Annotated in this window: 46 protein-coding genes and 2 pseudogenes; 16 read left to right on the plus strand and 32 right to left on the minus strand. The window is 40.7% G+C overall.

The features are described from left to right. Positions 1-128: 128 nt before the first annotated feature. Both TOL9009_RS0129945 and TOL9009_RS0129950 read right to left on the minus strand, forming a co-directional pair. Positions 129-1,001, minus strand: coding sequence for an SDR family oxidoreductase (locus TOL9009_RS0129945; RefSeq protein WP_029637130.1), 873 nt, complete (start codon positions 999-1,001; stop codon positions 129-131). 10 nt (positions 1,002-1,011) lie between these two features. Continuing rightward, positions 1,012-1,575 carry a Uma2 family endonuclease gene (locus tag TOL9009_RS0129950; protein WP_029637131.1) on the minus strand — a complete coding sequence of 188 codons (564 nt, stop codon included), beginning with the start codon at positions 1,573-1,575 and terminating at the stop codon, positions 1,012-1,014. 689 nt (positions 1,576-2,264) lie between these two features. Here TOL9009_RS0129950 and TOL9009_RS0129955 point away from each other — a divergent pair. Continuing rightward, positions 2,265-3,623: a pentapeptide repeat-containing protein gene (locus TOL9009_RS0129955; protein WP_029637132.1), complete on the plus strand. Its 1,359-nt coding sequence runs from the start codon at positions 2,265-2,267 to the stop codon at positions 3,621-3,623. Positions 3,624-3,796: 173 nt separating this feature from the next. On the opposite strand, the gene TOL9009_RS0129960 is transcribed toward TOL9009_RS0129955, so the two are convergent. From TOL9009_RS0129960 to TOL9009_RS0130005, 12 genes and pseudogenes are all read right to left on the minus strand, one after another. Next, on the minus strand, positions 3,797-3,985 hold the full coding sequence (locus TOL9009_RS0129960; protein WP_029637133.1) for a hypothetical protein: 189 nt from the start codon (positions 3,983-3,985) through the stop codon (positions 3,797-3,799). 25 nt (positions 3,986-4,010) lie between these two features. Further along, the gene (locus TOL9009_RS0129965) at positions 4,011-6,635 is read right to left on the minus strand and encodes a U32 family peptidase (RefSeq protein ID WP_029637134.1); all 2,625 of its coding nucleotides are present in this window, start codon (positions 6,633-6,635) and stop codon (positions 4,011-4,013) included. Positions 6,636-6,854: 219 nt separating this feature from the next. Next, entirely contained in the window at positions 6,855-7,436 is a 582-nt protein-coding gene (locus TOL9009_RS47975; RefSeq protein WP_063628727.1) for a hypothetical protein, read from the minus strand. A gap of 201 nt (positions 7,437-7,637) precedes the next feature. Continuing rightward, a pseudogene (locus tag TOL9009_RS49800) lies at positions 7,638-7,739 on the minus strand (peptidoglycan editing factor PgeF); the annotation flags it as partial. A gap of 67 nt (positions 7,740-7,806) precedes the next feature. Beyond that, positions 7,807-8,457 carry a DUF3226 domain-containing protein gene (locus TOL9009_RS0129975; RefSeq protein ID WP_029637135.1) on the minus strand — a complete coding sequence of 217 codons (651 nt, stop codon included), beginning with the start codon at positions 8,455-8,457 and terminating at the stop codon, positions 7,807-7,809. A 2-nt stretch (positions 8,458-8,459) separates the two neighbouring features. Beyond that, positions 8,460-9,584 (minus strand): AAA family ATPase, encoded by a 1,125-nt coding sequence (locus TOL9009_RS0129980; protein ID WP_029637136.1) that lies wholly within the window; start codon positions 9,582-9,584, stop codon positions 8,460-8,462. 52 nt (positions 9,585-9,636) lie between these two features. Beyond that, a complete protein-coding gene (locus tag TOL9009_RS0129985) occupies positions 9,637-10,332 on the minus strand; it encodes a glutathione S-transferase family protein (protein WP_029637137.1) in 696 nt (231 codons plus the stop codon). A gap of 13 nt (positions 10,333-10,345) precedes the next feature. Beyond that, the gene (locus tag TOL9009_RS0129990; RefSeq protein WP_029637138.1) at positions 10,346-11,230 is read right to left on the minus strand and encodes an Rpn family recombination-promoting nuclease/putative transposase; all 885 of its coding nucleotides are present in this window, start codon (positions 11,228-11,230) and stop codon (positions 10,346-10,348) included. Between the two features lie 163 nt (positions 11,231-11,393). After that, on the minus strand, positions 11,394-11,597 hold the full coding sequence (locus TOL9009_RS44790; protein WP_084763400.1) for a DUF4351 domain-containing protein: 204 nt from the start codon (positions 11,595-11,597) through the stop codon (positions 11,394-11,396). Next, positions 11,534-12,829 (minus strand): adenylosuccinate lyase, encoded by a 1,296-nt coding sequence (gene purB / locus TOL9009_RS0129995; protein WP_029637139.1) that lies wholly within the window; start codon positions 12,827-12,829, stop codon positions 11,534-11,536. The genes TOL9009_RS44790 and purB overlap by 64 nt, the downstream gene beginning before the upstream one ends. Positions 12,830-12,931: 102 nt before the next feature. Continuing rightward, positions 12,932-13,465 (minus strand): DUF421 domain-containing protein, encoded by a 534-nt coding sequence (locus tag TOL9009_RS0130000; protein ID WP_029637140.1) that lies wholly within the window; start codon positions 13,463-13,465, stop codon positions 12,932-12,934. A gap of 50 nt (positions 13,466-13,515) precedes the next feature. Continuing rightward, positions 13,516-14,523: a YihY/virulence factor BrkB family protein gene (locus TOL9009_RS0130005; protein WP_029637141.1), complete on the minus strand. Its 1,008-nt coding sequence runs from the start codon at positions 14,521-14,523 to the stop codon at positions 13,516-13,518. Positions 14,524-14,772: 249 nt separating this feature from the next. Between TOL9009_RS0130005 and TOL9009_RS40975 the strand changes: the two genes are divergently transcribed. Beyond that, positions 14,773-15,642 (plus strand): hypothetical protein, encoded by an 870-nt coding sequence (locus tag TOL9009_RS40975; RefSeq protein ID WP_063628728.1) that lies wholly within the window; start codon positions 14,773-14,775, stop codon positions 15,640-15,642. Positions 15,643-15,882: 240 nt separating this feature from the next. Next, entirely contained in the window at positions 15,883-16,665 is a 783-nt protein-coding gene (locus tag TOL9009_RS0130015; RefSeq protein WP_029637142.1) for an SDR family oxidoreductase, read from the plus strand. Between the two features lie 86 nt (positions 16,666-16,751). Here the strand turns inward: TOL9009_RS0130015 and TOL9009_RS40980 are convergent, their stop codons facing one another. The 5 genes from TOL9009_RS40980 to TOL9009_RS0130035 all read right to left on the minus strand — a co-directional run bounded on the left by TOL9009_RS40980 (position 16,752) and on the right by TOL9009_RS0130035 (position 20,372). Continuing rightward, the gene (locus TOL9009_RS40980; RefSeq protein WP_199341578.1) at positions 16,752-16,943 is read right to left on the minus strand and encodes a type II toxin-antitoxin system VapC family toxin; all 192 of its coding nucleotides are present in this window, start codon (positions 16,941-16,943) and stop codon (positions 16,752-16,754) included. 127 nt (positions 16,944-17,070) lie between these two features. Further along, positions 17,071-17,361 (minus strand): PIN domain-containing protein, encoded by a 291-nt coding sequence (locus TOL9009_RS40985; protein WP_186227724.1) that lies wholly within the window; start codon positions 17,359-17,361, stop codon positions 17,071-17,073. Continuing rightward, positions 17,358-17,744 carry a type II toxin-antitoxin system HicB family antitoxin gene (locus TOL9009_RS0130025; protein ID WP_144238416.1) on the minus strand — a complete coding sequence of 129 codons (387 nt, stop codon included), beginning with the start codon at positions 17,742-17,744 and terminating at the stop codon, positions 17,358-17,360. Before TOL9009_RS0130025 ends, TOL9009_RS40985 begins: the two co-directional genes overlap by 4 nt. A gap of 44 nt (positions 17,745-17,788) precedes the next feature. Beyond that, entirely contained in the window at positions 17,789-19,327 is a 1,539-nt protein-coding gene (locus TOL9009_RS0130030) for a YifB family Mg chelatase-like AAA ATPase (protein WP_029637144.1), read from the minus strand. 31 nt (positions 19,328-19,358) lie between these two features. After that, complete coding sequence (locus tag TOL9009_RS0130035) at positions 19,359-20,372, minus strand: hypothetical protein (protein ID WP_029637145.1); 1,014 nt, start codon at positions 20,370-20,372, stop codon at positions 19,359-19,361. Positions 20,373-20,655: 283 nt separating this feature from the next. Between TOL9009_RS0130035 and TOL9009_RS0130040 the strand changes: the two genes are divergently transcribed. From TOL9009_RS0130040 to psbA, 3 genes are all read left to right on the plus strand, one after another. Next, positions 20,656-21,948 (plus strand): hypothetical protein, encoded by a 1,293-nt coding sequence (locus TOL9009_RS0130040; RefSeq protein ID WP_029637146.1) that lies wholly within the window; start codon positions 20,656-20,658, stop codon positions 21,946-21,948. Between the two features lie 132 nt (positions 21,949-22,080). Beyond that, a complete protein-coding gene (locus tag TOL9009_RS0130045; RefSeq protein ID WP_029637147.1) occupies positions 22,081-22,431 on the plus strand; it encodes a histidine triad nucleotide-binding protein in 351 nt (116 codons plus the stop codon). 253 nt (positions 22,432-22,684) lie between these two features. After that, a complete protein-coding gene (gene psbA / locus TOL9009_RS0130050) occupies positions 22,685-23,767 on the plus strand; it encodes a photosystem II q(b) protein (protein WP_029637148.1) in 1,083 nt (360 codons plus the stop codon). 83 nt (positions 23,768-23,850) lie between these two features. Here the strand turns inward: psbA and TOL9009_RS0130055 are convergent, their stop codons facing one another. Together TOL9009_RS0130055 and TOL9009_RS0130060 are read right to left on the minus strand one after the other, a co-directional pair. Continuing rightward, complete coding sequence (locus TOL9009_RS0130055) at positions 23,851-24,714, minus strand: M4 family metallopeptidase (RefSeq protein WP_029637149.1); 864 nt, start codon at positions 24,712-24,714, stop codon at positions 23,851-23,853. 126 nt (positions 24,715-24,840) lie between these two features. Beyond that, positions 24,841-25,527, minus strand: a complete 687-nt coding sequence (locus TOL9009_RS0130060; protein ID WP_029637150.1) for a hypothetical protein — start codon at positions 25,525-25,527, stop codon at positions 24,841-24,843. Positions 25,528-25,826: 299 nt separating this feature from the next. Here TOL9009_RS0130060 and TOL9009_RS0130065 point away from each other — a divergent pair, with 299 nt between their 5' ends. The 5 genes from TOL9009_RS0130065 (at position 25,827) to TOL9009_RS0130085 (ending at position 32,339) form a co-directional block, all read left to right on the plus strand. After that, positions 25,827-29,045, plus strand: coding sequence for a hypothetical protein (locus TOL9009_RS0130065; RefSeq protein WP_051503151.1), 3,219 nt, complete (start codon positions 25,827-25,829; stop codon positions 29,043-29,045). A 163-nt stretch (positions 29,046-29,208) separates the two neighbouring features. Continuing rightward, positions 29,209-29,850, plus strand: coding sequence for a hypothetical protein (locus TOL9009_RS0130070; protein WP_029637152.1), 642 nt, complete (start codon positions 29,209-29,211; stop codon positions 29,848-29,850). A 10-nt stretch (positions 29,851-29,860) separates the two neighbouring features. Then, positions 29,861-30,652, plus strand: coding sequence for a pentapeptide repeat-containing protein (locus TOL9009_RS0130075; RefSeq protein ID WP_029637153.1), 792 nt, complete (start codon positions 29,861-29,863; stop codon positions 30,650-30,652). Between the two features lie 313 nt (positions 30,653-30,965). Further along, on the plus strand, positions 30,966-31,523 hold the full coding sequence (recR, locus tag TOL9009_RS0130080; protein WP_029637154.1) for a recombination mediator RecR: 558 nt from the start codon (positions 30,966-30,968) through the stop codon (positions 31,521-31,523). A 267-nt stretch (positions 31,524-31,790) separates the two neighbouring features. After that, positions 31,791-32,339 (plus strand): hypothetical protein, encoded by a 549-nt coding sequence (locus tag TOL9009_RS0130085; RefSeq protein ID WP_029637155.1) that lies wholly within the window; start codon positions 31,791-31,793, stop codon positions 32,337-32,339. Positions 32,340-32,402: 63 nt separating this feature from the next. On the opposite strand, the pseudogene TOL9009_RS40990 reads toward TOL9009_RS0130085, so the two are convergent. From TOL9009_RS40990 to trxA, 6 genes and pseudogenes are all read right to left on the minus strand, one after another. Continuing rightward, a pseudogene (locus TOL9009_RS40990) lies at positions 32,403-32,672 on the minus strand (Uma2 family endonuclease); the annotation flags it as partial. Between the two features lie 138 nt (positions 32,673-32,810). After that, the gene (locus tag TOL9009_RS0130095; protein ID WP_029637156.1) at positions 32,811-33,509 is read right to left on the minus strand and encodes a glutathione binding-like protein; all 699 of its coding nucleotides are present in this window, start codon (positions 33,507-33,509) and stop codon (positions 32,811-32,813) included. A gap of 99 nt (positions 33,510-33,608) precedes the next feature. After that, positions 33,609-34,274, minus strand: coding sequence for a nitroreductase family protein (locus TOL9009_RS0130100; protein WP_029637157.1), 666 nt, complete (start codon positions 34,272-34,274; stop codon positions 33,609-33,611). 86 nt (positions 34,275-34,360) lie between these two features. Next, positions 34,361-35,437 (minus strand): NADH:flavin oxidoreductase/NADH oxidase, encoded by a 1,077-nt coding sequence (locus TOL9009_RS0130105; protein WP_029637158.1) that lies wholly within the window; start codon positions 35,435-35,437, stop codon positions 34,361-34,363. A gap of 179 nt (positions 35,438-35,616) precedes the next feature. Continuing rightward, entirely contained in the window at positions 35,617-36,705 is a 1,089-nt protein-coding gene (locus TOL9009_RS0130110; protein WP_029637159.1) for an alkene reductase, read from the minus strand. Positions 36,706-37,040: 335 nt separating this feature from the next. After that, positions 37,041-37,418 (minus strand): thioredoxin, encoded by a 378-nt coding sequence (gene trxA / locus TOL9009_RS0130115; protein WP_398345577.1) that lies wholly within the window; start codon positions 37,416-37,418, stop codon positions 37,041-37,043. A gap of 37 nt (positions 37,419-37,455) precedes the next feature. On the opposite strand from trxA, the gene TOL9009_RS0130120 reads away from it, so the two are divergent. Next, on the plus strand, positions 37,456-37,806 hold the full coding sequence (locus tag TOL9009_RS0130120; protein WP_029637161.1) for an ArsR/SmtB family transcription factor: 351 nt from the start codon (positions 37,456-37,458) through the stop codon (positions 37,804-37,806). Positions 37,807-37,910: 104 nt separating this feature from the next. On the opposite strand, the gene TOL9009_RS0130125 is transcribed toward TOL9009_RS0130120, so the two are convergent. Then, entirely contained in the window at positions 37,911-38,285 is a 375-nt protein-coding gene (locus TOL9009_RS0130125) for a hypothetical protein (RefSeq protein WP_029637162.1), read from the minus strand. A 229-nt stretch (positions 38,286-38,514) separates the two neighbouring features. On the opposite strand from TOL9009_RS0130125, the gene TOL9009_RS0130130 reads away from it, so the two are divergent. Together TOL9009_RS0130130 and TOL9009_RS49805 are read left to right on the plus strand one after the other, a co-directional pair. Further along, complete coding sequence (locus TOL9009_RS0130130; RefSeq protein WP_029637163.1) at positions 38,515-38,757, plus strand: hypothetical protein; 243 nt, start codon at positions 38,515-38,517, stop codon at positions 38,755-38,757. Positions 38,758-38,819: 62 nt separating this feature from the next. Continuing rightward, positions 38,820-39,083 carry a hypothetical protein gene (locus TOL9009_RS49805; protein WP_242055717.1) on the plus strand — a complete coding sequence of 88 codons (264 nt, stop codon included), beginning with the start codon at positions 38,820-38,822 and terminating at the stop codon, positions 39,081-39,083. A gap of 110 nt (positions 39,084-39,193) precedes the next feature. On the opposite strand, the gene TOL9009_RS0130140 is transcribed toward TOL9009_RS49805, so the two are convergent. Further along, positions 39,194-39,937: a sterol desaturase family protein gene (locus TOL9009_RS0130140; protein ID WP_029637164.1), complete on the minus strand. Its 744-nt coding sequence runs from the start codon at positions 39,935-39,937 to the stop codon at positions 39,194-39,196. 293 nt (positions 39,938-40,230) lie between these two features. On the opposite strand from TOL9009_RS0130140, the gene TOL9009_RS0130145 reads away from it, so the two are divergent. Together TOL9009_RS0130145 and TOL9009_RS0130150 are read left to right on the plus strand one after the other, a co-directional pair. Then, entirely contained in the window at positions 40,231-41,853 is a 1,623-nt protein-coding gene (locus tag TOL9009_RS0130145) for an MFS transporter (protein WP_242055716.1), read from the plus strand. Positions 41,854-42,305: 452 nt separating this feature from the next. Continuing rightward, positions 42,306-42,527 (plus strand): hypothetical protein, encoded by a 222-nt coding sequence (locus tag TOL9009_RS0130150; protein WP_029637166.1) that lies wholly within the window; start codon positions 42,306-42,308, stop codon positions 42,525-42,527. 20 nt (positions 42,528-42,547) lie between these two features. On the opposite strand, the gene TOL9009_RS0130155 is transcribed toward TOL9009_RS0130150, so the two are convergent. From TOL9009_RS0130155 to TOL9009_RS48580, 3 genes are all read right to left on the minus strand, one after another. Further along, positions 42,548-42,769: a ferredoxin-thioredoxin reductase variable chain gene (locus tag TOL9009_RS0130155; RefSeq protein ID WP_029637167.1), complete on the minus strand. Its 222-nt coding sequence runs from the start codon at positions 42,767-42,769 to the stop codon at positions 42,548-42,550. Between the two features lie 500 nt (positions 42,770-43,269). Continuing rightward, a complete protein-coding gene (locus tag TOL9009_RS0130160; RefSeq protein WP_029637168.1) occupies positions 43,270-45,165 on the minus strand; it encodes a PP2C family protein-serine/threonine phosphatase in 1,896 nt (631 codons plus the stop codon). Positions 45,166-45,375: 210 nt separating this feature from the next. Beyond that, a partial coding sequence (locus tag TOL9009_RS48580) for a hypothetical protein (RefSeq protein WP_221928672.1) occupies positions 45,376-45,584 on the minus strand: 209 nt, incomplete at its 5' end.

Raw genomic sequence — 45,584 nt, forward strand, 5'->3', positions numbered from 1 at the left:
ATTTGCAATTGGCGATCGCCCGTTGAAAGCCAGTCATAGAAAGGTATTAGTATTTTTCGGAGATGTCTAATAGACATCGACCTAATTTAATTATGCGTTATCCAAAAACCCCTAGAGACGTAGCACTGCTACGTCTCTACATGCAATGTTTCTAATTCTTCTTTCAAAGATAAAGGTTCATATCCCAACGCAAAGGCTTTAGAACTATCCAAAGAAACATCACTAGGTCTTGGTGCTGCCATTTTTACATCTTGTTGTCGGCAAGCTTTCATATTTGTAGAAGGCAGTTGAAATACTTCTACTAATAGTTTGCCAAAATCATAGCGCGAAATCCGCTCTTTCCCACCGAGATGAATTATGCCGTTGACTTTTTCTAACGCTAATAAAAGTCCTTTTGCCGCAGTTATTCCGCTGACTGGGGTACGAAATTCATCTATAAATAACCTTAATTCTTTTCCCTCTTTTAAAGATTGGATAAATGGCTGCATAAAACTTGTAGCTGTGGGTGTAGCCATCCCAAACATTAACGGCATTCTACATACTGCTGTCATCGGATATCGTTTCAGCATAGCAGTTTCTGCCATAACTTTTTGCTCACCGTAAAGATTCACCGGACATACCGCATCTGTTTCACTGTAAGGTGCATTCAACCCATCAAAAACTAAGTCAGTTGATGTAAAAGCACACTTGATATTATAATCCGCACAAAGTCCGGCTATATTACTGGATGCTTCTACATTAATGGCATATGACTCAGAGGGGTGAGTTTGACAAAAGTTTGGTTGAGATTGTGCAGCAGTATGAATAACTGCTGCTGGCTGAATTTCTTGAAACATTTGTTTAATTTCGGTAAAACTTGTTAAGTTAACTTTCAGCGTGCTTATGCCGGGGATATTGAGAGAATGAGATAAATAGGTTCCATAAACTTGCCATTCTCGTGCCAACTGGCAAATATTCCATCCTAAAAAGCCGCTGATTCCAGTAATTAACAGTTTTTTCATCTTAGCAATATTAAAATTCTACATCTTCATAAACGTCGGCGATCGCCATTTCCAAACCGACTGATGATAATTTCATTATATCTGTGATAATAAATTGCTCCAAAAACCAAGTTTCATGATTATATTTACGATAAACATCAACTTTTTGTTCTGATTCGGAAATTAACACATACTCTTCTAAACTTTTTATTTGCTGATAATTCATCAGCTTTTCATTGCGGTGTATGCGTTCTGTTTCTGGAGAAATAATTTCTATTATGAGACAAGGATTAACTTTAAAAAGTTTTTCTCGGTCTGAAGGATCGCAAGTCACAAAAATATCTGGGTGATAAAACACATCAAGCGCTTCAATTTTGACTTTCATTTCTGATGAAAAGACTCGGCAGTTTTTTCCTAGTAAATATCCTCGCAATCGAGCTAATATATTTCCCGTAATTATTTTTCTCTTGTCACTGGTTGTCACCTTTGCATATGCTTGCCCAGCAATATATTCGTGCTGAACTACGCTTTCTACTTCAAGTTTTAGATATTCTTCTACTGTTAAATGTAAAATTTTATTAGCTGTAGTATACATATTTTCAAAAGTATCTAAACTTTATTTCTTCCAATATACTCGATGTAAATCTATTGAATGAAAATATCTCTCTTTAGATAGAGTTACTGCTTTTAACTAATTTAATCCGGAAAAAAACATAAATTGTAATGAATATTAAATAGAGATTTTAATAAGAATTGTTTCTCGATTCTCAAAATCAATGATTGTAGTAATTCCCGAAAACGCTTGTGGTGAAGCACTTTAGAACAGTCCGAAGCGTTTTTTTATGTGCTACTACAGCATCAACGATCAGATGCAGTCTAAGGCATCACCTCGATTATAAGAAGCTTCAGACTTGTCTTTTTTGACGGTGATGGCGTAACGTTGCAGTAAAAATTAAAACATTACCTTGATTCATTCAATCTTCATATTTATCTAGGTTGAATTTGATCGCATCGAAGTTTAAAAAGATATCAAGTAAGCCAACTGCACTTTTCTATAAAATGTAATTATTTGATATGAAGCAATTTTTTGACAAATTATAATGAAATCGCTACTTGTAACTGAATAGCAGTGTAAATCCCTCCGATTACTAGCTTTTAGCTTGCAGGTTTCACCTTTTTTTCGTGCCATTCCACTTATAACCTATGGCTGTTGCCCAAGCCTACCCAATCGCGGGTACGATAAAACAGCTGTAGAAACAAGTCTGCTGGGGCAAAATAGAAAACATGACGATTGAATCCAACTCCAACTCATCCCATCTACCAACCCCAGATCCTATTGCGGAACACGACTTGCAACCAGATGACTTTGACGGTGGTGCAAGTGATAATTGCCTGACCCCAGAAAAGCTTGCCACTGAACAAGCGATCGCAATGGGTACTTCTTTGCAATCTCAGCAAAATCTAGTTGCTCTCAAACAAGCGCGTTCCTCCCCTACACAACGCATTATAAAGACCGTACCAGTTAAACCACGGGCATTACTGATTATTTTGGTAGCGATCGCCATCACTTTCATCGGACTTGCCATAAATAACTGGATAATTGGCATTTGCGGCACACTATTAACTTTAGTATTATCCCTGGTGATACTGATACCTTGGTTACAAGTTGTTGTAAACGATTGGTTTTCATTTCAAGAACGAACCCTGCTTGTTGCCTTTTTGGGAGTTTTAGTATCCATTTTTGGCTTAATCAAGTTCGGTGGTATCGGTTCACGCTTGCTAGCTTGGGGACGCAAAATTAACTGGGAAGCTTCAGGAACACTTGCAGACTGGTTTGGTGCATTGGGGCAAATTCTTATCGCCATTATCGCCGTTTATGTTGCTTGGCGACAATACGTTATATCCAAAGACTTGACAATTCAGCAAAATCTGCTAACAATACAGCAAAATGTCATCACCCAGCAGCAAACAATAGATTCGTATTTCCAAGGCATTTCCGATTTAGTATTAGATGAGCAAGGATTATTAGAAGATTGGCCCCAAGAAAGAGCGATCGCAGAAGGACGAACTGCGGCAATATTTAGTAGTGTAGATGGCAATGGGAAAGCGAAAATTCTCCGCTTTCTCTCGCGATCGAAATTGCTCACACCCCTAAAACGCGATCGCCACCTCGGTAGAGCGATTCTTGATGGTAGCGGTGGTTACGCTGAAGATCGCCTTTCCGGTTTGCGTGTCATCGATTTAGGTGTCATGCTTGCAGGTGCAGAGCTTTCTGGTACAGATTTACGTTGGACAGACTTGAGCGAGGCTAATCTTGTCCGCGCAAATCTCAGCCAATGTGACTTAGTAAAGGCAAATATGAGCCGCACTATACTATATAGTGCCAATCTCAATCAAGCCGACTTAAACAGCATTCGTCTATTTTATGGTTCAGCAGAAACCGCATCCCCTCGCAGTCGCAGCGAAGCTCCAAAATACGAAACTGGCGAACATACCGGTGCTGTCATCGAAAATGCCGACTTTACCGATGTCCAGCGCATGTCTGAGGCTAATCGTTACTACTGCTGCGCTTGGTGTGGTGAAAAAAGCAGAGGTACAATTCCCGGTGGTTGTGAAGGCATTCCTAATAAATTGGGAAGATAATTACGCGAATTAAATTTTCTCATACTCTGCAATGCCATTGTCACTCGATGCAATTCGATTCAATACGGTTCGGTTAAGGGAAGAGGAAGAGACGCGATAAATCGCCGTCTCTACAAAGGACTGATTATTGTAAAGACGGCGATTTATCGCGTCTTTGTGATCTATAACTTTTATCAAAAAACCTTATCCGAACCGTATTGCAATTCGATTGTCACGCGATACAATTCGATTGTCACGCGATGCAATTCGATTGTCACGCGATACAATTCAATTGTCACGCGATACAATTCGATTGTCACTCGATGCAATGCCATTGTCACTCGATGCAATTCGATTGTCACTCGATGCAATTCGATTGTCACTCGATGCAATGCGATTCAAAATAGGTTATTCTTTGGGTGCGAAGGATTTAGATGACCCCAAAGGACCACGAGTGACGCCAAGTTGATTTTGCAGCTTTAATTCTCGCCAAAGTTGAGAACCTGTAATCTCACCTTGTAATAATTGTTGATAAGAATGTATCGTTTGCGTCACTTCTTCGGATGTCTCATTCACAAATTCAATGCGGAAGTGCTGCAAACCAAGCTCTATCAGACGCTGTACATATTCGGCTCCAGTTTGAGCCGTAGCATTAAATACTGTATTGCGACAACCTGCATCCGCCTGCAGAATGTGTTCATATCCTACCCGATCTTTAATTTTCACCTCATGCTTTTCACATGGTCTGCCGCAATTGGTGTAGTCTGTCCCTTGAGATAGAAACGCACAAAATACACAATGCTCCATATGAAACATCGGCATATGTTGATGAATTGTCACCTCAAACCATTGCGGAGGACAACTATTAAGCAAGTCTTGTAATTGTGTAATATTTAAATCATACGATGCCGTCACCCGTTCCAAACCAAAGCGATGTTTAAAGTAATCTGCTGTTAAAGCATTCGCAACGTTAAAAGAAAAATCTCCGATACAGCGTTCTTGTGCGAAGAATTGTAAATGGTCATAATTCCGCACCAAATAACCATCAGCCTTACAAGCACGCACTTGCTCCAAAATCCAGTTTTCTCCAGGTTTCGTAATTCGCGGTAACGCAAGCCAAATTTGGGGAAGATATTTCCCATGTTCCTGTGTCTCCTTGTCTCCCCCTCTCCTTGTCTCCTTGTCTCCAAGAAGTCCCCCTTGTCGCACCATTTCCACGGCTTCGCGATACTTACGGGGGTCTTCAAATTCACAGTAAAGTATTTCAATTCCCGCATCGAGTGCTGCTTGCAGTTGCTTGAGCGATCGCACTAATACGATGAGACTAGGTGTATGCGAGTGCGAAAGTGTAGGGGAGGGAAGTAAATCTTGTAAAGAAGCATGAGAATGCAGTTGCCAAGCTTTGGGTAGCGATCGCCTAACCTCTAATTGCGTCACTATTTCGCGTCGCATCCGATTTAACTCACTTACAGGCAGCATTATCCCATTTTTAAGGTTATTTGTCAAGCTTGCTAAACAAAAAGGAGTATTGCCAAGCCTCGCGAATTGTTCGTGCAGACGTTCTTTTGTCAGGGGTTTGGTGTGTGCCTCAACTAGTGAGATTGTCGATTCTACTTGAACCACATGACCGAGTTCGTCATGTGCGATCGCAATCAACTTGTCTCCCACTTCTCCATAAACCTCTACAGAAATGGGACGTTGAAATTGCGGAATTTCCCCCGCAAAACTTTGTCGTAATTGCTTATCTAATTCTGGGTCGCTAGTTTTCCATACTTTATCACCCACATGCAGCCGATGCAGATTCAAATCACGCCGCCCAAAGGTGAGTATAGCGTCTTTACCTTTGTATTCCACTGCATATATCCGACCGCCTTCTTCTTTCGTCTCTGGATGTCCGCAGTCAAAAACAACACCATCACCCGGTTTAACAGGCGCTTCAATTTTAATAATTACCTGCTCATTGCGAATGCGAGTAATTTCGCCCAAATAGACTCCGCGCTTTTTGCCAAAGCGGGCGTGAACTAGTTCTTGGTTGTTAATTCCACCGAACCACCCTGTATAAATTCCGCGAGAAAAAGCCATCTCTAAGTTGTAGCGTTCTTGAGATTGACCTCTCCCCCTACCCCTCTGGGAAGCGGAAAGGGGAGCATTTATTCCCCCTTGCTTTGTAGGGAAGGGGGTTAGGGGGTTAGGTCTTTCCAACTCCATCACCCGATCCAATGCAGTCCGATAAACATGAGTTACATTAGCCACATACTCTGGTGTTTTTAAACGTCCTTCAATTTTGAGACAAGTTACACCTGACTTGACTAAATCTGGCAGAACCTCTAGCCCAGCCAAGTCTTGAGGACTAAGTAAATATTTGCGATCGCCTAAATCTACAACTTGTCCATCTGCGATTAACTCGTAGGGCATCCGGCAAGCTTGGGCACATTCACCCCGATTAGCCGAACGTCCTCCTAAAGCTTCACTCGTCAAACATTGCCCAGAATAAGCGACGCACAAAGCACCGTGAACAAAGACTTCTAAAGGTAGCGAGATTTGCTGCCGAATTTTATTGATTTCTTTCAGGGAACATTCACGAGCAAGCACAACTAAATTACACCCTAATGACTCTGCAAATTCCACACCAGCAGCACTGGTGATAGTCATCTGAGTTGAAGCATGAATGGGAAAATCTGGGGAAAGGTGACGAATTAAACGACAAATTCCGACATCCTGAACGATGACTGCATCTACCCCCGCTGTAATAATCGAGCGGATATACTGCTGTGCTTCTCCCAGTTCTTGGGGAAAGATTAGCGTATTTAGAGTAACATAGCCTTTCACACCCCGACGGTGCAGAAATTGCATTAATTCTGGCAAATCTGCTTCAGTGAAGTTTTCTGCCCGCATTCTGGCATTAAACCGCTCCAAACCGAAGTAAATCGCATCTGCACCGTTTTCTACAGCAGCTTTAGCGCATTCCCAATTACCAGCCGGTGCTAGGAGTTCGGGAAGTTGAGGAGTAGTTGGGGTGAGTTCGGCTTTCATCGTTACTAACGCAGGATAAGTGACTCCTTTGTGATTTTATCGCTGCTGAAGGATTATGTGGGAAAGTGGAGTTCCAGGTGTGGGGTGTAGAAAAAACTTTTCTTTTAAACTGAGCAAATGGGCAAATCATACCGAGCGATCGCGTCCGATAGCTTAGAAAGGTGGTAGTAAATTTGGATTTGGTATCAGTGCTTGAATAGCGGCTTTCTTATAGGATTTTTAATAAGCAGAAAATCTTGCACCAAGGCTTAGATTTTGCTCAATTTTGTCCAAGTCTTTTTCTAAGTCTAACAGTTCAGTTTCCTCAGATTGAATTTGTTGCTGTAACTGAAACTTAATGGTAGTGCCTACCTCAATTGCATAATCCCGACGCAGTTTCTTCAACTTGTCGTTCCTTAGCTGCCACTCTTCCTGAAGACTTTCTTGTCGCTGTTTTAAACGTTGTCGTTGTGAGTCTGTTAAGCTTCTAGAAAAAGCGGGTTGGGTTTCTGAAATAAGTTCATCGGACTTAAGGGACTTTTCAGACATGCTCTTAGCTGCATAAAAAGCTGCTTCAGCACATTTGTCAATAAAGTCAAATTCCGGCTTGGAAGCATGAAAAGGCTTTATACCAAGTACTTCTACATTGTATTTTTGTCCGAGCTTCAAATTATCAGGTATGCGAGTGATACCCAGAGATGAAGCATCAACATTTTTGATCCAAAATTCGTTGGAAAAAAACGGAGGCTGATCGTATAGAGCTACTTGTAATTTGCCAGATTCTTTGCTGATGAAGAATTTAATCTCGTGTACATAAGCCATGTTTTTACTTATTCGAGTTAGAGATGTTCCATCAATTATAACAATAATACATTGTTTGACTAAGTATATTTACCGCGAAATATGTGATTTTGGGAAATAAAACGTTGAGGGTGTGCGGTCGCTTTCAAGATTATGCTTTTTGTGAATAGTTATTTGAAGTTTAGTCTTTGATTTGAGCGCTGAAGCGCTCACTACGAATTCTCAAATGCTAACAATTCCCGACCACTGGACTTTTTTATGTTTTTTGCGACGACAAAAAAAGAAATAATCTGGGGTTTGATAAGTACAATAAGGTGCGATCGCCTATTTTTTGGTTATCAAATATGGTATATCTTTCAAGGTGTGTTCATTTTCTGTTTGAAAAGCTAGCTCATAAGTCATACAAAGTTTTAAACCAGTTTACGAATGTCTGTGCATTTGGATGCTGTGGATTTAGAATTTTCTCTTTGATAGCGTTATGTAGTTGTCGTCCTGGTGGGTTTTGCCATGCTAGCCATGTGTAAATATAAGCTTTATCAAGATGAGCATCTATATATAGCGATCCTTTACCTTTTGATTCTGCTACTACTTGCTGGGCGTATTTCCAAAGTGGTTCACTATTATCTGGAATCATGTATGCTAAGAAAGTCTCTAACATACCTCGCATTAGGTTATCTGGCATAATCCAGACCCCAAATTTAATCCCTTTATTAGTGTTGTGGATTAGCCCTGTCTCTGGTAGTTTTTCCGGAATATCAGGGATACTTTTCAAACAAGCATTTCTAATACTTTTCCACCGTGCTGGTAGATCGTCGTCTGCATCTACCATTAAACCTAGTGTAGTTAGTCCTGAGGCTTTTAGTTCCGTAGAGATAACATCTGCATCAATAAATTGATCGCTTCCATAAGACTCGATGAATACAACTGCCTTATCTTTTGTGTCTCCCCAAGGAATCCCGTTTTCTTCTATCAGATATGGTATGACTCGCTTGTCTTGTTCACCCTCTACTATCAGCTTCTTTGCTTTATACCCTTTTGCCATTGCTAACGTACCTCAATTCCTCGTTGAGCAGCAATGACAATTTCACGTTCAGTAAAAGCTACGGCTGTCGATTTACCTTTTTCTATACGTTGAATTGTAATTGTATTTTCAGCAGTTTCTTCACTGGCAATATTGGCTAAACTAGTCCAACAGTCACTATTATGTGTAGTTGCAAAAACTTGAACATTCAATCTTTTTGCTGTTTCCCAAACAAGTTTCCACATATCAGACATAGTAGTAAAGTGGAGTCCAGTATCAATCTCATCCACAAATAAGAATCCATCTTTGGCACATACAGTAGCTAGTGCTAGTCCCAAAATACGCCAAATACCATCCCCCATACTGCCAATTGGTACACGCTGCTTACTATCAGAGAGACGCACAACAAAACCATTACGAGAATCTAAAGACCTATATCTCTCAGTACCAATTGAAGCAATGCGCTCAATATTAGGTTCAATGATCTGTAGTGCTTCTTGCACCAGCGTTTCATCCGACGTTAGCACCACTTGGTCAAACAACTCAATCATCTTTTCAGTGGTTAAAGAAGAGGATGTGACGAATTGGGTTCTAGCTGTTGGATTACTACTGTCTTTACCGAATCGCCGAATATAGTCTACAGCTAAAGCACTATTATTTGATAAGGGCAATGTGGAAATTTCTGTTTGCTCTCCACGAGTCCAACTGATACCTAAATTCAAACTTTTGACTGTTATTAAAGATTCATCTAAATCATTATATTCTCGATTTAATTCTTTGTCGGAATCATCATTTAGATGAAAATAACGTACTCCTACCGTAATCGTAATTTCCTCTTTGCTATTATCATTAATACCTGATATACAAAATTTACTTCCTGGCTGAATCTCATGTCCGTAAAATAGATGGCAAATATCCAACTCACGAGTTCTTACCCTACTATCTTCATTCCAAAGATATTCTCCTCGATTAATCATTACCCCACGTAATGGCTCAAGATTAGTTCTTGAGCATAAAAGTTGAATTGCTTCCAAAATTGATGTTTTGCCGCTATTGTTTGTACCAACTAGCAGGTTTACTCTGCCAAGCTGTTGAAGCTGGAAAGACTGGAAACCACGAAAATTTTCTATTGTTATTGTCTTTAACATAATTTTCCAGGCAGGAGGCAATACAGAGGTAATGATCCATGTTAGGAGTATGTCACACTACGTAACCAGATGCATTGCGAGCATAACCATCGAAAGCATCCAGCAAGCGATCGCGCCAATTATAAATTGCATCGTCTTTGGCGATCAACTGAATTGGACTAACTGCTCTTGCCCATTGAAATTGTCCAAAGGCAATATAGTCACCAAAATAGGGCTGCTCACCACCTAAATAAGGCTGACGTTCCAGAACTTCCCTTAAAGGAGATAACGCGGTTTGCAAAGCAGTTATGGTTTCATCATTCGGTGTTGCAAATTCTTCTAGGGTCATTCCCAAACGTTTTTCCCGGCTCTCGCGAAAATACGCTTTGTCCTTTTCATGTAAATTCTCAAACAAATCTGATAAAATAATCCGGAAAATCAGTGGACTAATAGCTTGTGCAGACCAAAACTTGATGAATAAAGCCCCCGATTCCCCAATATTCCCGTTAAATAAACTTGGGCGAGCGGCATAAGTTGTTTCCAAATAATGAGCAATTTCCCAACTATCATTTACAATTTTGTCGTCATCGACCAATACAGGAACCAATCCTTGCCCGGAAAAAGCGATCGCCTCTTTCTCTGTAAACCGCCAAGGAATTTCTTCGGCATTCAGTCCTTTGTGTTTTAAAGCCATCTTGACTTGCCAACAAAAGGGACTAAAGCGGCAATCGTCCTCTGCTCCAGCTAAATCGTAAAGTTTAATTAGCATATTTTCTTTTTGATCAACGTGTTACTAACCAAGCCTGTAAATCAGCCACACTAGTAAAATCTAACAGTGCCTCACTCAAATCTTCCAGAATAGGCAAACTATAGCTGGAAATGTGCGATCGCGTTTCTTGGGGAAGTACTCCAAATCGCTTAGTTAGCAATCGAATCACAAGATTAGCTGCCTCTTCCTGCCGTCCTGCTTCTCGTCCTTCTTCTCGTCCTTCTTCTCGTCCCTCTTCTCGTCCCTCTTCCTTAATTTCCCTATAAACTCGCGTTTCCTTGAGTGTAATTCCTAACATTTCTTCTACCTCCGTTCGGCTTAATTGTTCAAATTTGTACACCATTATCGTTGTTAATATCTCTATTATGGCGATACTTGATGGAGATGGTACTTCTTGACGGGTTCTTGTTAACAAATGCCTTGCTTCAGAGGGTGCTTGTTCTTCATCTATCGTAGTTAGCACCATCAACGCTACCCATAGAGGTAATTGGCGAATATCTCCCAATTCATCTAGATAAACCCGATACACTTGTTCCCCATTAAGAAATGAGCGATGGGGATAAATATCACTTTGTTCAATACTGCGTGACGGGTAAATTATAACTGCTTGCCAATCACTAAATCTGTCGCGGTTGCGGTAGAAATATAACGATGATTCTGCAAATACTCTTTCATACAGCCTTTCATCTTTCTGGAATTGCACCTCACAGAAATAAACAACACCCGGACTTTCATTTTCTGGTGGTAAAAATACCCCGTCAATTTCAAACTTGGGTTCTTTAACAGCGACTGAATCAAAACGATAACTATCTGCATTTATTGGGGGATTTGTCAATAGTTCAAATAGTAAACTAGGGGATTGTTGAAACAGTTTATAAAATATCGAGTCTCGTCGCATAAAATAATTTTACTATTTTTTTGTCTATAGCTATTTGCTCATCGCGTTTCTAACCAAGTCTGTAAATCAGCCACACTAGTACCGCTTCGCGGAAGTCAAAAGTCAAAAGTCAAAAGTCAAAAGTAATATGGAGTAAGCTTTTTAGCGATTGAGAATGGGTGGTTTATTTACGCCATGCTGTACTAGTAAAATCTAACAGTGCCTCACTCAAATCTTCCAGAATAGGCAAACTATAGCTGGAAATGTGCGATCGCTTCTCCATATCAGAAACTAATGAATGCGATCGCACTAAATCCATAAAGGCTAAATACCCAACCTTTGATAAACCTCCTCTAAATACTTCAGATGCTGCCGTGGATCGAAACATTCCGCAATTTCTGCCGGCGATAACTTTTCAGTAACGCGAGGCTCTTTGCTAATCAAATCATGAAAATTGCCTTCTGGTTTATTCCAAGCTACGTGAGCGCTTTCTTGGACAATTTTATAAGCTTCTTCTCGCTTCATGCCTTTTTCTATTAAAGCAAGTAGCACTTTCTGACTAAATACCACACCACCATAGCAGTTGAGATTTCGCTCCATATTCTCAGGATAAACCAAGAGGTTTTTCACTAACTCGATGGTTTCTTTCAGCATGAAATGTGTCAAAATGCAAGTATCAGGAAACATTACCCGCTCAACGGAACTGTGGGAAATGTCCCGTTCGTGCCAAAGTGCGACGTTTTCCAAAGCTGCCACAGTATGACTTCTAATAATCCGTGCCATTCCCGTTAATCGTTCGGAACGGATGGGATTACGCTTGTGTGGCATAGCTGAGGAGCCTTTTTGCCCTTTAGAGAAGAATTCTTCAACTTCGAGAACGTCTGTTCTTTGTAAGTTGCGAATTTCTACAGCAAAGCGTTCAATAGAAGCGGCGATTAAAGCTAATTGTTGCACATAATCGGCATGGCGATCGCGTGAGATAACTTGAGTTGATGCAGTGTCGGGTTGTAGTCCCAACTTAGCGCAGGCGATCGCTTCTACACGCGGTTCGATGTTAGCATAAGTGCCTACCGCACCGGAGATTTTACCCACAGCGATGGTTCCTTTGAGAATTTTCAAACGTTCTTGATGACGCAACATTTCTGCCAACCATCCAGCCAGTTTAAAACCAAAAGTGATCGGTTCAGCATGAATACCGTGCGATCGTCCAGTCATCACCGTATAACGATGTTCTGTTGCCTTTTCGCGAATGGTAACAATTAAATCTTCCACACCTTGCGACAACAAATCAAGACTTGCTACCAATTGCAAAGCTAAAGCCGTATCCAGCACATCCGAACTAGTCAAACCTAAGTGAATATAACGTCCTGCATCGCCAACATATTCATTTACATTTGTTAAAAAAGCAATCACATCATGGCGGACTTCTGCTTCAATTTCTAGCACCCTTTTGGGGTCAAAATTCGCCTTTGCCTTAATTTCCTCAACCGCTTCTGTAGGAATGTAACCCAACTCAGCTTGAGCTTCACAAACAGCGATTTCTACTTGCAACCAAGTCTTTAATTTATAAGCTTCCGTCCACAAATTGCCCATTTCCGGCAAGGTATAACGCTCAATCACAGTCCGCCACAGAGTTCAACCGTCATATTCTACTGTTTTACAGTAAAAGTTTTGAATCTCTTTTATAATATAAACTTCACAATCTGTAAACCTTAAATTGTATTATACTGTTTTTTGCTGAGGTAAAGGACTGCTTTTGGAATCAGATATAATGATACTAATGCTACCATCAGCTTCTAAATACGCCTTTTTCACATCAGCTAAAAACTCTACACCCTGCTGACGTAATTGGCTCATCAACTCTTCTTCTGTAATTAGTTCGCGTTCCAAATGCCGCAATATTAGACTCCCATTTTTTACAAGTAGTAAAGGTGGGGGATTAAGAAACTGTTGAAACTTGGGAATTTTGTAGCCTAACCAGTTGAGCAAATAGCTCCAAAAAATAACAGTTCCGACTAAAATTGCTCCTTCGGTAATTGATGTATAAGTGCTTGCCATCGCATTTTGGGCAGCTTCCGCAAATAACACAACCACCAGCAAATCAGGAATTCCCAGCGTTCCCAGTTGCCTGCCGGGGAGAAAACGTAACACTGAAAACAGTGCTAAGTATACCAGCGAACCTCTAACAATCAGTTCCAAGACGCTCATGCTGGGGACAAAAATTGCCTGCCAATTGATTGAAAACCATCTCTGCATTATCACTATCAGGTGGGCAAACATAAATTTTTAGCCTTTAGTTATGAAAATCACTTATTTCTACCTCTCCGTTTTAAGCGTTTGGCTTGTGTCATTTTCCCAAATAGGCGATTAATAAAATTAGAATTTTTAGATGGTTGTCCAGTACGCTTGGATTTCATTCCTAGATTAGCACGAGCTTTATCAGTCATGGGGATAGCATTGTCAGCTGGAACAATTTGCGAACCGTATCTTCTAGCGTAAACTTGGGTAAACTCGGCACCAAAAAAGAGAATTTGGGCAGCATAATAAACCCAAGCGATGACTACCACTATTGAACCTGCCGCACCGTAAGTTGAACCAAAACTGCCGTTTCCTAAATATTGTCCTAAAACAAACCTACCGAAGGAAAATAATAGTGAAGTGATAGCAGCTCCAATCCAAACATCACTCCAGGTAATTTTTACATCTGGTAGAACTTTAAATATTAACCCAAACAGCACAGTACTAATTGCAAAACCAAGTAAGAAATTAACTATCTGCCAGATAAAATCAATACCTGGTATGACATTGTTAAAGTAACCTACCAATGCTGCTAATACTCCACTCACTACCAAGGACACCAGAAGTAAAAAGCCGATACCCAGAACCATCGCAAACGACAAAAAGCGATTGCGAACCATGTTTTTTACAGCGCGTCCTGGTTTTTGCTGTACTTCCCAAATTGTATTTAAAGCATCTTGTAGTTCAGTAAATAGACCAGTAGCACCAAATATAAGAACGACGATACTGATGATGGATGCGATCGCACCTTGTTTTGGTTGACTAGCATTTTTAATTGCCTCCTGGATGACTTTTGCTCCAGCTTCGCCAACTAAACCTTGAATTTGTGCGAAAATTTGACCACTTGCGGCATCTTCTCCAAATACTGCACCAGCGATCGCAATTACAATAATCAGCAACGGTGCGATCGAAAATATCGTGTAATAAGCTAACGCTGCCGATAATCGGGAGGCTTTATCTTTACTCCATTCTTCAAATGTCTCTTGGAATAGCCCCAAAATTGTCTTCACATTCATCAACAAGTCTCCTTTTGGCAGTATCTAGCTTGCTTTAGACTTAATTTATACTTAATCTCTCAAACCCCCACATCTGCCAGAAGGTGTTTTTTTTAGCGTCCTTGAGGCAGAAGTTCTCAAATTTTCCGTAAACAGGGTAAAACTAGATGTAGATTGTAATAACCGCAATACTACTGATGAAAAACATTTACAGGGTGGCTGACTATTTCACTACATTAGTAGATACCAGTATATAATCATAAACTTATCATGCGTACTTTACGATTTACTCAGCGCTTTTTTCTTTTGGTTACTCCTTTGATAGCTACTTCTAGCTTAGTAACCTCACCCAGTCAGGCTGCTACACTAGCTTTATCTCAAGGAGAATTTTCTTTAAAAAACTTTAGTCTTGAGCCGGAAGTAACCGCAACTGTAAATAATGCTAACATCTCACTAAATGGCGAGGTATCAGCCACTAATAATGCAATCATAGATTTTCTCCTCGAACCACCAGAAGTAATTAATACATCTTTAAGTCAAGCCTTTGGTGAAAATAAAAATTATTTAGGATTGGCAAATGCTCAAGGTAAAGTTTTAGGTAACTTTTTTGTAGATGCTGGTCAATCTTTTTCTGTAGACTTTTCAGCATTTTTAGACTTAGAAACATCAATAGATGAACCCGCAGAGAATGCCAAGGCAAGTGCAGATATTTCTTTTTTGTTATATGACACAACTGATATTACCGACCCAAATCTTTTAGATGATTTTATTGATCAGATATTATCTAATGGCACGTCTAACATTCAAAAAAATCCTTTAGATTTCTTTTACCTAAATGGAAATTTAAATTCTTTCAACGATAATGATTTTATTACGAGTCAAAGAAGCCAAAACATCACTTTGTCTAATCAGGATACTCAGTTGAATTTTGGTGGCAACGCAGAATTTGCAACAGCTTCGTTTGAAGGTTCTTTAAAACGCTCTTTTGCTAATCCAACAAATTTAACTTTCATCCAAGTTAGAAGAACTCAGGTCAAAGTTTCAGTACCTGAACCCTCGACTAATCCAGCTTTACTTTTTTTATGTGCCTTAGTTGTCGTTGCTACTAAAGCAAAACTGAAAAAGACTACCTCAGCATAGTTGAAGCGAAAATTGTCCTCTTCAGATCCCCGACTTCTCTAAGAAGTCGGGGATCTTGTTTTTGAGGGTTACTATATTTTTCATTGCAAAATTTATACCATTAGGTAGAGAAACGCTTTCTGCCAATAGCAATATGAATAATGCTTTAGCTTGATGTTACATATTTAAATGTAAAGACGTAGTTAGGGGAATTTTATTCAACTAACTATTAATAATACCCAAATTCTAAATAAAAGATTTATGCAACTTACAAATAAAGTAGCATTGGTGACAGGAGCAGGTTCAGGCATTGCAAAGGCAGCGGCAAAGTTGTTTGCTAAAGAAGGTGCTAAAGTTGCTGCTTTAGGACGCACAAAGGAAGAACTAGAAGAAACTGTTGCCGAAATTCAAAGCAACAATGGTGAGGCAATTCCACTGATTGCTGATATTTCCCAGCCAGAAGAAATGCAACAAGCAGTTGAGCAGATTGTAGATAAATGGGGACGTTTAGATATTGTATTTGCCAATGCAGGAATTAATGGAGTTTGGGCACCGATAGATGAATTAACACCCGAAGAATGGGACAAAACAATCAACATCAATCTGAAAGGAACTTTTTTAACAGTTAAGTATGCTGTACCTCACCTGAAAAAGCAGGGTGGATCGATTATTATTACTTCTTCTGTCAACGGGACACGCATGTTTAGTAATAGTGGTGCTACTGCTTATTCTTGTTCAAAAGCTGCACAAGTTGCCTTCGCAAGAATGGTTGCTTTAGAACTTGCTAAACACCGCATTCGTGTTAATGTGATTTGTCCTGGTGCGATTGAAAGTAATATTGGTGACAGTACCCAAACACGAGATTTAGAAAAGATTAAAGTACCAGTTGAGTTTCCTGAAGGTAAAATTCCTTTAACTGATGGCAAACCAGGAACATCCGAGCAAGTCGCACAATTGGTGTTATTTTTAGCATCAGATGCTTCTAGTCATATCAGTGGTACGCCAATTTGGATTGATGGGGCTGAATCTTTGATAAAAGCTTAGGAGTAACCTGAATTATATCATGACATATTGTAGAGACGTTCCGGCGGAACGTCTCTACGCTGAATTTAGAGATGAAAGCATTCAAATTATAAAGTCCAATTGTCCAAAACTAAATTGGGTACTTGACAAAAGTCCCGATTGTTCCGTGTTACCAGAATTCCATTCACAGAAAGAGCGATGGCAGCAATCCGTAAATCCTGCCGACCAACTTTAATCTTTTGATTGAGTAGATTCGTATATAATACCTGTGCTTCAGGATTCAAGAAGGCAGAAGGCATTCGTGCTGAGGGCAGAAGGAACCAATTGGGAGGGGATTGTGACCCCTCCCAATTGGAGGCTCCCAATATCGTTGCATTTGGGAGGGGCTTCAGACCCTTACTCCTTTCAGTCGTGGGCAGAGGACACTTATACATTCCTTCTGCCTCCTGCCTTCTGCCCTCTGCCTTTCCCGGTGAATCTTAAAATATTGAAGCTTTTCAAACTATCAAACGTTACCTGTAGTTTCTCATAAGCCGAAACCAAATCATTAGCAGTAGCTCGTCGAATGACTTGAAATCTCCCACGAATTTGTTCTTCAACAGTGATAATTGTAATCGCGATTTCACTAGCATCAACACTGTTTAAATGACGAGCAATTTCTAAATTTCCTCTTTGAAAAAGAGAAACACTATCAGTATCGAGAATCGAAAGACTCAACTTGCTTCCCTCTGCGTATCAGAATCTGCTGCATCCAATTCTTGACGATACTCTTGAATATACTGCTGAACTGCATCAAAGTCTGGATCATCTTTGAATACCCCTGCAAATTTCATCCAAGGTCTTTGAAATTGCTCAGTTTGAGGTAATTTGATTTCCATCGGAATTACTTCAACTTTGTCCATACGCTGAACCAAAAGCTCTTTTAGCATCAAGAGTGCTTGTTCGCGAGTTGCTGCTTCGACATTATACTGTGGAAGTTCCAAAACAGATGCGATCGCACTACCATCTTCTCTAGTTTCCAGCAAAATGTTGACTTTTAAATTTGCTGTCTGTGATTCTGCTAAAGTATTGATTTCCATCAAGTTTGCACTCTCACTCATTTATTAAAATCATAGCTTTAGTCTTGCTGTTGATCGCAACATTGCTACTGCATTCTATCGATTGTGCGATATTGAATTGCTTCTGCGACATGATTTGCTTTCAGGTCATCATCTCCCGCCAAATCTGCAATTGTGCGTGCTACTTTGAGAATGCGATCGCTTGCTCTTGCCGATAAGCCTAATTTCTTAATTGCGGCTTCTAACAAATTGCGACTAACATCATCTAACTTACACCATTTGTGCAGATGTCCGCTCTGCATATGTGCATTGCAACGCAGATTAATTTCATCTTTGAATCTATTTGTAGTTCTTTCTCGCGCTTGTTGTACCCTCTCCCGCACACTTGCAGATGATTCTCCTGTGGGTTGTTGAGTAATTTCCTCTGCCTTCAACCGATTAACTGCAACTTGCAAATCAATTCTATCCATCAACGGACCCGAAAGCTTTGCCCAATATTGTTCTCTTTGTCGTGGCGAACATGTACACTGTTGGATAGTATCGCCATAATAGCCGCAAGGACAAGGATTGGTACTTGCCACCAATGTAAATTGTGCGGGAAACGTTACCGATTGCTTTGCCCGTGATATGGTAACGTAACCATCTTCCAAAGGTTGACGGAGAAATTCTAAGACATCACGTTTAAATTCTGTCAATTCATCCAGAAAAAGAATACCTCTGTGTGCTAAAGATATTTCTCCAGGACGGGGAAAACTACCACCACCAACTAGGGAAGGACCAGAAGCTGAGTGATGAGGACTGCGAAAAGGGCGATCGCGTACCAAAGTCCCGCGATTTTTCAACAATCCTGCCACCGAATGAATCTGCGTCACCTCCAAAGCCTCAGCGAATACCAAAGGTGGTAAAATGGTCGGTAAGCGCCTAGCTAACATCGTTTTACCACTACCAGGTGGTCCGACAAAAATTAAATTGTGTCCCCCAACTGCGGCAATTTCTAAAGCACGACGCGCATGTGCTTGTCCCTTAACATCGTTTAAATCTGCGCTGCTAAAGGAATCTAAAGGCTTAGGTGATATCTGTGATGTATTATCAAACTCCACAGGTTTATGAGAACCTGGATTATTTAAAAAATGTACCACATCAGATATATTATTAAAGCCATAAACTTTCAATCCTTCAACCACAGCAGCTTCTTGGGCATTATCAACCGGGACAACCAAACCTGTAATTCCCATCTTTTCAGCAGTCGCAGCGATGGGTAGAACACCGGCAACAGCCCGTAAATTTCCATCCAGGGAAACTTCTCCTAAAAAAAGATAATCTCCCAACAATTCAGCGCTGATTTGTTCCGAAGCTGCCAAAATGCCCACGCTGATAGGCAAATCAAAACAGGGACCTTCCTTGCGTAAATCAGCCGGGGTCAGATTAATTACAATCTTTCGCATCGGAAAGGCAAAACCAGCATTTTTCAAAGTTGCCTTGACTCTTTCTTTCGATTCTTGTACAGCAGCGTCGGGCAATCCTAACACGATAATTCCCGGCAAACCCCCCGATACATCGACTTCTACACCAACCTTAACGGCGTCGATGCCAACAATTGATGCACTCCAAACTCTCGCAAGCATATATTCCCTAGAACGATTATTAAGTTATGTATCAACCAGCGTTGAGAATGACTGAAATCCCATCCTGTATCTGCGTCAATTGCTGACGCTGTTGGTAAATCCAAGCTTTTTCAGCTTCACGCTGTTCTGGTGTTTCTTGCTGATATCGCTCTTGTTGCTCTAGGAAGTCATTGTAAAATGCGATCGCTTTTGTCATAGTTTCAGTCGCTAATTTAATTCTGTCATCAAAAATGGCTGTGATAAAGTTCTCAATTTCTACGGAAACGTTATTTTGAAACTTAACAACGTCAACCCAGCAGATATCACCCCACGGCTCTACCAAAGCTTTTAAATTTTGGCTAACACTCATTTTTAACTCTAAATGATATTCAGGTAAATTTTCTATGGGATTATTGAACTTATTTTCAATTTCAATAATTATTAAGTCTATCTGTTTATTTAAGTCAGCTTTTTTCTGCTGGTCTAGCATATTGACATAGTACTGGCATGATTCTAAATTCATATTTATAAGTTTTTGATAAACCAAAATTAATCCTTCTTCGATTATTCGAGCTATTTTTTCATATAAATTGTTTACGTATAACTTAATATCATTACTAAAATATTTTTTATCATCCCAACCGACTCCTTTCTTCTGCTGACCTTTTGCATCAATAAACCATTTCGTTCTCAAGTACTCTATTTGTTTATCCCAAGATTGTTTTGCTTGTTTGACTGCTTCATTTTTACATTGAATTCCTAGTTGCCGAATTTTAATAGAACGCCCACTAATCTCCCCAAGCTGTTCCCATATTTCAGGTTTTGCTGCTGACGCAATCATTGGCTTGCTCTGCCAAATATTCTCAGCATGGTATAGATCGTTAGAACAGACTAAAATTAACTCTTGGAGTTTAGTAGCCGATTTTTTTAGTTCTTCAATACACGGTTTAACTGAGTTTTTCAGACTTGTAGCAGATTGCTTAATTTCTAAAGAATTATGCTCATCCTTCAATAATTGCTCAAAAGATTGGGTAATATTCTCAAAGGTGTTGAAGTAGTTATTCACAATAATCTTTTCCTAGAATTGATATATAGCGGTTTGGAATTGAATCCAATACACTCTGACCTCTCCCCAACCCCTCTCTTACGAGGAGAGGGGCTTTTTCCCCTTCCCTTGTAGGGAAGGGGGTAGGGGGTTAGGTTTGTATTTCACTCAACCGAGAACTGATATAGTTGCTCGTAATTTAATATGCCCAGATTTAACTGAAACTAACTACGTAAAAATACCGTTATCTTTGCCAATAGGACAAGCTAGGCTGTAAAAAATTATCTTTAAACCCTTTAAAAATATGCTGTTTCAGTTTGCTCCTGCAATCCAAGCGCTAATTGACTCTGGAAAGTATGAGATTGTTCGTAATACAGTTACAGGTCAGTTACTGGGCATAGTTAGAGACAAAGCAACAGGTAAATTTGTAGCTCAGGCAGTTGGTCTTGGAACCAACGTAATTGGTTCTCCTGTTAACCCTTTATTTGCCCCTGTACAGGTAGCTATGGGTGGCTTGGAGATGATTCAAACTCACCTGGGATTTCAAAAAAACTACGCAATGCTTAACGCGCTCCAGGTAAGCGTAGGAGTTTTACAAGCAACTACAGCGGTGATAGGTGTTGGAACTGTAGCAGCTGTAGTCTTATCAGCCGTGAACCTGCACCAAACCTTGAAATTGAGGGAAGACGTGAAGCTGCTGCGGTTGGAAGTTAAAGACGGCTTTATTGATATGAAAGAAGTCTTAGAAGACCAAGGAGCAGAAATTCTAAAACACATTGACCAGGTTGCCCAGGATATTGAGTTTAAGCATCATCGCACCATTCTAGCTCAGGCTTATGGACACTTTATTGAGGCAGTTAATTGGCTTAGAAATACATTAATGTTACCAGATGCAACTGATAGAAATGCGGCTCTTGTCGGTGTAGAAGGAATGTTACGTAAAGCTATAGCAGATTATAACAATCCGCAATTATATAATGATATCTGTGCTGCGGGAAAACTGCGTAGATTCGAGTGCGCTTGGGCTATTGACCAGACAATTACCTTGACATATCAACTGCGGGGTGCATATGAAGTAGTGAGCGATCGCCTTTCAATTCTCCAAGCTAAAATCCGTCAAGATAGCCTTAGTTTAATTGATTTGTGTAAAACAGATGATGAGCTTGATTTTCTCTTTCCTGAGATTGCGCGGATTTGCGACCATGATTTAGCCGTACTAAACTCGTGGCAAAATAATGTAAATTGGAAGCGCTTACTACCTCCATCAGAAATAAAACTCCTCCAAAGTGCTGATTTTGATACTTCAGAAGTTAGTGTTGGCACTGATGCGATCGCTGACCCAACTGCCGATTCAATACCCCCAGAAGTATTACTTTATGAGAAATTGAAGCAAAAATCTCATTCAGCATCTCTGCGAGATCAGCTAAAATTTATGTTGAAGCCTAACTTACGTCAAGGGCATGAATCCTACATTAGTCAGCAAGCAACAGCGTCTGGATATAAAGCTTTAGCCCCTTCAAACTGGCAGGAAATACCAGATTTCACTGTTGCCAACCTCTACTGGTACTTCAAACATCAACAACCACTAGCCTCATAACACAAATTCTCCGCGTACCTTTGCGCTTACCTCCGCGTGCCTTTGCGTTTAAATCTTAACCCTCAATTAATTTTACGCAAAGCGAAATACAAAACATGACAGAATCTGTAGCAGATGAGCAGGTAAATCGGCATGAGTGAAACCACAGACACGATTTTCGGTAAAATTATCCGTCGCGAAATTCCCGCAGACATTGTTTATGAGGATGATTTAGTACTGGCATTTAAAGACGTTCAACCCCAAGCACCGGTTCATATCCTTGTTATTCCCAAAAAACCCATTGTCAAACTAGCTGATGTCCAAGAAAGCGATCGCGATCTTTTAGGGCATCTTTTATTAACCGTAAAGCGCGTTGCCGAAGAAGTTGGACTCACCAACGGTTATCGTGTTGTCATCAACACAGATTCTGATGGTGGTCAAAGTGTCTATCATTTACATTTACATATATTAGGAGGGCGTCACATGGCTTGGCCTCCTGGTTAATAAATATTAACTATGCATTACCCAGAACCCTTGTAGAGACGTAGCAATGCTACGTCTCTTTCTTTTTCCACGTCTATATTATAGAGGAACAATTCACCGCGTCTCTAGCTTATATAAGAAAAACAAATGACTCACATAATACAAAATTAATTAAAAAACCTTTACAAATCTAAACTATTCCTCTAATCTAATAAACAAGAGGGGCAAACACCTACCTCCCAAATTCATACACAAATAAAGCAATCATAAACTCATGACCACTACCTTACAAAGACGCGAAAGCGCCAACGTATGGGAGCGCTTCTGTACCTGGATCACCAGCACAGAAAACCGCATATACATCGGCTGGTTCGGTGTATTGATGATCCCCACCTTGCTAGCTGCAACCACCTGCTTCATCATTGCGTTCATCGCAGCACCTCCAGTAGACATCGATGGTATCCGCGAACCCGTAGCTGGTTCTTTGATTTACGGAAACAACATTATCTCTGGTGCAGTTGTTCCTTCCTCCAACGCAATTGGCTTGCACTTCTACCCAATTTGGGAAGCAGCTTCCTTAGATGAGTGGTTGTACAACGGTGGTCCTTACCAATTGGTAGTATTCCACTTCTTGATCGGCGTATTCTGCTACCTCGGTCGTGAATGGGAACTTTCTTACCGCTTAGGTATGCGTCCTTGGATCTGCCTAGCATTCTCTGCTCCAGTAGCAGCAGCAACCGCAGTATTCTTGATCTACCCAATCGGACAAGGTTCATTCTCTGACGGTATGCCTTTGGGTATCTCTGGAACCTTCAACTTCATGATTGTGTTCCAAGCAGAACACAACATCTTGATGCACCCCTTCCACCAATTAGGTGTAGCTGGTGTATTCGGTGGTAGCCTATTCTCTGCAATGCACGGAAGTCTAGTAACCTCTTCCTTGGTTCGTGAAACAACCGAAACCGAATCACAAAACTACGGTTACAAATTCGGTCAAGAAGAAGAAACCTACAACATCGTTGCAGCACACGGTTACTTCGGTCGCTTAATCTTCCAATACGCTTCATTCAACAACAGCCGCTCTTTGCACTTCTTCTTGGCAGCATGGCCAGTAGTTGGCATCTGGTTCACCAGCTTGGGTGTAAGCACAATGGCTTTCAACCTGAATGGTTTCAACTTCAACCAATCAGTAATTGATTCAAGTGGTCGCGTCATCAACACATGGGCTGACGTAATCAACCGCGCTAACTTGGGTATGGAAGTAATGCACGAGCGCAACGCTCACAACTTCCCTCTAGATTTGGCTGCTGCTGACTTCGCTCCTGTAGCATTGACTGCACCTGCTATCAACGGTTAATCTTCAGAGACGTTCCAGTGGAACGTCTCTACAAATTAAAAAGCGCCTCCCGAAATTTCGGGGGCGCTTTTTTGTTAGAATACTTATTCCAAGAAAATTCCCACTCTATCGAAAGCTGTAGCGATCGCTTGAAGCTTTTCATCCCTGTTAGGATTGTTGCGAAATAGGGTTTTTCCCACTTGCTGAATAGCACGACGGCTATCAATGAAAGTAGAGGTTTCACCCAGTTGTATTAATGCTTGATAAAAAAGTACAGCGGCAGATTCTGGATCGAAAAGATAGTTATTTTCATTATCTTGCGAAGTCAGCAAATTATAAGCTGCTTTATTGTGAATTCCGCAATTAAAGTGAACTCCACCGTGATCGTCACGCAAATACTTGTAATTGTTCATGTGTTGGGGATGACCGTATCTAGGGGGAAAACTTAAATCCCTAATTGCTTGACCGTTTTGACCAAATCCGCGTCCTATTTCCCAGTTCCACATGCCAATATTAAGTATGTTGTAATTAGCAACTAAGATAGCAAAAATATCTGCGAAGGACTCGTCCAGTGCCCCTGATTCGTCTTTATATACAAGCTTGGCAGTCCAACTGGTCAATCCGTGACCAAATTCATGAGCAACAATATCTTGAGCTATAGCTAAAGAACGCAGTTTGTCATTTTGGATAAAACACTGCCCGAAAAATGCTTGCTGTAGGTGATCGTGCCAGTAAGCACAGTTATCTTCTTGGTAATTGGGGTGAGGGTCTTCAACACACATAATACTAGAGATGTAAACTTCTGTTTCTTCATCTTCTAAAGAATGTTCCAGTACATCTCTAAAGAATCTTTTAACGTTAAAAACATTATTATGAGCGTTAAAGGTTTGCTCTTGAGGAGGATTGACTATTTCTCTACCGGGAAGAGCATTATCTATAGCATAATTAAAATAATACGTAAGTACCATCCACTATTGCATCCTCTAAATATATCCGTGGTTGCGGTTTATCTTCAGAAGAAAAGGTACGCTGTTGACTAAATTAATTAGTAGCTCTTCCTGATACTGCGCCAACCGAGATTCTCCCTGAAAACTTTATCTAATAGTCTTCACACGGGGTAGCTCAGAAACTAAATCTCCCGTATGAGCATCAATTATATAGTCTACCATTTCTGGTATTGATTCAGACTTAGGAGGAGCATTAGTATTTTGAAATGGGTTCTCAACGACATACACTAAGCGCCAGTTCTTAAATTTAGTGTCAAAGTAGTAATAGACACTGGCAGTTAAATCCAAATTTCCCAAATCATGCTTTGTCAGCTTCTGAATTAACTCCTTAAGTTTCTCAGGCTTCAACTTGGGGGATGCGTCAATGCCACTAGGATCGCCAATAGCTGAGTTGATTGCCAGCAAATCGTAGTTATCGTCAACTTCCAGTGTTACAAGAGCGCCATACACGGGAATATCTTTATACCTTTGGCGAAACTTAATTGTATATGTCTTAGTGCTCTGCCAAGTTTTAACGGATACCCCTTCCAACTTCGACTCGTGGATTGGTTTGTGAGATACAGCAAAACCTCTTGTAGGTTTAACTTCCAGTAATGCTTCCTCCAGTACTGGCATTAAGCTATCTCCCACTTCCTTGAACATGTCTATTAGCATTTTTCCTTCTAAGTCAGCTCTCCTCAGTACATTGACGAGATCATCAATACCATGAGGCTTGAATGCTGAAATTTGGTCATCGGTATGGAAAGTGAAAGTTTTCATACCATTTTTATTCATGAAGTTTGGTTTAATCCCGCTTAGTTGTTCTCGTGTTATGTGCGATTACTTGTTTATACATAATTTAGGGATACACTTCAAGGTGTACAACTAAAAAATTAGTATTGTACAAAATGTATAAAATTTAAATATGGTTAGAGCGATCGCAACACCATAATATAACCTAATTAGGCTTTAATTCTTTACATTAGCATATCAAGAGCCATTTTTTTGTATTTCTGTGTACATTATGTACAAAATGCAAGGAAAAATAATAAACTTTATGTACATTTAATTAAAGCGAACTCAAAAACTTAAGTATGGCAAAAACAACTAAAAAATCCGCAAATATGGATAACTTACCAAATCATGAGTCATCTGATCAAGATTTACAAAATTTAGGAAGACGCTCTCTTGAAGATCAACAGAGGGATAAGTCTGTATATAAATACTTATTGGAATGTTTAACTGACCTTGGGATAAATGAAAAGCGAGAAAACGCTAAACCCAATGAAAGCAGTATTGCTGAACAATGGGATCAAAAAAAGAACCGGATTTTTATCAGGCGTGTTTTACGTTCCGTACTTCCTGAATACTATAGTGAGGAAGAAAGAGTCTCTGTAGTTCCAGGATTAACTTTAGGTAAGTTAGTCGAAATTTTAGCCGGAATACAAACTTACTGGGCTAAAAAAAGATTAAACACTCCAGAATCTGAAGTTCCTCGAATTTTAACTAGAGCGGAAAAATTAAAAGCATTTCGCAAGTTTTATCAACTAACTCTGGAAGAAAAGGAAAAATTAAACCTTTCCGTACATCCAGGAGAACCAATGCTACAAGAATTTTTGGCAATTGTTACCGATCCGGTCAAGGGTTTAAAAACTGAAGATATCATACCTTTCTACAAAAGAGTTACAAATTTATTTTACAATTCCTTCAAAAAATTAGAGTTAAAAAATAAATCATATTTACCTTTGTTAATCACAGATATAATTAAAATAAATGTTGAAACTCTACTAGAAGACCATTATCAGGGAATAGTTCAAGACTTAAAGATACAAAAAACTAAAGAATTGGTCAACAAAGTTTGTCGTGAAATAAGTCGAATTGAGTTGCAAACAGGCTTTAGACAATATAAATCTCTTTTGAAAGATGATAGAGATGAGCTACAACCAGATATCAGCTTATTGCCTCATAATTTTATAGAACATTTAACTCGCTCTCTTGTAGAAAATGAGATACTCACCGATGAGTTTCCTATTCATCTTAAGCAATTAGAAATTAAAAAAATACATCCTTTACCTCTTTATGTAAAGACCGAAGAACAAAAGTTTGGCTTGCTCAATCCACTTTTGCTAGATGATGAAGAAGATAAAGAGGACGTTGTTGGGTTAGAAAGACAATTTGCTTATAAATTAAAAATACATTTTTATGTAAAAGTACCAGATAATTATCAAGCTTGGATTGAAGGAGAATATCATCAAATAAGTTTCTTTAATCAAAATGAAAATAAATTAGAGTTTTTTGAAGAAATTACTGGAATTGGCAGTCCTATTTATCATATTATTTCTGCAATCAATAGAGTATTATTCTCGGATATTCCCACATTAAGTAATTATTTACCAGTGGCTCGTAATCTTTTAACTAACAACGAGTTTTTTGGTAGTTCTAGTCTAGTTTGGTCTTATAGTTTAGTTAATCTCTGTAAGAAAGATGATATTGATAAAGCAATTAATCTAAATAAAAATTATGAGGAAATTATCCGCAGCGATGAAACTGCTTACGGTGAATACTGCGGTTTTGATTCTGTTGAAATAGCTGCTAAGGCTGCACTACAAGCTAGATTAAGAGCAATTAAACAGACTGGGATAAATCCTGTAGTATATCTTACCGAACTGTGCAATCGAGTCGAAGAAATTAATGCACTCAGAAAAGCAGAAAGTTATTTGGATTTTTATCCATTTTCTTTAAAAGCGATGGAAGGTTATTTAAATCAGACAGTTTTTCGAGGTAGATATCGTAGTGCGAATAGTCAGTTAAATTTTGTAGAAATAGATGAGGGAAAGCCTTGGAGTGCAGTTGCTTACAATGCTCACTTAAGTATAACTGAAAATTATCTCAAGGAAGGACTTTACCGGATTGCTAAGAAATATCTTGATGTTTTGATACCCCACATTGAAAATGCCAAAAAAGGTACTAATAAATGCTTTGATGATTTCATGTTTGCCAAATATGAGCTTTGTAAATTTAGATATTATTATTTGACAGATTTAGAAGATGTAGAAAATCGTCAATTACACTCAGATCGTGCTACTGCTACTCGATCAGCTACAGATAGTTTAGATAATGCAGAAAAATATCTGAAAAATATTTTAAAAAAGTATTATGCTATCAGTGCTTGTGTTCAAAGTAATTTTCATCCATTCTTTTATCTTTTATCAAGAGTATACGCGCACCGAGCGAAGCTTTATATATTTACATCTTCTTATACAGACCGTGCTGGAGGTAGATGGGATGGTCTGATAAAGCCTATAAGCCTTTTAGAAAAGGCACGAATTTATGCAGCTAGAGATGGGAATCCGGCAATTTATGCTTATTGGTCTGCGTACCAAAGTTGGTGCTATATTATGGTGGCTTATTTGGGAGATTATCAACCATCTCCTACAGAATTTACTAGAGAAGAATGTCTAGATTGGGCTAAACGACTGATAGAACATGCTTTAATTTGTTATAAAAATATTGGCAAAAAATCCTATCAACAGATTAAAGATAATGGGGGCAGAATAACGGAGGTGAGTATACATGGTAAATATTATAAAAATTACGGAGATATACTAATCCAAGTCGTACCTCTCATTCAAGAGTTAAGTGAGCAAAGCGCTGATTCTGAGCAGATTTACGAATCAGAAAATAATGTTATAAATATTGATTTTTCGATTTTGAAGAAAATTTGTACTGACGATAATAAATCTACCTACCTATTTGGAACACATTCATGTATTCTGTTATTTGGCATGGGAATGTTGGAACTATGTGATGATGAAAATGAAAGTCAACTAGCGTTAAGAATTAAAAAAGCTATCAGAATGTTTACATATTGTTCGGCAATCGCTGAAGATGGAAATAAAGGAAGAAGAAATCCTGATGATGAAACATTTTATTTAGAAAGAATCTTTAGTGAAGGAGATTGTTTAGTCAGAGGACTTTATCCTCACCGCTTAACTCAGTTTGCAGAGTTAGGAAAAATTTGGGCAGCTACCTGTAAATCTATTTTGCTTTTATATAATTCCACTTTTGATTGGCAAGAAATAAATCAGCTACTAAAGACTTTACCAACTAGCTCTAATCAATCTATTTTAGACAGTGCCTGTAGACAAAAACGATACAATGGACACTTAGAAAGCCATTGCGATCGCCTCGTTGATTATTTTGAACAACTCCAAGTTAAAAAACTTAGTTTTGACAGCTTAATGGAGATTCGCAACAAAATTGTTAGAGATATTTTCAAGATTATGCGTGGGGAGAGTGAGGTGAAAGTTTAGGATGTTTCCAATTCAAAAACTAAAGCTTTAGATTCCTCATAAACAATCAAATGTGAGTAAATATGTAAGTTGTTGTCCACCCAACTAGGCTTATGCATCCACCGAACCTTATGGTAGTTTAAAGTTACCCACATACATCGCAACATGACTGGAGAACTAAACTTTGGGAATAGAACTACGCAGTTTCGTCTTTCTCGACAGCCTGCAACCTCAACACGCAGCATATATAGGAACAGTAGCCCAAGGTTTCTTGCCATTACCAGGAGATACATCGCTCTGGATTGAAATCTCCCCTGGTATTGAAATTAATAAAATTACCGATGTCGCACTCAAATCTGCTTCTGTTCGTCCGGGAGTGCAGGTAGTTGAACGACTCTACGGCTTATTAGAAGTTCATTCTGCCTCCCAAGGTGAAACGCGAGCTGCTGGTCAAGCGGTTTTGGCAATGTTAGGAGTTAAAAAAGAAGAATGTCTGAAACCGCGTGTCGTTTCCACTCAGATTATCCGCAATATTGATGCTTATCAAACACAACTTATTAATCGCACGCGACGCGGACAGTTACTACTTGCCGGACAAACGCTGTATGTTTTAGAAGTTGAACCTGCTGCTTACGCTGCACTTGCCGCGAATGAAGCTGAGAAAGCGGCATCCATTAATATTCTTGAGGTGCAAGCTGTAGGGAGTTTTGGACGGCTTTACTTAGGTGGACATGAACGTGATATTCTCGCAGGTGCTCAAGGAGCGTTAGCAGCGATTGAAAGTGTCCCTGGTCGGGCAAATCTTCAGGGTGGGCGTCAGGAGTAAACTAAATATCATGGCAAATCAAGAGCATTTAGCTTTACTAAAAGCAGGTGCAGTTACATGGACTGAGTGGAGAAAGAAAAATCCCCAGATTGAACCAGACCTCAGCGCTGCGAACCTCTCTGGGTATAATCTCAGAGGTGCAAACCTCGAAGGGGTAAACTTGAGCCGGGTGGATTTGAGTAATGCTTTACTTGTGCGAGCAAACCTCAGTGGTGCTAACTTGAGCAGTGCTAATTTGAGCAGTGCTAACTTGAGCAGTGCTAATTTGAGTGAAGCTAATTTGAGTGTTGCTAACTTCAGCGGTGCTACACTGACACAAGCAGATTTGAGTTATGCCAATCTGATTGGAGCTAATTTGAGTGAGGCAAATCTGAAAGATGCTGCGATCGCTTATGCTAATTTAATTGGCACTGACTTGAGCAAAGCTAACTTGAGAGGTGCTGATTTAGAAGCGGTAAAGCTTTGTCGGGCTAACCTGTCTTTTGCAAACCTGATGGAAGCTAACTTGAGTGAAGCTGACTTAAGCCAAGCAAATCTGTATGAAGCGGAAGTAATCGGGGCTTATCTTTATAAAGCTGATTTGTACAAAGCTAATTTGAGTTCTGCTCACCTGGGTGGTGCTAACTTGAGCAAAGCTAACTTGAGTGAAGCTAACTTGAGCAAAGCTAACTTGAGATGGACTAACTTAAATGGTGCGAACTTCGCAGGCGCTAATTTGAAAGGCGCTAACCTCAGAGGAGCTAAAATTAAATGGGCTAACTTCAGCGGTGCCAATCTTCAAGAAACAATTATGCCTAAATAAATTAAGTGATATCGTACACATTTAATACAATAATGTAGAGACGTTCCGGCGGAACGTCTTTACAGGGTTTTGGATTTTATGCATGTACCTCATTTACCTGAAATATGCTGTACATATTCAAAAAATAAATGTAAAGATGCCAAATTTCGCGTCTCTAAACCGCGTATTGCACACAACCGAGAAGCGCTATAGACCTAGACGCGGAAAAGATGTAAAGCCAAAATCCCGAAAAATGTCATTATAGTAATAGTAGGAAAATACTGGAGATAAGGCAACGGTTTACGCACGTCCTTTAGCACGGTTAATTGAGCAACTGCAACGCTTGCCAGGAGTAGGTCCAAAAACTGCCCAACGTCTAGCGCTGCACATCTTGAAGCGTCCAGAATCAGAAGTAGAAGATTTAGCACAAGCTTTAATTGAAGCAAAAAAACAGATAGGCTTGTGTTCTGTCTGCTTTCACTTATCTTCTGAACCTGTTTGTGAAATCTGCCGCAACTCCAACCGTGACAATAGCACTATTTGTGTGGTTGCTGATTCTCGCGATTTGATTGCACTAGAAAAAACCCGCGAGTTCAAAGGCAAATATCATGTCTTAGGTGGGGTGATTTCTCCCATAGATGGAATTGGTCCAGAACAGTTAACTCTGCAAGCTTTGGTGCGACGGGTAAGTAAAGATAAGCCCAAAGAAGTTATTCTGGCAATCAGTCCCAGTGTCGAAGGAGAAACGACGACATTATATATTGGTCAATTAATCAAGCCATTTACCAAAGTGACGCGGATTGCTTTTGGTTTGCCTGTGGGTGGCGATTTGGAATACGCTGATGAGGTGACGCTAGCAAGAGCTTTGGAAGGGCGCCGGGAGTTAGATTAGTTATTAGTTTATTATGTAATACCAATTATTTGTGAAGACGCATAGAAAGAACCCCACCCTAACCCTCCCCGCAAGCGGGGAGGGAACCGGATTTTCCCCTCCACGCTCTTCGTGGAGGGGTTTCGCGGGGTGGGGTCAAATTCTATGCAGCTTCACAAATAATTGGTATAACTCTGTCATTAGCCACCTAATTAAGGTTCTCGAAGACAGTGGTAACACTACATTCTTTTATTGATCACCAAACTTTACAAAATCTTGCCAACTCCTATGAAGAAGCTAAGTGTCAAGCAAAAAAATTGGTTGTTATCCTTCCATGTTGCCTTTGGAGGTATTTGGTTTGGAACTGCTTTGTGTATGGTTATCATTGCCTGGAGTAACCGCAACACTGCGAATGGTGATGAGTTGTATGCAATAAATTCGATTCTCAAAGTACTAGATGACTTTGTAATTATTCCCTCTGCTAACTTATCGCTCTTTACAGGTGGACTGCTTTGTTGGCTGACGATTTGGGGATTTTTTAAACATTACTGGGTAATTGTTAAGTGGGTAGCAACGGTAACACTGATTGTCACAGGTACTATTTGGTTGGGTCCCTGGGTAAACGCTGTAACTGCAATTTCGGAAGCCGACAGATTACAAGCGCTGCAAAATCCGCTGTATATATTTGACCAAAAGGGAGTGATTATAGGTGGGATTATTCAGACTTTTTTTGTAAGTGCGATCGTTGCTATTTCAGTTCTCAAGCCTTGGGGTAGGCGCCATTTGAAGAAAGAAGAGGGGAAAGAAAGCGATAAATCGCTTACTACGACGAGCTAAAGTTTTATTGAAATCCCATGCTTAGTATTACCAAATCATGCCCAAATTTAAGACGAAACCATTTCAAATATTTTCTCCGGATAACGTGGCAGGAGAATCTAATACTTCAACTTTTTGCCCTTGTCTATAAATCTCAACTTGTCGAGATTTACGATTAATTAACAAACCTAAACGTACCCCATTATCTAAATATTCCCTCATCTTTTCTTGTGCAACCTTCAAACTATCACTTGGTGAAAGTAGCTCAATGACAAAATCAGGAGAAATGGGGGGAAATTTTTCTTTTTGTTCACCTTTTATCCAAGCAGCATCAGGTGAACGATCTGCACCATGAGTGGTCAGATCCCCAACTTCTCCAAGAAGTCGGGGATCTTGCAGACCATCAGAATTAATGACATGAAACACTAGCCTACAGACTATTCTATATAACGCTACGAACTTGTGAAATTCTGTATGTACTAATTAAGGCACTTATGGCTGAATCGTCTTCGCTGATTGGTTAAATAATAACTCCCGCGATTTCTCAATATCTAGCGCTTGATTTTTAAATGCTTCTGCCTTTTGATAGGCGCGAATTGTTGCCGGACGTGCTTTTATAGCTTCAAACCAGCGCTTCAAGTTGGGAAAATCCTCTAATTTCTGATTTTGGCGTTCATAGCCGACAATCCAGGGATAAGCGGCAATATCTGCGATAGAATAATCACCAGCGACAAATTCTCTATCTGCTAATCGCTTATTTAGCACTCCATATAAACGCCCTGTTTCATTGACATAGCGATTAATCGCATACTCAATCTTTTCAGGTGCGTATTGAACGAAATGGTGATTCTGCCCTGCCATTGGTCCGAGTCCTCCCATTTGCCAGAATAACCATTGCAAGGTTTCAACGCGATCGCGCAAGTCTGCGGAAATCAACTTACCGGTTTTCTCTGCCAAATATAATAAGATTGCCCCAGATTCAAAGACGGAAATCGGTTCACCACCAATTGCAGGTTCGCGGTCAATTATTGCTGGAATGCGATTATTAGGGGAAATCTTGAGAAAATCAGGTTGAAATTGCTCGCCTGCACCGATGTTTACCGGAATAATATTATAAGGCAATCCAACTTCCTCAAGGAATATGGTGATTTTATGTCCGTTGGGGGTTGTCCAATAGTAAAGCTCAATCATTTGTAATTCCTCCTGATTTGGTGATGATTTTACAGGTTATATCATGTCCTAATAATCACACATACTGTAGAGACGTTCCGCCGGAACGTCTTTACCGTGTTAACCTTCGTAGGGGTTGCCTAATCTGTCTACAAAGACGTTGTAAGGAAATGGCAAACGACCGGGATTGAGACGTGGTTCTGCTGCATAACCAACAGGAACAACAACAGCGATCGCTAAATCAGGATTCTCAGCAGCACCAATTACTTCTTTTACTTTGTCTTCAATCCAGCCGTTCATGAAACAGGTGGATAAACCCAGACTTTCTGCCGCTAATACTAAGTGTGTCGCTGCAATCATCGCATCTTTGATGGCGTATTCTCGTCGTTTGTCTCCTAGTGCGCCATGAAACTGCGGAATAGCTGTTTTAAAATAGTTTACCGTACCTTCATTCCAAGCGCCAGTTTGTAATCCCTGCTCATAAACTGGAGTTAAATCTTTTTCCCCAGCGTAGGGATCGCAAGCAAAAACAAAGCTAACAGGTGCTTGGATGATTTGTTGTTGATTCCAAGATGCTGCACATAAAGCTGCTTTTTGCCCTTCATCTTGGACAAGCACAATTCGCCAATCTTGAATATTATAACTGCTGGGTGCCGCTACAGTCAACTCAACTAGTTGATGTAGCAGTTCTTTTGATATGGGGTCTGATTTGAAACTTTTGATCGAACGACGTTGAGCGATCGCGCTTGGTACATCTAAAGATTGAACTTGCGTGATTGGATTCATGTATTTATGGGATAATAATCGAGGAAAGTCAGCACAAAGCAAGAAATTAACTTATTTCCTAGGCTTTGTTTAAAAGTTGCAGCTTTTTACAGCCAACTTGCATATTGTATCGGCAATGTAGCAATATTTTTCTTGCGAAGTTCTTGGGAAGCGTGATAAGCCCAGTAAGGGTCACGTAATGATTCCCTTGCTAATAATACAATATCTGCACGATTATTGCGGATAATTTCATCGGCTTGCATGGGGCTAGTAATCAATCCCACAGCAGCGGTAGCAATGTCGGCATCGTGACGAATCTTTTCAGAAAAGGGAATTTGCCAACCAGAACCAAAGGGAATATTTTTGATATCGGGAGTGTTGAAACCCGAACTACAATCAATCAAATCGACACCTTCAGCTTTTAGCTTTTTCGACAATTCCACCGAATCATCAATTGTCCAGCCGCCTTCTACCCAATCAGAACATGATAATCTAGCAGTTAAAGGCAAGCGATCAGACCAAACTTCCCTGACAGCGCGGGTTGTTTCTAGCAAAAAGCGAATTCTATTTTCAAAACTACCGCCATATTCATCTGTACGTTTATTAGATAGCGGTGAATAAAAGCTGTGTGCTAAATAACCGTGGGCAAAATGTAATTCTAACCATTCATATCCAGCTTCAAGCGATCGCACTGTAGCAGATCGAAAATTATCCTGTATTTGCTGAATATCTTCGTGTGTTATTTCATTGGGAACTCGCCATAACTTATCATTATCAAAGGCGATCGCACTTGGTGCTATTGTCTCCCAACCCCCTTCTTCATCTTTAAGAGAATTATCCCCTTCCCACGGACGTGCTGCGCTGGCTTTACGTCCTGCGTGGGCTAGCTGAATTCCTGGTACAGCACCATGTTCTTTGATAAACTTGTTGATGCGGTGTAGTGGTTCAATGTGCTTATCTGACCAAATTCCCGCATCTTTTGGTGTGATGCGTCCTCGTGGTTCCACAGCGGTAGCTTCAGCGATAATTAATCCTGCACCACCTACTGCCCGCGAACCAAGATGAACTAAATGGAAATCGTTAGCCATTCCATCATCTGAACTATATTGGCACATCGGCGAAACACCAATCCGGTTGCGTAATGTGACGCTTTTGAGTTGATAAGAATCGAATAAGTGTGGCATGATTTTTGTCCCTGTATTGTTTGCAGACAGCAAAAACTCTCTCAAACTCTCTCAAACTCTGTGTTCTCTGTGTCCTCTGCGGTTCGTTACTCCAAAGAGTGCGTAAGTCCTAGATAAAATTCAACAATCAATGCTGTATGTGCATATTGCTGCTCTCTTATTCACATTAGTAGAATAGCTCAACTAGCGATCGCTGGATAATCTGTGTATCCTTTTTCCCCACCACCGTAAAACGTTGTCGGATCTGGTTGATTTAACGGTACATTCAACGCAAAACGTTGAGGTAGATCGGGATTCGCTATATACAAAGTACCAAATGCAACTAAATCAGCCGCACCTGTTGACAAAACAGCATCACCTCTGCTTTTGTTATAACCGCCATTGACGATTAGTGTACCTTGAAAGCGCTCTTTCAGATGACTGGTTGGCACCACCGTTGCCCCATGTCTGATATCTGATTCTATCGCTTCAAAGATGTGCAGATATGCTAAATCAAATCTATTCAGTGCTTCAGCCGCATAACCAAATGTTTCCAACGGGTTAGAATCACGTATATCGTTCATCGTACCGCTAGGAGAAAGCCGCACCCCTACTCGGTTAGCACCCCATACATTAGTTACTGCTTCTGTTACTTCTAGCAAAAGTCGGGCGCGATTTTCAATTGAACCGCCATACTTATCTGTGCGTTGATTCGTACCATCGCGGAGAAACTGGTCAATTAAATAACCATTTGCGCTGTGAATTTCTACCCCATCAAACCCAGCTTCTAAAGCATTTACCGCTGCTTTGCGATACTGTTCTACAATCTCTGGAATCTCCTCAGTTTCCAAAGCGCGGGGAGTAACATAAGGTTTCATCCCTTCATAAGTTAACACTTGTCCTTGGGGAGCGATCGCACTCGGCGCCACAGGTAAGGCTCCATCCGGTTGCAAATCTGGGTGAGAAATTCTACCAACGTGCCACAGTTGCAGAAAAATTCTTCCTTTGTGCTGATGCACCGCATCTGTCACCAATTGCCAACCTGCCACCTGTTCTGCTGAATAAATGCCCGGTGTATTCGGATACCCCTGTCCTTGAGGAGAAATCTGAGTTGCTTCGGCAATAATCAGTCCAGCAGTTGCTCGTTGAACGTAATACTCAGCGTTTAGCTGATACGGAACGTTTCCCTCACCTGCCCTTCGTCTCGTCAAGGGAGCCATTACAATTCTGTTAGGTAATTCAAGTTCACCTAACTTGTACGGAGAAAGTAAATTGATATTGGTATTCATAAGTTACCTCTATTAATGAACGCTAGGGTGTACACACAAGTTATCGAATCACTAGCAGTCCTTGAATTACCCCACCCTAACCCTCCCCTTATAAAGGGGAGCCACTGCGTTGCGGGGGTTCCCCCCGTTGTAGCAAGTGGCGTGAGGGAACAAGATTTTCTAATTTCCCCCCAATACATCGGGGGGATTAAGGGGGGTAATTCGACTTGTGTGTACACCGTAGATTAATGAAGCAAGGAAAGAGGGGGAGATACGGGAATGGAGAGAAAGAAGAATTTTCTCCTTGTCTCCTAGTCCCCTTGTCTCCCTGTCTCCTAATCCCCAGTCCCCAGTCCCTAATCCCTAGCACCCAGATACTGTGCTAAAGTCTTAGTCAAGGTTGTTTTGGGTACTGCACCAACAACTGTATCTACTTGCCGACCACCTTTAAACACTAATAGTGTCGGAATGCTGCGAATTCCATAATGGCTAGCGACAGTGGGGTTTTCATCTGTATTCAGTTTCACTACTTTCACTTGTCCTATGTGTTCGCCAGCAAACTCATCGACTACTGGCGCCACCATCCGACAAGGACCGCACCAAGGTGCCCAAAAGTCCACTAACACGGGAATTTCACTTTCTAGGACTTCTTGCTTAAAGCTGGCTTCTGTTACGTTTGTAACGGATGACATAGCTGTCCTCCTGTAATATTCGTTAGTTCGATATAATCGAATAAATTAAATATAGTTTATTTTACGAGATTGTGCAACTATGAGATTTCTTTATCACCCAGACAGAAAAGATATTTCTTTACCAAGAGTGCTGTATGCTTTAGGCGATCCGGTGAGGTTGGAGGTTGTGCGGTTGCTAGCGACTGTGGGAGCGCAACCGTGTGCGGGGTTTGATTTTGCGATCGCCAAATCTACCATGTCTAATCACTTTAAAATTTTGCGCCAATCGGGGTTAGTCTTGACGCGCAAAGAAGGCACACAGCATATTAACATGCTACGGCGCGAGGAAATAAACGAATTGTTTCCGGGTTTATTGGATGCGGTATTGCGATCGGCTCAACCGATGCAAATTTGTCAAGAGGAAACGGGTATAAAAAGCGCTTCACTTTAAATAATGGTGAAAAAGGGAAACAGATTTTCTCAAGTTGCAAATGAAATGACACTGCTGACAACAAGGAGACAATTCTTTCTTCCCCTCCCCTCATTCGTGACAAGTTAACTTGCGATCGCACTCATCTTCTTGCGGCTAGGACGTTTGCGTTCTGATTTCTTCTTCAGTCCAACCGCTTGAGCTTCATCGCTATCTGTTCCATATTGCCCACGCACGACTTCTTTCATCGCTAATACAGTATTGTGAAATTCCCACTCTGCTAATCGGGCAGCATCGGCAGCAGCACGGTATAAAGTTAGTTTCTCGGTTTCGGCTTGTTGTTGCGTCAACATAGCCTGATAAGCTTCCTGTAACTTTGTCCTAGAGGCATCAGTACGGGGTGTATCATAGCTAGTGACGGTTTGCAAACCGTGCAATGAGTCAATATCTTGACTAATCAGATGAGGAGACAAGCGACGTGTTCTATCTGGAGTAGGCATAGTAGCATAGGTAATAAATTATATATTTAATGTACCCATTCAAACAAAATATATAACAGTAAGGTGAAAAAAAGGTGATTTAATGCTTGCAAGTCCATGCGATCGCATTATCATATCACGTCTGCTTGATTATTTACCCTTAAGCGCAGAACCCCACCCCGTCAAAGCTGTGCTTTGTCTCCCCTCCCCGCAAGCGGGGAGGGGCTGATCGGGGTGGGGTGCAGTGACTATGGGAATCATAACTACTTATTTTGACTTGATGTCACCCCATGCGATCGCATTGTCACCCGATGCAATCGAATTGGATCGCGATCCAATCGCATTGTCACCCGATGCAATCGAATTGGATCGCGATCCAATCGAATTGTCACCCGATGCAATCGAATTGGATCGCGATCCAATCGCATTGTCACCCGATGCAATCGAATTGGATCGCGATCCAATCGAATTGTCACCCGATGCAATCGAATAAACCTTTAGTGAAAAACAATGTAGAGACGTAGCACTGCTACTTTAATTATGGATAAATGAATCTTGGTTGGCAGAAGGGCGATCGCATTACTGGCATTCCCGCTTATATTCGCATTCGTGATGGTAAAATCTCGTACAAATTTATCTGCGTCCATCCGCGTTCATCTATCTTCATCTGCGGTTAATTCAATATTCTGTATTTATCAGGGTAGATTTGAAGAATTGCAACGGGAAATCATGATTGGAGTCGAAGCTTCGCAAGGTGGGGAAGTTATTGACGGAGAAACAGTTTTCCCTCAACTACAACAGAAACTACAGCAAAAATGACCAAGGAATCGGAGCCTTTCTGATAAAATACCAAGATAAAACCCTTATTCTATCTACAAGCATTACAAACTTGATTCATTCTAATGATAAAAATTATTACCCCTTACCAATTAAAAAGGTAATTTAAGCAGATTTATAACACTTAATTCTCTCTTTTCCTGAGACAAACCTAATTTAATCGTCTTTGGACTTTGAGGATAATGATAAGAATCGAAAAGTATATCCCAGATAGTGAAAAAACTTGCATAATTTGATGTTGCTTCTTTTTTCCATTGAGAATGATGAGAGCGATGATAATTGGGTGTGACAATAAAATAGCTGAGATATCTATCAATTTTTAACGGTACAGCCCAATTACTATGATGAAAGATTAATTCACATGCCAAAAAGACTTCATATAATAATAGATTCTGTAAACTAATACCAAATAACCAGATTAAAAATAACTTAGGTAAATTAGCTAAAATTGCTTCAACTGGATGAAAGCGATAAGCAGTAGAAGTATTCATTAACAGTTCAGTATGATGAACTTTATGAAAACGCCATGCAATAGGCAGAGTATGCATTAATCTGTGCCACGCATACATATATCCATCAAGTAATAAGCAAGACAAGACGATTATTAAGACAGGTGAATGAATAAAATGAAAAATACCGAGCCATGAATGTTGCCAAATGTAATTTAAGAGTAAAACGATGGTAAAGTTATTTGCTAAGACATTTATCAAGCCGAGAACTAAATTAGTGTAAACTCTTTTATCGAAACTCTCTTTAAATGTGAAAAAGGGAAACAGATTTTCTAAAGTTCCGAATGAAATAACACTAGTGACAACTATGAGTGATTGCCAATCCATGTTAAGATTTACCCTTCTATAAAAAATATTATCTTTGCTTTATTAACATAAAAAATCCGAAATCCTTGTAAAGACGTAGCAATGCTACGTCTCTCTACATAATCGCCTACTTTAAGTGTATATAATTTTTTAGTAATAAATAACACTCTTCTTGGCTGCTGATCATCTAAAGTGTCAACTACCCCAATTCAAAAAAAGCTGCTTTCTGCTGCCTAATTCTTATATCCTCGGAAAGTGAAGAGTAATAATTACAATTATTATTTCCCCCTTTCCCCTACTGTACTTGTTTGGTTATGACCGCACCAGCAGCTTCTCTTTCGATGTGGACTCCCCTACGTCAACCTGTGTTTCGTGCGCTTTGGACAGCCTCAGCAGTGTCTAGTGTTGGCACTTGGATGCATGACGTCGGTGCAGCATGGTTGATGACTTCACTTTCACCATCACCGTTTTTAATTGCATTGATGCAGGCAGCGTCAAGCTTGCCATTTTTTTTACTGGCATTACCTGCGGGAGCGCTTGCAGATGTGGTTGACCGGCGAAAGATGCTTTTGTGGACTCAGGGTTGGATGCTGCTTATCGCTGCTTTGTTGGGATTTCTCACCCTGGCAAACATTACTACCCCGTGGATTCTCTTAGTTCTCACCTTTGCCCTCAGTCTCGGCAGTTCCATGAATATGCCTGTATGGCAAGCCGTAACCCCGGAACTAGTAGAAAAAGAACAACTTCCCCAAGCTGTCACTCTTAGTGGCATTGTGGTTAACCTTTCGCGATCGATTGGTCCAGCTTTAGCGGGGATAATTATCGCTCAAGCTGGTACGGGAGCAGTTTTTCTCCTTAATGCGGCTTCCTTTGTCGGGGTAATATTAGTAGTTTATCAGTGGCGTCGCACCCCGCAAAAAAGCGGATTACCGACAGAACGCTTTATCGGAGCAGTGCAAGCAGGTATTCGTTACGTGCGTCATGCTCCAACCTTCCAATCTGTACTAATTCGTACCTCAGCTTACATTTTATTTGCGAGTGCTTTATTTGCGCTTTTACCGCTTTTAGGAAGACGGGAATTAAAGCTCGATGCTTTAGGATATGGTATTATTCTCGGCTTTTGGGGTATCGGTGGATTAGCGGGAGCGTTTATTTTACCGAAGCTACGACAGCAGTTTTCTATAGATAAATTGGTGGCAGGCTCATCAGTATTGATGGGTATAATGTTGCTGGCACTAGGAACAGTGCGGAATTTTTATGTAGTATGTGCGTTGATGCTGTTGGTGGGAATTGCTTCCCTCAGCTGTATGGTTAGTTTCACTGTATCGGCGCAAACAGCCGTGCCTACCTGGGTGCGTGCGAGAGCTTTATCGGTGCATTTGCTTGTGTTCCAAGGATGCATGACCTTGGGAAGCCTGTTTTGGGGTGCTGTAGCCCAAAGCACAAGCATTACTGTAGCTTTGACTACTGCCGGGGTGGGATTAATTGGAGGTGTGGCACTGACTGCACGTTATCGCTTGCGCTGTGCGGAAAAGTTGGATTTGCGGTCTTCGCTGCATTGGGATCAACCACCAATCGCTTTTGAACCATGTCCGAATGATGGACCTGTGTTGATTAGTTTAGAGTATCGCATTGACCCAGCTAACGCAGAGGAGTTTACCAAAGCGATCCAAGCACTAAGTCAAATTCGCCGGCGTGATGGAGCGATTCGGTGGGGTTTGTATCAAGATTTATCTGACCCAGGTCGTTTTCTAGAAACGCAAATTGTCGAATCTTGGGCAGAACATAAACGGCAATTTGAACGGATAACGAATAGCGATCGCTTAATTGAAGAACGTGTGCGATCGTTTCATATTGGCGAGAAACCGCCGAAAGTTTCGCAAATGATTTACTCAAAGTATACAGATGGTAAGGGTTTGCAGCAACCTTGCGGATGAGGGGATGAGGGGACAAGGGGACAAGGGAGACAATTCTTTTCTCCCCCTCTCCTTCTAGGGGCGATTCATAAATCGTTATAATTTCATATATAGCGGTTCTCGGTTGAGTGAGATACATAAAACCTCACCCCCTTCCCCTCTCCTTATTTCATGAGAGGGGTGTCCGAAACGGACGGGTTCAAGAAGGCAGAAGGCATTCGTGCTGAGGGCAGAAGGAACCAATTGGGAGGGGATTGTGACCCCTCCCAATTGGAGGCTCCCAATATCGTTGCATTTGGGAGGGGCTTCAGACCCTTACTCCTTTCAGTCGTGGGCAGAGGACACTTATACATTCCTTCTGCCTCCTGCCTTCTGCCCTCTGCCTTTCCCGGTGAGGTTCTGTAGTGCATCCAAGTGCAACCCGCTATAGTTACAGAATTAAAATTTGTAAATTTCTCAGCACCTATAAAAAAATGAGTAAAAACTTACCGTATATTCTTCGTGTTCCTCAACCGGAAATTGAGGAAACTTTTGCCGCTCACCAAACAACTCATCAGTTCTATCACGAAGTTCGAGGGCGTTCCGAGTTTAAGCGTCATTGTGAATGGTATCATATCACAGCAGAACGCAACCGTCAAGAATTAGAAAAAATGCGCGGCGAACTAAATATTTTTCGTTTGTTTCGCCGCCGATAATAAATTTAAATTAAATCAAATTATATTATTTCTAACTCATTATCGCGTAAGTGAGCCTTAAATTTCTTAGTAAACTGTACTACAAACGGCAGGTTGGCGCTAATAGGTTTACCTTTCCAAACGGTTGCAATTTGCACTATTTCGCCTTCTGACCCCTTGATGTCAAAACCCTGACCGCGATGCTCAGGATGATGGTAAATTATTACGGATTCTTTAACGCGGACACGATCGCCAATTTTCATATTAACATTTACACCTAGTTGCTTTTCTACAAGTATCTGCTACATAAAATCTAGACAAAACTAGACATTACTTAAGGTTTGAACGGGAGCATGGGAGTAGTTATCCCTTACGTCCAGACACGGTTTAGACATCCGTGTTTAAGTACCTCCTATAAAAACAAAGCCCCGAAATTCTGAACTGCCGTTAGCGCGATCGCCTATCATTAAAAGCCCGTGTAGACTTTAATAATAATAATTAGACGGCAAGATCAGAGTCGTCAGGTACTTTAGCAAGAAGTCTCATTTTTTATCTTAGATTTCAACAGCATTAAACAAAGGGAGAACTCCAACAGACGCGATCGCCATGAAGCGTTGCCTTATAACCCGAAAGGAACAACCCGATGACGCTTTTTAAGTGCGCCTTAACGCCAAGATTAATTTTACAACAAATGGGGCATTGGAAAGTGGAAAGGGGAAAGGGGAAAGGGGAAAGAAAGAAAAAATATTTCCCCCTTGTCCCCCTATTTCCAAGGTGGACATAATTTCTGTACTTTTTGAGGAAGTTGCCGGCACGTTTGCTGGAATCCTTGAGGATTAAGTTGCGACCAAGCAAACAATCCTATTGTAGTTCCTGCCAGCAACGCCAATACTCCGGACAGTGGCACCCAAACGTTACCACCACGTCTTTTTTTCACTTCAGTTGGAGTTGTAGAAACGGCAGGTGCTTCGGCTGATGGAATGTCCTCTTCTAGTAGCGCTTGAGAACTATCTGCCAACTCTGATTGTACTTCTTCTATCTCGGCTAGGGGCTGGGAGGGAGTTACAGGCACCAAGGATTCTGGAGATATACGGCAATGGGTAAGCACAACCGAAATATTATCATGACCATTTTTCTGATTTGCGATCGCTATCCAGTTGTCAACTGCGTCTTCTGGTGAAATTTCACCTTTTAAAACTGGTACTGCATATTCTCTCCAGTGATTTTCTACCAAATTATGATCGCTGAGTCCATCAGAGCATATCATTAATATGCCATCTTCTTCTAAAATGATTCGCTGAGTTATAAAACGCAGAAATTCACCATCTTTTGTTCCCAAAGCTTGGGTAAGAGCATAAGCATCTGGACGTTGTAGTGCTTTGCGATACAGACTGCGGGCAGAGCGTACTTCCCGTGACGCCACATCATCATCTACTGTCAGTAGCTGGCAGTAATCGCCTGTAATCCAGTATGCGCGGCTATCACCGACATTTACTAAGTAAAGTTCGTGACTATTTTGTGAGTACGATCCAGGGGATATCTCGACTTGTTGCGGCACTTGTAGAGCCATAACGACGGTTGTTGCCATGCGTTCTCTACCTTGGCGTTTTTGCTCATCGTTGCAGGCACAAATTACGTTATTTACAACCCGCAAACTTGCTTCTAGTTGCTGCTGTAATAATTCTGGCGATACTAGTTCAGTTTGTTCTGCTACTTCTGTTAGTAAAGCGCGAATTTGCAACTTCAGAGATTGTACTGCCAAAAGGCTTGCTACTTCACCACCTTCGTGTCCGCCGATACCATCGCAAACAATCGATAAGCGGGGTACTAATGGATCGTCTGAGTTACCAAGGCTTATGGGATAGCAAGTATCTTCATTTTGATGAAGTTGGGAACCGCTATTTGTTGCCCCTGCCACTTGTAGATTTAATGGCAATTGGGCTGCTGATGATAATAATAGCTGATTAAGTTGAGTTGCGATCGCTTTTAACTCAATTTCACCCTCAAGGCACATAGAATCGACTATTTTTTCCAAAGCTGTTGCTACTTCTGGTTTAGCGGCAGCTACAATCGGTTTCCAGGACTCACCTAACTGTTGAAGACTCGGTTGTTCTGACTCATAAAGTTCCAAGAGTCGCACGCACCAACCTTGTACTCGCAGGTTGTGTGGAAATAGCAAACTGAGGGCAACTCCATATTCTGATAGAGGTTGCCAAAGTTGAATAATTTGCCACAGAAAGTTTACTTGTCGGACTGGAGTTGCTTGTTCCCATGCGTCGGCGATTGCTGGATATAATTTTCCAGTTTCATCTATTGGCACATTTTCCAGTAAAAGTATATCATCCGCAAATCCATAAACTTGAGCCACATGGCAGCGATCGCTCGATAAGCGTAAATAAGGAATAATTGCTTTTGGTAATTCTTCAGGTATCTCTGGCAGTTGTCCTGGTCGAGTATCCAGCCAAATCTGCGATGTAATTACCTCATATCTGTCTTTTATTAATTCTCCCGGTGGAATTGCTTGATGTTCCCCAGTAGCCCAAATATAACGATGAACTAAAGGAGTTTGACAATTTGCACATAATCTGTCACCAACAGAATTGATGGGGTTAGTACAGGCTGGATTTGTGCAATAAATTATCCGCTCTTGTAAAATCATGCACCTAAAAAGTTAAAGGTTTAAATCAACCGCTGAATTTTGATTACATCTGGCTGTCAACTGAAGGATGAAGTCTCAAGTATCAAAAAAGTTGTATTTTTTATCCTTCTCAATACGCACTCGCGAATAAGCTTTTTGATTGATTTGAGTAAGTTATAGTCTCATATTTTGGTATAGATTGTTTCTACAATGCTATTTAAGTTTAATTATTTACACTTGCTTAAGTATGTTTTGGTGTTGATTTGTGCGATCGCCACAATGTACTCGAAAATTCAATCTTGTAATTATAGCCGAAAGAGGAGGACAAGGGGACAAGGGGACAAGGGGACAGGGGGAATTTTCTTCGTTGTCTCCTTGTCTCCCCCTCTCCTTGTCTCCCCCTCTCCTTGTCTCCCCCTCTCCTTGTCTCCCCCTCTCCT

The sequence above is a fragment of the [Scytonema hofmanni] UTEX 2349 genome, from assembly GCF_000582685.1.
Taxonomy (GTDB): Bacteria; Cyanobacteriota; Cyanobacteriia; order Cyanobacteriales; family Nostocaceae; genus Hassallia; species Hassallia hofmanni.

Excerpts from the sequence above, each read along its gene's own strand:
- TOL9009_RS0129945 (WP_029637130.1), bottom strand. The coding sequence starts at position 1,001 with ATGAAAAAACTGTTAATTACTGGAATCAGCGGCTTTTTAGGATGGAAT.
- TOL9009_RS0129950 (WP_029637131.1), bottom strand. The coding sequence starts at position 1,575 with ATGTATACTACAGCTAATAAAATTTTACATTTAACAGTAGAAGAATAT.
- TOL9009_RS0129955 (WP_029637132.1), top strand. The coding sequence starts at position 2,265 with ATGACGATTGAATCCAACTCCAACTCATCCCATCTACCAACCCCAGAT.
- TOL9009_RS0129965 (WP_029637134.1), bottom strand. The coding sequence starts at position 6,635 with ATGAAAGCCGAACTCACCCCAACTACTCCTCAACTTCCCGAACTCCTA.
- TOL9009_RS47975 (WP_063628727.1), bottom strand. The coding sequence starts at position 7,436 with ATGGCTTATGTACACGAGATTAAATTCTTCATCAGCAAAGAATCTGGC.
- TOL9009_RS0129975 (WP_029637135.1), bottom strand. The coding sequence starts at position 8,457 with ATGGCAAAAGGGTATAAAGCAAAGAAGCTGATAGTAGAGGGTGAACAA.
- TOL9009_RS0129980 (WP_029637136.1), bottom strand. The coding sequence starts at position 9,584 with ATGTTAAAGACAATAACAATAGAAAATTTTCGTGGTTTCCAGTCTTTC.
- TOL9009_RS0129985 (WP_029637137.1), bottom strand. The coding sequence starts at position 10,332 with ATGCTAATTAAACTTTACGATTTAGCTGGAGCAGAGGACGATTGCCGC.
- TOL9009_RS0129990 (WP_029637138.1), bottom strand. The coding sequence starts at position 11,230 with ATGCGACGAGACTCGATATTTTATAAACTGTTTCAACAATCCCCTAGT.
- TOL9009_RS44790 (WP_084763400.1), bottom strand. The coding sequence starts at position 11,597 with ATGTTTCGATCCACGGCAGCATCTGAAGTATTTAGAGGAGGTTTATCA.
- TOL9009_RS0130000 (WP_029637140.1), bottom strand. The coding sequence starts at position 13,465 with ATGCAGAGATGGTTTTCAATCAATTGGCAGGCAATTTTTGTCCCCAGC.
- TOL9009_RS0130005 (WP_029637141.1), bottom strand. The coding sequence starts at position 14,523 with ATGAATGTGAAGACAATTTTGGGGCTATTCCAAGAGACATTTGAAGAA.
- TOL9009_RS40975 (WP_063628728.1), top strand. The coding sequence starts at position 14,773 with ATGCGTACTTTACGATTTACTCAGCGCTTTTTTCTTTTGGTTACTCCT.
- TOL9009_RS0130015 (WP_029637142.1), top strand. The coding sequence starts at position 15,883 with ATGCAACTTACAAATAAAGTAGCATTGGTGACAGGAGCAGGTTCAGGC.
- TOL9009_RS40980 (WP_199341578.1), bottom strand. The coding sequence starts at position 16,943 with ATGCCTTCTGCCTTCTTGAATCCTGAAGCACAGGTATTATATACGAAT.
- TOL9009_RS0130025 (WP_144238416.1), bottom strand. The coding sequence starts at position 17,744 with ATGAGTGAGAGTGCAAACTTGATGGAAATCAATACTTTAGCAGAATCA.
- TOL9009_RS0130030 (WP_029637144.1), bottom strand. The coding sequence starts at position 19,327 with ATGCTTGCGAGAGTTTGGAGTGCATCAATTGTTGGCATCGACGCCGTT.
- TOL9009_RS0130040 (WP_029637146.1), top strand. The coding sequence starts at position 20,656 with ATGCTGTTTCAGTTTGCTCCTGCAATCCAAGCGCTAATTGACTCTGGA.
- TOL9009_RS0130045 (WP_029637147.1), top strand. The coding sequence starts at position 22,081 with ATGAGTGAAACCACAGACACGATTTTCGGTAAAATTATCCGTCGCGAA.
- psbA (WP_029637148.1), top strand. The coding sequence starts at position 22,685 with ATGACCACTACCTTACAAAGACGCGAAAGCGCCAACGTATGGGAGCGC.
- TOL9009_RS0130055 (WP_029637149.1), bottom strand. The coding sequence starts at position 24,714 with ATGGTACTTACGTATTATTTTAATTATGCTATAGATAATGCTCTTCCC.
- TOL9009_RS0130060 (WP_029637150.1), bottom strand. The coding sequence starts at position 25,527 with ATGAATAAAAATGGTATGAAAACTTTCACTTTCCATACCGATGACCAA.
- TOL9009_RS0130065 (WP_051503151.1), top strand. The coding sequence starts at position 25,827 with ATGGCAAAAACAACTAAAAAATCCGCAAATATGGATAACTTACCAAAT.
- TOL9009_RS0130075 (WP_029637153.1), top strand. The coding sequence starts at position 29,861 with ATGGCAAATCAAGAGCATTTAGCTTTACTAAAAGCAGGTGCAGTTACA.
- TOL9009_RS0130085 (WP_029637155.1), top strand. The coding sequence starts at position 31,791 with ATGAAGAAGCTAAGTGTCAAGCAAAAAAATTGGTTGTTATCCTTCCAT.
- TOL9009_RS0130095 (WP_029637156.1), bottom strand. The coding sequence starts at position 33,509 with ATGATTGAGCTTTACTATTGGACAACCCCCAACGGACATAAAATCACC.
- TOL9009_RS0130100 (WP_029637157.1), bottom strand. The coding sequence starts at position 34,274 with ATGAATCCAATCACGCAAGTTCAATCTTTAGATGTACCAAGCGCGATC.
- TOL9009_RS0130105 (WP_029637158.1), bottom strand. The coding sequence starts at position 35,437 with ATGCCACACTTATTCGATTCTTATCAACTCAAAAGCGTCACATTACGC.
- TOL9009_RS0130110 (WP_029637159.1), bottom strand. The coding sequence starts at position 36,705 with ATGAATACCAATATCAATTTACTTTCTCCGTACAAGTTAGGTGAACTT.
- TOL9009_RS0130120 (WP_029637161.1), top strand. The coding sequence starts at position 37,456 with ATGAGATTTCTTTATCACCCAGACAGAAAAGATATTTCTTTACCAAGA.
- TOL9009_RS0130125 (WP_029637162.1), bottom strand. The coding sequence starts at position 38,285 with ATGCCTACTCCAGATAGAACACGTCGCTTGTCTCCTCATCTGATTAGT.
- TOL9009_RS0130130 (WP_029637163.1), top strand. The coding sequence starts at position 38,515 with ATGGGAATCATAACTACTTATTTTGACTTGATGTCACCCCATGCGATC.
- TOL9009_RS0130140 (WP_029637164.1), bottom strand. The coding sequence starts at position 39,937 with ATGGATTGGCAATCACTCATAGTTGTCACTAGTGTTATTTCATTCGGA.
- TOL9009_RS0130145 (WP_242055716.1), top strand. The coding sequence starts at position 40,231 with ATGACCGCACCAGCAGCTTCTCTTTCGATGTGGACTCCCCTACGTCAA.
- TOL9009_RS0130150 (WP_029637166.1), top strand. The coding sequence starts at position 42,306 with ATGAGTAAAAACTTACCGTATATTCTTCGTGTTCCTCAACCGGAAATT.
- TOL9009_RS0130155 (WP_029637167.1), bottom strand. The coding sequence starts at position 42,769 with ATGAAAATTGGCGATCGTGTCCGCGTTAAAGAATCCGTAATAATTTAC.
- TOL9009_RS0130160 (WP_029637168.1), bottom strand. The coding sequence starts at position 45,165 with ATGATTTTACAAGAGCGGATAATTTATTGCACAAATCCAGCCTGTACT.